Source organism: Streptomyces sp. NPDC001135 (assembly GCF_053598395.1).
The window spans coordinates 276,517-333,297 of the sequence record NZ_JBSFKD010000001.1 but is presented as its reverse complement, the minus strand read 5'-3'; the positions used below and the strand labels follow the sequence as shown (position 1 = coordinate 333,297).

Below are 56,781 nucleotides of genomic sequence, written 5' to 3'. Positions count from 1 at the left end.
ATTCCTCACCCTGGTCAACGACCGCATTCGGGTGGCCGCCTGAGCGGTCGGCACTGTCCCCCGCGCGCGTTCTCCCACCTCTCCCCAGCAGGACATTTCTCCTGCTGGGGAGAGGCTTTTCATCTCTACCAGCGCTTCGGCCGCCCTTTGTACGGTCGATGACATGACGCAGACAACCGTGCATGCCGGAGCGCCGCTGAGGTCGGGCTCAGCGGTCAGCTTCGCGCAGGTGACCAAGAGTTACGGCAATGTCCATGCCGTGGCCGGTCTGGACCTGGCGATCGACCGTGGTGAGACAGTCGCCCTGCTCGGCCCCAACGGCGCCGGCAAGTCCACCACCATCAACATGCTGCTGGGCCTGCTGTCCCACGACGGCGGTCAGATAAAGCTGTTGGGCAAGGACCCGCAGGATGCGGTACTCGCCGGTCAGGTGGGCGCGATGCTCCAGGAAGGCGGCCTGATCCCCCGGGTCACCGTCAAGGAGCTCATCGAGTTCATGCGCGGCACCTACGCCAACCCCATGCCGCTCGGCGAGGTCCTGGAGATCGCCCAGCTCACCTCGCTGGCCGACCGGAAGGTGGACAAGCTCTCCGGCGGCCAGGCGCAGCGGGTCCGCTTCGCCTTGGCCCTGGCCGGCAACCCCGAGCTGATCGTGCTCGACGAGCCCACCGCCGCCCTGGACATCCAGTCCCGCCGGGACCTGTGGCAGACCATGGCCGCCTATGCCGCGCGCGGCAACACCCTCCTCTTCTCGACCCATTACCTGGAAGAGGCGGACGAGTACGCCGAACGGATCGTCGTCATCGCCCGGGGCCGGGTCATCGCGGACGGCAGTGGCGCCGAGCTGAAGAAGAGCGTCGGCGGCAAGACCGTCAGCTTCGACCGCGGCAACTGGGACCCCGATGGCTTGGCCCGGACTCCTGGTGTCACCGGCGTCGAAGTCCGCGGCGCGCGGATCCACCTGAGCACCGACGACGCCGACCTCACCGTCACCGCCCTCGCGCAGTCCGGCGCGCTGCGCAACGTCGAGGTCACCGGCGGCGGCCTCGAGGAGGCCTTCATCTCCCTGACCAGCGGTACCAACACCAGGAGCGGTTCGTGATGTTGCTCGGATACCTTCGGCTGGAGCTGCTCCGCACCGTGCGTGACGGCGGCTTCCTGATCATGTCGCTGGCCGCACCGGTGCTGATGTACCTGCTCATCAGCCACATGGGCGGCGGCCACCCCAGCCATGCCGAGGCGGTCCACAATGTCGCCGGGATGGCGGGTTTCGGCGCCCTGGGCGCGGTGATGACCACCGCCGGCGGCATCGCCGAGGACAAGAAGGCCGGCTGGCTGCGGCAACTGCGCCTGACCCCGCTGCCCACCCTCACGGTGGTGGTCGGCCGCGGCATCGCTGCGATGTGCCTGGCGGTGCCCCCGATCCTTGCGGTCAGCCTGCTGGCCGCCGTGGTCAACGGCGTCACGATGAGCGCTGCCGAGTGGGTGGGCATGCTGGCTCTGCTGTGGGTGGGCATCGTGCCGGTCGCGATGCTGGCGCTGGGCTTCGGCTACCTGGTCGAGGGTGCCAAGGCGCACTCCGTGGGCCTCGTCTCTTACCTGCTGCTCACGGTGGTCGGTGGGCTGCTGATCGACACCGAGAACTTCCCGCACTGGCTGGCCAGGATCTCCGGCTGGACCCCGGTCAACCGTTACAAGCAGATCGCCTCCGACCTGGCTCTCGGCAACACGCTGAGCCTCACCGCGCTGGCCGTCCTGCTCGCCTGGAGTGCTGCCCTGGCCGTCTTCGCCGTCATCGGCTACCGCAAGGGCGCCACCGCCTGAACCGCCCGGACGCCGGGATCCGGCCTCATACCGGACCCGGCCCGAGATGCGATCTACTCACCGGTAGCGATGGCGAACGTCGTCCGCGAGAGACTTGGACACTGCGTTGCGTGGAAAGCCTTTGTTCTCGGAGCAGTTCGGCCTGCCAAGGGCGCCGTATGTCTTCTACCCCGCCATCGTCGTCGCGACGGGGGCCCTCTCCGACATTGTCGCCGGCCATGACGACCCGGCCTGGGAGGCCGTCGCCGGACTCCTTGCTTTGCTGGGCTGCTACCTCCTGTCCATCCGTACGGCCTTCGACGACCGGTGTGGACGGCTCATGGTCCTGCTCCCGGCGGTGGCGCTCACCGCGTTGATGGTGGTGCTGTCGCTCCGCTTCGACGAGGGCATGCTCTGGCTGTTCTGCCTGCCGGCGGTGGTGTGGAGCGTGCTGGCCAGCTGGCGGCGGTTGCTCAGCCCGACACTGGCGGTGGCGCTGGTGACCGTGTTGGCCGGGGTCATCGCCGTCAACCGTGAGGACGACCTGATCGACGCCCTCGGCATCGCTTACGCCACCCAGCTCTCCGGGATCGCTGCGGCCACCATCGTGCGGCTGTTCTCCACTGTGATGGAGCTGCGCGAGGCCCAGGAGGAGCTGGCCCTGTCCGCTGTCGCCGAGGAACGGCTGCGGTTCTCCCGGGATCTGCACGACCTGCTGGGGCACTCGATCTCGCTGATCGTCGTCAAGGCCGAGGCGGTCCGCCGGTTCGCCGACCATGACCTGGACACGGTCAAGCGGCATGCCGGCGATATCGAGGCGGTGGGCCGGACCGCGCTGGAGGAGATCCGCGAGGCGGTCTCCGGATACCGGGAGCCGACGCTCAAGGCGGAGTTGAGGGGTGCCGAACTGGCACTGGCGGATGCGGGGATAGCAGCCGTGATACGGCATGTCGGGCCGTCCCTGCCGGCCGGCGCCGACGCCCTGCTGGGCTGGGTGGTACGCGAAGGGGTCACCAATGTGATCCGGCACAGCAACGCCCGGTCCTGCCGGATCTCGGTGGAACGCGCATCCGAGTCGGTCGTCCTCAGCATCACCAACGACGGTGCCGACACCGCCGCGGGCGCCGGGCAGGGCAAGGGCTGCACGCCGGGCCATGGTCTACTGGGACTGGCCGAGCGGCTGTCCGCCGCGGGCGGCACGCTGGGCGCTGCCCCGGTGGCGGGTGGCGGCTTCCAGCTGGTGGCCACAGTGCCGGCAGCCGGAACAAAAGGGTGAAGGTGGTTCACTGTGATCCGCGTGCTGCTGGCCGAGGACCAGGGAATGATGCGGGGCGCCGTCGCCCAACTGCTGGGTCTGGAACCGGATATCGAGGTAGTGGCCCAGGTCCCTTCCGGCACCGAGGTCCTGGAGGCGGCCCGAACGGCCGAACCGCAGGTGGCGGTGCTCGATATCGAGATGCCCGGCCGCACTGGGCTGGAGGCCGCCGAGGACCTGCGTCGGCTGGTCCCCGGATGCCGGGTGCTGATCGTGACCACCTTCAGCGGGCCGGGCTACTGCCGGCGGGCCCTGGAGGCAGGCGCCCTGGGTTTTCTCGCCAAGGACAAGCCGGTGGCCGAACTGGCCGCCGCCATCCGCCGAGTGCACGCCGGTGAGCAGGTGGTCGACCCGGTCCTGGGCGCTGCCGCACTGGCCGCAGGCCCCAGCCCGCTGACCGTCCGGGAACGGGAGGCACTGGCCGCCGCCGCAGATGGTGCACCGGTGATTTCCCTCGCCAAGCGGTTGAGCCTCTCCGAGAGCACGGTGCGCAATTACCTTTCCTCGGCTTCCCAGAAGATCGGGGTGCGCAACCGAATGGAGGCCGTCAACAAAGCCCGCCAAAACGGCTGGCTGTAGATCACGGCGCGACCAGTCGCGGGGGGACCCTGCCGGATCCACCCACCGGCATTGGGCCCGCCCGGCGTGCGTGCCAGGAGCCTCTGATGCGCTTCCGAGAGCAGCTGGTGATCCCGGTCGCACCCGCAAGGCCGCGGGCACCGGGCCACCCGTCCGCCCGCACCTGCCTTTGTGTCAGCGCGAGCCGAGTGACGCAAACGAGGACGTGCTGGGAGTCGACGGGCCGGGCCCGGGTCCTCGGGTTCGCGCCGCCCTGGGCGCCCTGCTCGGTCCGTCCCGCGCCGAGGTCCTGACCCTGCTCGCCTCTCCCCTGAGGCCGCCACCTGAAGGTGCTGCGGGAGGCGGGGCTGGTGGAGCGGCGGAAGGCGGGGCGGTCGGTGCTGTACGTACGCACAGCGGCCGGGGACGTTCTGGTGGGGGCGGGCTGCGGAAGCGCCCCGAGGGGCGCGGGGAACTGCGCGAGTGACCACGACGAGCCCGCGGCCAAGGACGGCCCATGACGGCCCGGCCCGCGGAGCGCCTAGCATCCAGGCATGACCAACGTCCTGAACGTAGAAATCGACGCCCTCACCGGCGGCCCCGCCGACCTCCCCCAGTACGAGGGCAAGGCCGTCCTGATCGTGAACGTCGCCTCCAAGTGCGGCCTCACCCCCCAGTACACCGGCCTGGAGAAGCTGCAGGAACGCTACGCCGCACGTGGCTTCACCGTGCTCGGCGTGCCCTGCAACCAGTTCCTCGGGCAGGAGCCCGGCACCGCCGAGGAGATCGCCGAGTTCTGCTCGGCGTCGTACGGTGTGACCTTCCCGCTCACCGAGAAGGTCGAGGTGAACGGCGAGGGTAGGCACCCGCTGTACGAGCGGCTCGTCGGCTTCGCGGACGCGGAGGGGCACAGCGGCGACATCCGCTGGAACTTCGAGAAGTTCCTGATCGGCCGGGACGGCCAGGTCGTCGCCCGCTTCTCGCCGCAGACCGAGCCGGAGTCGGACACGGTCGTGACGGCCATCGAGGCCCAGCTCGCCTGAGCCCGGTTTGACCTTGCCCCTGGGGCAGGGCCGAACGTCCCGGTCACCGGGCGGCGAGGATCCGCCCGGTGACGGAGGATGACACGGTGGACGACGACCAGCTCACCGACGGCCTGCTCACCATCGGCGCGTTCGCCGCGCGGGCCCGGCTGTCGGCCAAGGCGCTGCGCCTGTACGACCGGCTCGGCCTGCTGGCCCCCGCACACGTCGACGAGGCGACCGGCTACCGCTACTACCACGCCGGCCAGGTCGAGCGGGCCCGTCTGGTCGCCCTGCTGCGGCAGCTGGACATGCCGCTGGCCCGGATCGCCGAGGTGCTCGGCGCCGAGGGCACCGAGGCCGCCGGCCGGCTCGCCGCCTACTGGGCGGACGTGGAGTCCCGGGTGGCCGGGCAGCGGACGCTCGCCGAGTACCTCCGTGGACGACTGTCGGGGAGGAGCTCCGAGATGTACGAGAAGTTCGTGATCGAGACTGTGGACGTACCGGCGCAGGTGGTGATCACCGAGTCACGGCACACCCTGGCGGACGAGCTGCCGACGTGGATCGGCGCGTCGCTCGGGCGGCTGGAGGCGGCGGCGCGGGAGTGCGGCGGCATGGCCGGGGCGCCGTTCGTCGTCTACCACTCCGAGGTGTCGATGGAGAGCGACGGGCCGGCCGAGTCGTGCGTACCGGTGGCCGACGAGGCGGCGGCACGGGCGTGGGCCGATGCCCGGGGGCGGGCCTGGAAGACGACGGTACGCACGGAGCCGGCGGCCCGGCTGGCCTACACCCGCATCACCAAGGCCCAGGTGGCCCACCCGCAGATCCTGGCCGCCTTCGAGGCGGTGGAGCAGTGGATGGCGGGCGAGGGACTGGAGATGGCCGGCCCCTGCCGTGAGGTCTACTTCGCGGACTGGGACGCGGCGGGGCCGCACGATCCGGTGTGCGACGTGGCGTTCCCGGTGCGGTGACCGGCCGGAGCCGCCGGGCGTGACCGAGCCCTCTCGGCAAGGACGGCGACTGGTCGAGAGGGCTCTTCTGGTGGTGCTTGTGAAGTTGTCTTCCTCGGGGAGGCGTTACGGACGAAGGTCAGGGAGGGCCCCCTAGGCCTTGACCGAGGCCACGAAGGCGTTCCACGCGTCGGCGGGGAAGGCCAGGACCGGGCCCTCGAGGACCTTGGAGTCACGGACGGCGAGCTCGGCGGCGTTGGTGGGCGACTTGACCTCGACGCAGGCGCCGTTGCCCGCGGAATAGGAGGACTTCATCCACGTCTCCGAAGCGCCCTGAATCAGTGCCATGTCCACTCCTGTTGCGAGTTGCGGTAGTGCGGTTCACGCCAACCTTGTCGGCTGATTGGCGTGATCGACGCTACCGGGCAACTGCCACTGCTGGAGTAGTCGTTCACTCAACCGGATGGCATATTCCAGGGGGCCTTCCCCTGAAGCCGACCGGCGGTGTAGGATCCGGCGCCCTCCGTACCGGCGGCTCATTCGGCGTACTGCTTGGCCACCTTCGCGATGTACTGCCGGGATTGCTCCACATTGAGGGACTGCGCCCGCAGATGTTCGTACATCACGGCGTACTTCTGCACGTCCTGGGCCTTCTCCAGGTACAGGTCGCTGGTGACGCCCTCCAGGTACACCACGCTGGAGTCGGCCGCGTCGGTGAACTCCAGGATCGCGTACTGGCCGTTGAGCCCCGGGTGCGCGCCCACCTCGAACGGCAGCACCTGCACGGTGACGTGCGGCAGCTGGGACATCTCGATCAGGTGCTCCAGCTGCTCGCGCATCACCAGCTTGCTGCCGACGACCCGGCGCAGCGCCGCCTCGTCGAGCACGACCCAGAGGCGGAGCGGGTTGTTCTCGGCGGTGATACGTTCCTGTCGGCGCATGCGCACCTGGACCCGCTTCTCGATCTCGGCGGTCGAGGTCTCCGGCAGCGCGCCCTGCACCAGGGCCTCCGCGTAGGCAGGGGTCTGCAACAGACCGGTCACCAGCTGCGGTTCGTACACCCGCAGCGACTCGGCGTCGGTCTCCAGCCCGATGTAGACGCTGTACGGGATGTCCCCGAAGGTGTGCCACCACCCCTGCTGGCGCGAATCCCGCGCCATCTCCATCAGCGAGTCGACGATCCGCTGGTCCTCGACCTCGTACACCCCGCACAGATCACGCACATCGCGCTGACTGATACTGCGCCGGCCGTTCTCCAGCCTGCTGATCTTCGACTGGGACACGAGCAGTCGCTCGGCCACCTCCTCGGCCGTCATGCCCTTGAGCTCACGGAGCCTGCGCAGCTCCTGGCCCAGCCGGCGCCGCCTGACGGTGGGATTGACATTGGACGCCACGGGACGTGCACCTCCGGCTGCCTGCCTGTTGCTTAACACTTTCCGTATCTGCTGCTGAGCAGACTGCCACCAAGGTGCTTTCTACCGCTGGGAAATGGTGGATATGCGGCGCGTACGCGTCAGTTCGCCACGGCTCGCCACCCGATGGGGTGCCGGGAAGCAGTCGAGCGGGGCGGTGAGACCGCGAGGGATCTCACCGCCCCGCTCCAACCAGCGGCTCCCGAACCGGGCCTGGGGGACCGGGGGTAGGGCTCAGTGGGCCACGGCGCGTGCCATGGATCCACGGTGCGGCTGCATCGGAACCCCGCGTGCGGGTTCCGCCGCGGACCTGGCAGCGGTCGCGCCCTGCCGACCGGTGGCGGCCGGTCCGCGGCGCGGCTGCGCGGCAGCGCCGTTCTGCACGTCCATCACGGCGTGCGCGACAAGACCCCCCATGGGGTCGTGCCGGATCAGATCCCGCAACCGGGACCGGGACGACCGTCCCTCGTTCCCCGGATACAGGTGCTTGCCGAGTCCGACGGCGTGTGCCAGGGCGGCGAGCGCCGCGGTCCGCGGGTCCGGCGGTACGCCGGTGCGGATCGCGGAATCCAGCCGGGACCGGATCTCCCGGCTGATGGCGGTGTCCGTCGCCTGATAGCGCGTCGTCGGCAACACCCCGCACATCTGCCCGGGTACGGCGGCGACCATGCCGCACCGCTCCAGATGCGAGAGGTAGGTCTGACGGAGCCCCAGCCGGGGCCCGCCGATCCAGTGAACGGCCCGCACGGGAGCGCCGCGCCGTCGCAGCAACTCCAACGCGCAGTCCAAAGTCGGATCTCCAGTCGGCCGTGGCACCACCACGGCGATACGATCCCCGTCTGGGGCTATCCGTCCGGCCAGCGCCAGCTCCACAAGCTGTGCTCCGGCCAGACCGAGGTCGAGCGACTGTGGCTGCGCAGTGGTACCCGTGGCCGGGTCCAGTGCGAGCAACAGAAGCTCCTCCGGAAGTGTTCTGCGGCTCCTGCCCATCCATGCCTCCCCGCGTGGATGAATGACAGGGTGACCCCTCTCACATTGGTCTGTCGAGGGTGCGTGACCGGTTCGTGAGGGAACCGGTAGGTATGTCGTTCTCGTCTACCGCAGGGGCCAAGCCCTCACACAGGACACTGGTACATGGTTCGGACAGGGCGCGCGCGAGGGCGTGCGGCGCAGGAGGAGGCATCGGTGGCGGGCGAGTCCCCCGACAGGTCGAAGCAGCGTCAGTCGTCGGCAGAACCGACGCCGGGGAACACGGGTCCGGTTCCCGAGGCCCGCGATCCGCGCCTCGCGGTCTCCCGCGAAAAGGATTCCTCTTCCGGCGGCGTGGACACCGCGACGACGATCCTGTCGGTACGAGAAACCCCCGAGGAGGACACCGCCCTCCGCGACGCGGTCTCGGCATGGGTGCGTGCCGCGGACACCCCCGAGACCAACTCGGCCACCACGGACGGCCCGAAGACCGGACGGAACGAGGCCGAGGACGACGCCGAGAAGGCGGACGCGAAGGCAAAGGCGGACGCGACGGCAAAGGCGGACGCGGAAGCCGACGCCGACGCCGACGCGGGCACGAAGGGGACGGCGGACGCGGGCGCGGGCGCGAAGGCGGAGAAGAAGGCGGACGCGCACGCCAAGCCGAATGCCGGTCGGTCCACGGACGAGGACGACGTGAAGGCCGGCACGGAGGCGAAGGCGGAGCCGGACTCCGCGGCCGACACGGACGGCGACGCGGAGACCGACGCGAGGACTGACGCCAAGGCAGAGGCCGCCGAAGGCGAAGCAGAGACGAAGGAACCCGAGCCCGGCGACACCGAAGCCGGGGCCAAGGCCGAGGACGGCGAGGCCGGTGCCAAGGCCGAGGACGGCGAGGCCGGGGCCAAGGCCGAGGACGGCGAGGCCGGTGCCAAGGCCGAGGACGGCGAGGCCGGGGCCAAGGCCGAGGACGGCGGAGCCGGGGTGGAGGGCGTCGAGGGTGCGCCCGAGGACGCCGACGGCGGGGACGACCCGCAGGGGCCACCCGCGGCCGACAACGAGACCCGCACGGGTGGTGCGGGTGGGAACGACGCCGACGCCGAGGGCGAAGCCGAGGCGAAGGCCGAGGACGGCGGAGCCGATGGCGGAGCCGAGGCGGCGGACGCCATCGATCAGCCCACCACCGTCTTCAAGGCGATATCCCCCAAGCCGGCCCCGCGGGTCGACCAGCCGACGACCATGCTCAAGCTCGGCAGCAAGCCGGACACACCCGGGACTTCCAAGGCCCCCGGGACCCCGGACTCCGACCCCGAGCGCACCAGCAAGTTCGTCGCGCTGAAGAACGACATCGCGCCGGCGCCCAAGCCCGCCGCCAAGCCGTCCGCCAAGCCCGCCGCGCCGGACGCCACCACCCCCGTCCCCCAGGTCGGCCCCGAGCGCACCACCCAGCAACCCCTCCCCCCGAAGCCCCCGCTGGACCTCCTGGCGGAGCTGACGAACACTCCGCCGCCCCCGGAGACCTCGGTCCGCACCGTCGTGCGCCGGATCAAGATCTGGACCCCCCTGGTCCTGCTCCTGGCGGTCGTCTTCACGGTCGTACAGGCCTTCCGCCCGCTGCCGTCCCCCACCCTCGCGCTCACCGTCAAGGACAGCTACACCTTCGACGGCACGACCGACCTGCCCTGGCCGAGCGAGGGACAGGGCTGGATGGACGGCGACGGCATCGGCACGATGGGCCACTTCGGCAAGCAGACCCCCGTGGCCATCGGCTCGGTCGCCAAGACCATGACCTCGTACATCATCCTCCGGGACCACCCGCTGAAGCCGGGCGAGGAGGGCCCGAAGATCAAGGTGGACGCGCGGGCGGAGAAGGAGGGCGGCTACGACAAGAGCGGCGGCGAGTCCACGCTCAACACCGTCAAGGCCGGCCAGTACCTCACCGAGAAGCAGGCCCTGTCGGCCGTCATGATCCCCTCCGCGAACAACATCGCCCGGCTGCTGGCGCGCTGGGACGTGGGCTCGGAGGCGGCGTTCGTGAAGAAGATGAACGCCGCCGCCAAGGAGCTGGGGATGACCAACACGACGTACACCGACCCCTCGGGGCTGACGCCGTCCACCGTCTCCACGGCCGAGGACCAGGTGAAGCTCGGCCGCGCGGTCACCAAGAACCCGGCCCTGGTCGCCATCACCAGCGCGGCCAGCTGGACCGACCCCACCGGCAAGTACTGGGACAACGTCAACCACCTGCCGTTCCTCATCGGCGCGATCGGCATCAAGACCGGCAGCACCTCCGTGGCCGGCGGCAACCTGCTCTTCGCCTCCCGCAAGCAGGTCGACGGCCAGACGGTGACGATCGTCGGGGCGATCCTCGGCCAGCACCGGGGGACGTCGATCCTCAAAACGGTCAATGACGTCAGCAAGACCGCGCTGCTCGCCGCCCAGAACGCGCTGACCTCGACGAAGATCCTGAAGAAGGGCGACGTGGTCGGCTATGTGGACGACCAGCTCGGCGGCCACACCCCGATCGTGCTCACCAAGGACGTCCCGGCCGTGGGCTGGGCGGGTCTGAAGGTGAAGCTGTCCTTCACCTCCGGCAAGGTGCCGCACACCGCGAAGGCCGGCACCAAGGTGGGCATGCTCACAGTGGGTGACGGTACGGCCGGCGCGGTGAAGGTCCCGGTCGCCCTGCAGAAGGATCTGGCCGAGCCGGGCTTCGGTGCCAAGCTGACCCGCCTGGGCTGAGCGCGGCACCGCTCGCACCGCCGTCCGCCCGCCCCGCGCAGCCCGCCTGCGGCGCCCCACCCGGGAGCCCCGCGGCGGGCTGCGTGCTAGCGTCACGAATCGGGGCAGGTCGCCGGTCACGGGACACGACCGCGAACTGAACGAAAAGCTGCCGGGAACACCAGGGAACCCGGCCGGGAACAGAAGCGGCCGGTAGACCACGGACCACGGCCGAGAACAAAAGACGGGACACGGGGAGTGCCTTCAGGTGGCCACAGCGGAGCCGACACGCGCCGACGACGCCGATCCGGGCTCGGGATCCGGCCCGCGAATACGCCTGTCCACAGCTGACCGGGAGCGTCGCACCGACCTCCCGGACGGTCGCACCGGCGTGCCCGGCGGTCACACCGACCGCCCGGACGGCGCTACCGACCGTGATCGTCCCGGCAACCGCCCGCGCCGGCTCGCGGGCCTCCTCGCCGCCGCCGAGCCCCTGCGGCAGCGGCTGCTCCGGCACCCCGTGCTGTCCATGACGGCCCTCGCGGGTGTCCTGCACATCGTCTGGTTCTTCACCTTCGCGAACAGTGGCGGTGATCTCGCGGCCCAGGACGCGTGGGCGGAGTTCGTCGGCCGGCACCCGGACTCGGCGTACAACCTCGCCTGGTACGGCGGTATGCACCCGGTGTCGTACAGCGTGGTGTCGCCGTATCTGATGGCCGTCCTCGGCGTCCGTACGACGATGATGATCGCCGGAACCGTCTCGGCGGGCCTGCTGACCCTGGTCATGATCCGCAGCCGGGCGGTGAAGAACCCGCTGTGGGCCTCGCTCGCCGGGATCTTCGCGCTGCTGTGCAACGCGATCTCGGGCCGGGTGACCTTCGCTCTCGGCACGATGTTCGCGCTCGGCGCCGTCGCGGCCGTCTTCTGCTGGCCGTACCGGTGGCGGTACAAACGCTGGGCGAAGGCCGCGGTGGCCGCTCCCCTGGCGGGTCTTTCCACCATGGCCTCGCCCGTCTCGGGGCTGTTCGTGGGCCTGGTCGCGGCCTCGCTGTTCCTGCAGAAGCGGCGGCCGGGCGCCTGGGCGCTGGGGCTCGCCCCGACGGCGGTGGTCGCCGCCTCCTACTTCCTCTTCCCGTTCTCGGGCACCCAGCCGATGACCATAGGGTCGGTGATACTGCCCCTGCTCTACGGCCTGCTGTGCCTGTTCCTGGTGCCGAAGGAGTGGGTGACCGTCCGGCTGACCGCCGCCGTCTACAGCGTCGGCGTGGTCCTGGTGTGGCTGATCAGCTCGCAGATCGGGTCGAACATCTCGCGGCTGCCGATGCTGTTCGCGGGCGCGACGCTCATCGCGGCCCTGCCGTTCACGGTGCGCAAGTCGCGCAGGTGGTACACGACCGTGCTGGCGCTCCTCGGCTTCGCCGGCTGGATCGGCTTCAAGACGGTCGACGACATCATGCACACGACCCCGGCCGCGTCCTGGGCCCGCGAGCTCGCCCCGCTCGTCCACCAGCTGCAGAAGGCCGGCGCCGAGAAGGGCCGCGTCGAGGTCGTCCCCGCCCGCTCGCACCGGGAGGCGTCCGCGCTCGCGCCGTACGTCAACCTGGCGCGCGGCTGGAACCGGCAGGCCGACATGGAGCGCAATCCCCTCTTCTACGACGACACCCTGAACTCGGCGAACTATCACGAGTGGCTGCAGCGCTGGTCCGTCCACTTCGTCGTCCTGCCGAAGGACGACCCGGACGGCGACGGCGGCGAGCGCGAGGTGGAACTGCTCCGGCGCGGGATGCCGTATCTGGAGCAGGTCTGGGGCGACGCCAACTGGCAGCTGTTCCAGGTGACCGATCCGACGCCGCTCGCCGAGCCGGACGCGGTGGTGGACCGCGCCGGGCAGGGCGAGATGACGCTGCGGGTGCGCAAGGCCGGGCGGATCCTGATCAGGATCCCGTACTCGCCGTGGCTGAGCATCGTCGACGAGCACGGCAAGAGCCTGAAGGCGCCGCAGGAGACGAAGGCGAAGACGTACGTCAACGTCAACGGGTGTCTGATGGAGACGCCGGAGGACGCCAAGGGCGACAAGTGGACGATGCTGCTCGCCCCGCGGGCCGGGACGTACAGGCTGGCGGCGCCGTACCAGCTGCCTCGCGGTACTCCCTGCCCCGACGCGCTGAAGTGACCCTTCCCGTCCGCCGGCCCGGCACCGGTCAGCCGCGCAGTTCCGCGACGTGGCGATCGGTGCCCGGGACCGTGGGGATGAACGGCGCGATCAGCTCCAGCCTCCCCAGCCCCGACTCGGCCACCTGTTCGTCCAGACCCGTGAAGTGGCCCTCCCAGCACTCCCGCGGGTCCTTCTCCAGGAACCACAGGAGGGTCAGCCGGGTGTCCACGCCCTCGACCTGCCGGACGTAGGTCATGCGGTCGCCGGGCAGCGGGGTGGGCCGGAACACGGTCACCATCGCGGCCGGGGAGCCGGACAGCCGCGTCGGCAGGTGCCGGACGCGCAGCCACCGCAGGAGCTCGGCCCGCTGCCCGGCCGACTCGCTGTCGATCACCTCCAGCACCAGCCCGGCGTAGGGGTGGTCGAGGGCGTGGAAGTCCCTGGGGCCCGCCGCGCCGTCCCGGTACACCGTCGTCTCGTGGTCCTGGAAGGCCGTGAAGACGTGGGTGCGGGCGTGGTGGACACGGGCGTCGCGGTTCAGGCGCTTGTTGATGGCGACGGTCCACTTCATGTGGTCGTCGTAGCGTCCGTCGGTGATCCAGTAGGTGGAGAGGTAGCAGCCGGCCGTGACGGGCCGGGCGACGGCCGACTTCTCGGGGTACCGCAGGAGCTGCAGGTCCCGGGTGGCGACCCAGCGGCGGCCCGCGTACATCCAGGGCATGGCCATCGCGCCGGCGTAGTAGTGGTCGTCCTCGTACCAGCGGTTGTAGGCGTACTCGTGGCCGGGGTGCGGCTCGACCATGGTGATCAGGGCGTGGCCCGGGTGGACGCCGTACGGGCCGACGGCGGCCAGCTCGCCGTACAGCGCGCTGCGGGTGTCCTCGCTCATGCGCTTCCCCTTTCCTGCGGTGCGCCATACTCTGACGCCCCGTCAGATAAAGCGCCATACCGCGGGAGGCCCCGATGTCCCTGCTCGCAGGCAAGACCGTCGTCGTCTCGGGAGTCGGCGCCGGGCTCGGCCACCAGGTCGCCGCGGCCGTCGTGCGGGACGGCGGGAACGCGGTGCTCGGGGCCCGCACCGAGGCGAACCTCGCCAAGAGCGCGGCCGAGATCGACCCGGACGGCACGCGCACGGCGTACCGGCCGACGGACATCACCGACGAGGACCGGTGCGCGGCGCTGGCGGAGCTGGCGCGGGCCCGGTTCGGCGGCATCGACGCGGTGGTGCACGTGGCCGCCTGGGACTCCCACTTCGGCGGACTGGAGGACGCGGACTTCGCGACCTGGCAGTCGGTGATCGACGTGAACCTGCTGGGCACCCTGCGGATGACACGGGCCTGCCTGCCGGCGCTGAAGGCGGGCGGGGGCGGCTCGGTGGTCTTCATCGGGACGCAGTCGGCCGTCGCCGCGCCCTCCCAGGTGGAGCAGGCCGCGTACGCCGCCTCGAAGGGGGCGCTGACCAGCGCGATGTACTCGCTGGCCAGGGAACTGGGACCGCACCGGATCCGGGTCAACACCGTACTGCCGGGCTGGATGTGGGGGCCGCCGGTGCGGGCGTACGTCCAGTTCACCGCGGACAGCGAAGGGGTACCGGAGGCGGAGGTCCTGGGGCGGCTGACGGAGCGCATGGCCCTGCCGGACCTGGCGACGGACGGGGACGTGGCGGACGCGGCGGTGTTCCTGTCCTCGGACCGGGCGCGCGCCATCACCGGGCAGTCCCTGCTGGTCAACGCGGGAGAGCTGATGCGCTGAGGCAACGGGCACCCTGGGCGCGAAGTTCATGTACATAAACTCTGGTCACCAAGTAGGACGATTTTACGGCGACTTGACCTTACGCTTGCTTGTCGTGTTCATGTGAACGCACTCACGATCGAGCACATGAACAGTCTCGACTGGGCCGTGCTCATCGGCTATTTCGGTGTGATGGTCGCGATCGGCGTCTGGTCGCACAAGCGCGTGGACGACGTCTCCGACTTCTTCACGGCCGGCGGCAGGATGCCCTGGTGGCTCTCCGGCATCTCGCACCACATGTCGGGCTACAGCGCGGTCCTGTTCACCGGGTACGCGGGTATCGCCTACACCTACGGCGTCACCTCCTTCGTCACCTGGTCCTTCCCCATCGCGCTCGGCATCGCCATCGGGTCGAAGCTGTTCGCTCCGCGCATCAACCGGCTGCGCTCCCGGCTCCGTGTGGCCTCCCCGCTGGAGTACCTGAAGAACCGTTACAACCTGCCCACGCAGCAGGCGCTCGCGTGGTCCGGCATGCTGCTGAAGATCGTGGACGTGGGCGCGAAGTGGGCGGCCGTCGCCACCCTGCTGTCGGTGTTCACGGGCGTGACGCTGCACCAGGGCATCCTGATCACCGGTGCGATCACGGCCGTGTACTGCACGATCGGCGGCCTGTGGGCGGACGCGCTGACCGAACTCGGCCAGTTCGTCATCCAGTTGCTGGCCGGCGTCTCGATGTTCGTCGCCGTCGTGCTGAAGCTGAACGACCGGCACATCGGCTTCTTCGACGCCTGGCACCAGCCGGCCCTGCACGGCCACGGCAAGCCCCTGATCGGCCCCTACGGGACGGTCTTCCTCCTCGCCTTCCTGTTCATCAAGCTCTTCGAGTACAACGGCGGCATGCTCAACCAGGCGCAGCGCTACATGGCGACGGGCAGCGCGTACGCGGCCGAGCGCGGCGCCCGCCTGTCGGCGGTCCTGTGGCTGGTCTGGCCGGTCGTGCTGTTCTTCCCCATGTGGATGTCCCCGCTCCTGGTCCACGCCCAGAAACCGGACGGCTCCGACTCCTACGGCCTGATGACCGAACAGCTGCTGCCGCACGGCCTGTTGGGCCTGGTCATCGTCGGTTTCTTCTCCCACACCATGGCCATGTGCTCCTCCGACGCGAACGCGATCGCGGCGGTGTTCACGCGGGACGTGGCGCCCGTGCTGTCCGCACGGGCCCGGGCATGGGGACGGCGCTCGGGCCTGATCGCCGCCCGCGTGACGACGGTCGTCTTCCTCGGCCTGTCCATGGCGGTGGCCACACAGGTCAACTCCCCCGCCTTCAAGGACATCATCACCGTCGTCATCAAGTGGGTGGCCGGTCTGATGGGCCCGATCGCGATCCCGATGATGCTGGGCCTGCTCCGCCCGTTCCGCCGTTCCGGCCCCACGGCGGCACTGACCAGCTGGGCGGCGGGCCTGCTGGCGTTCTGGCTGGTCAACTACCCCGTCAGCTGGAACGTCTCCGGCGGGGTCCCCCTCCAGTACCAGGTCTCCGTCCCGCTGGCGGTGTCCCTCGTCCTGTACGTCGCCATCGGCCACCTGAAACCGGAGGACACCCCGGAACGCCTGGCGATCATCGAGAAGGTCAACACCGACGGTGATGCGGTGGCCGCGGTTCCGGTGCCCGCGGGGACCGGGGACGATGGAGTGGGAGCACCCAACCAGCCTCTGTAACCTGCCGGTTGACATTGATCGGCAGGAACGGGGAACGAATGAGCATCGAAGCGTGGCGGGCGGCCTCCCGGCTGGTGGGCCGCCGTACCGCCCTGCGGTATCTCGCCTTCGGCGTCGGCGCATCGCTGCTGGCGGCGTGCAAGGGCAACGACGACGGCAAGGGGAAGAGCCAGGGGACGGGGGATGGCAAGGGCACCTCCGGTACGGGCGGATCGTCACCGACGCCCGGGGTGACCGGGAAGGCGTTCGCGGCGTTCGTCCGCGGCTCCTGGAAGGTCACCTCGAAACCCTCCTCCGGGGCCCCCTTCTCCTACTCCATGGACATCGCCGACGGCACGTGGTCGATGAGCGGCAGCGGGAAGTCGGTCAGGGGCACCTGGTCGCTCCAGGGCGGGCGCCTGGTGATGAGCGTGCCCGAGGACATGGGCGGCGGCTCCGGCGGGCAGAGCGCCGCCGCCTCCAACGTCCCCGCGTCGGTCGGCACCTTCGTGAACCAGGTCCTCCCCTGGCAGCCGCCCGGGACGTCCAGCGCCGCTTCCGGTCAGCGGCTGGAGGTGATGTACGCCAACAAGGTCCTGCACATCAGGCACGTGGACGAGAACGGCAGCACGACGGAGCACACCTGCACCCGGGCTTAGGACACCTGACCGCGCGTCCGTGCCCGGCTCAGGCGCGTGGGTACCGGGCCAGCCACCCCGGCGACGACCCCGCGGGCCCGTGCAGCGCGGGGCCCTGGGTCATCTCCATCGCGAAGTCGTCGGCGAGTTCCAGCATCGTGGGACGGCCCTCCAGCTCCACCAGCCATCCCGGCGGGAGGGCCGTCTCGCCGTGCAGGGCGCCGAGCAGACCGCCGGTCAGCGCGCCCGCCGCCGCCGACGGCCCGCTCTGGTTGACCGCCAGACACAGCCCGTGCCGCACGTCCTCCCCCACCAGGGCGCAGTACACGGACGCCGCCAGCAGCCCGTCCGCGGTACCGTCGCCGGCCAGCTCCTCGACCCGCGTCGGACCGGGAATCCCCTGCCGCACCGCGCCCAGCGCGTGCTGCAGCGCGTCCGAGACGGGCTGGTGGCCCGGCCGGGCGGCGAGCAGGGCCAGGGCCCGCTGCACGGCACCGTCCAGGCTGTCGCCCCGGGCCAGCCCGTGCACGATCACGGCGTACGCGCCCGCCGAGAGATAGGCGATGGGATGCCCGTGGCTCTGCGCCGCGCACTCCACCGCCAGCTGCGCGACCAGCTGCGGTTCCCAGCCGACCAGCAGGCCGAACGGCGCCGACCGGGCCACGGCCTCCGGACCCAGCTCACCGGGGTTCTTCGGTGACTCCAGCGTGCCCATGGTCGCGTCGCCGAACCCGATGAGCAGCGCCCGGGTCGGCTCGCGACGGGCGTACAGCCACTCCTCGCGCGCGAGCCAGCCGTCGTCCTTGCGCCGCTCGTCGGGCCCCCAGTCGCGCTGGGTCGCCGCCCAGCGCAGGTACGCCCGGTGCAGATCGGTCGGCGGATGCCAGGCGCCGGTGTCCCGGCGCACCTGCGCCCGTATCAGGCCGTCCACGGTGAACAGGGTGAGCTGGGTGTGGTGGGTGACCGTACCGCGCCGCCCGTGTCCGAAGGCCAGGTCGAGCAGGCCCTCGGGGCCGTAGGCGGTCCGGATCTCCTCCACGGACAGCGGATCGGCGGGCCCGCCCAGCGCATCCCCGACGGCGACCCCGAGCAGGGCGCCGCGCACCCGGCTGCGGAAGTCCTGCTGTTCGGCTCGGCCCCAGACGGCGCCGGATGTCGCACCCACGCAGACCTCCTCATGGCACCGTCCATCCGTACGACGCTAGGCACTGTAATCGACGCGGAACGGTCCGTTCACGGGGGCAAACCACCCTCCGCGGGTCATTCCCGCCCAGCTACGAGCGCTTCGACTCCGTCGAGGATCCGGTCGAGTCCGAACCGGAGCGGATCGATACCGTTCGGTTCGAACGCGCCCTCGGCCACGGCCCTGGTGAGGGCCGGGAAGCGGTCGGCGTGCCGGGCGAGCAGCTCGGCGGAGAGCCGGTTCCACTCGGCGTCCTGCGCCTCGTCGTAGTCGCTGTGCTGCTGGGCGAGATTGCGGACGAGTCCGATCAGGAGCAGGAAGACCTGGTGGCGCCGGGCCCCGTCGAGTCCGGTGGGCTCCAGCGCGGCGAGCGCCGCGTCCAGCCACCGCAGCTGGCAGGGGCCCATGATCCGGCGGCGCATCGCGGTGGCGGTGAGCAGCCACGGATGGGCCGCGTAGACACGTGCGCACTGCCGGGTCCACTCCCGTACGGCCGCCCGCCAGTCCCCCTCCGGCACTCCGGCCAGATCCGGCCCCTCGTCCAGCACGGCCTCCACCATCAGCTCGACGAGTTCCGTCTTGCCGGGGACGTACCGGTACAGCGCCATGGCCGAGACCCCGAACTCGCCGGCGACCTTGCTCATGGAAACGGCGTCCAGCCCCTCGCGGTCGGCGAGTGCGGCGGCGGCCGTGGCGATGCGCTGCGGGGTCAGCTTCGGCTTGGGCCCACGGGTGGGCCTGTCCCGCTCGCCCCACAGCAGCGCGAGGGTCGCTCGCGGGCCGCCGCTCTCGTCCCGCTGCCGTTCCTTGCTCCGTCCGGCCACCAGGCCCCTCCCATCGGCTTCGGCGCAGCCCGTTGACTCCGCCAACAACTGTATATACCGTAAACCCCACACCGGACAGCTGATGGCATAAACAGTTTAGGGGGAACACCATGCTGCTGACCTACCGCGCCCTCAAGCGCCGCGCTCTCGCCAGGAAGCTGGCGATCACCACGCCGAACGGCGTCGACGAGTCCTCGTACGTCCGCATCGGCGGCATCGACCAGTGGATCTCCGTCCGCGGTGAGGACCGGACGAACCCCGTGATCCTGGAGATCCACGGCGGCCCCGGCTCCTCGAACCTGGTCTTCCTCCCGCGCACCCGCGCCTGGGAGCGGCACTTCACGATCGTCCGCTGGGACATGCGCGGCGCCGGCAGGACCTTCGCGGCGGCCCCCGAGGACCAGGGCGAGCTGACCCTCGACCGCCTGTACCGGGACGCCCTGGAGGTCACGCACCACATCCGTACCCGCCTGGGTGTGGACAAGGTGGTCCTCCTCGCCAACAGCTTCGGCACGGTGACCGGCCTCCGCCTGGCCCGCAACCACCCCGAGCTGTACGCGGCGTACGTCGGCACCGACCAGAACATCATCGGCGGCGGCCGTGACACCACCGCCTACGAGTCGCTGCTGACCCGCCTGGAGAAGGCGGGCAAGAAGAAGCAGCTGGCACAGATGGCGGCGATGGGCCCGGACCGCTCGGCCTGGTCGGCGCACGAGTGGGCGGAGTACGCGAAGACGGTGGTGACGACGGACCCGTTGACCTACGACACGATGAAGACGGTCGTGATCCGCTCCCTCTGGTTCTCCCCGCTCCACACCCTGCGGGACCTGCGCGCCTACCTCAAGGCCCAGACCTTCTCGGAGCCGCTGGGCCCCCAGGCGATGACGATCGACGAATACGCCGAGGGCACCGCCTTCCGCCTCCCCGTCTTCCTCTTCCAGGGCGACAGCGACGTCCTCACCCCACCGGAACCGGCCCGCCGCTTCTACGAGGCGCTCACCGCCCCGGTGAAGGACTTCGCCCTCATCCCCGAGGCCGGCCACTTCGCGTCGTTCCGCCACCCCGACCAGTTCCTGAACCTGCTCCTGACGACGGTCCGGCCGGTGGTGGCGGGGGAGGCGGTGCGCTGAAGCACCGTGGAACCCGGGGGTCAGCCGCCGTCCTGGGTCCGGGCCGTCCTTCTGCGCCTCGGCGCGACCGCCTTGCGGATCTCCTCGGTGGCCGCGCGGAACGCGGGTGCGGCGCGCTCGAAGTAGTCGAAGAGCAACGCCCGCTGCTCGGGGCTGTAGCGGGACAGGACCTCGGCGATGTGACGGCGGGCGGGGCCCACGACCTCCTCGACCCGGGCGAGCGCGTCCGGGACCGGTTCCACGATCACCCGTCGGCGGTCCCTCGGGTCCGAGGCGCGACGCGCGTACCCGGCCCGCTCCAGGCGGTCGATCAGGCGGGTGGTGGCACCGGTGGTCAGGCCGGTCCTGGTGGCCAGTTCACCCGAGGTGAGTCCGCCCTCCACCGCGATCAGGCTGAGCGCGTACCACTCCGATGTGTGCAGGCCGGCGGCTTCGGCACTGGCCAGCCCCTGGAGGCCTACGGCATCGAGGTACTGACGGAAGATCACATGTTCGTCGCCGCCACCCAAGGGGGTTGCCATCACCCGGATCCTCTCCTAAATTTATCTGCACGGATGCAGATACTGCTTACGTTCAGAATCTGCACGCAGTCTAACGAGCAGGGGAGAACTCCACCATGCCGAACGCCACCGCCCCCGAGGTCACCGCCGTCACCGCCGTACTGGAGGAACTCGTCGCCGCCTGGGAGCGCCAGGACGCCGACGCCTACGGCGAGCTGTTCACCGAGGACGCCACCTACATCACCTACGTCGGCACCTTCTACCAGGGCCGCCGGGACATCGTGGACAGCCACCGCGCCCTGTTCACGAGCTTCCTCAAGGACACCAAGCTCGCCGACGAGGTCCTCGACATCCGCTTCCACGGCCCGGACGTGGCGGTGGTCAACGGGCGCGGCGACACCTACAAGACGAAACGACCGCGCAAGCTCAGCAAGATCCAGACGTACACACTGATCCGGCAGCACGACGGCACATGGCGCATCGCGGCCTTCCACAACACCAAGCGCAAGCCACTGCTGGAGTCGATCTCCTACAGGTTCAACCCGGAGCTGGTCCCGGCAGCCGAGAGGTGAGCCCCGGCATCCACGATGTGCTCCAGTTCGCGCAGGCGAGCAGCCCGTTCCGGATGTCGTTCGACGGCGACGAACACGGCCCAGGAAGTGGGTTCGGTTCTTTCCCCGGTTCTTTGGTCTTTGGGGGTCGGGAGCCACCGGGTCATGGACCGCCGCGACCCGGTACGAGTTCGGCCCATACGGTCTTCGCGTCCGCCGGTGCCTCTTCCACGCCCCAGCGGTCGGCGTACGCCGCGACGATCCGCAGGCCCCGGCCGGTCTCCGACCCCTCGGCCACCGGGTCGTGGAGACACGGGACCCGGTCGCCCCGGGGGTCGGTCACCTCGATACGGAGGGTGCCGTCGTCACGGAGCGCCAACTCCAGCCGGAAGTCCCGCCCCCGTACCCGCCCGTGCAGTACGGCGTTGGACGCCAGCTCCGCGACGATGTGCGCCGCCCCCTCGAACGGCACGCCCCACTCGTCCAGTTGGCGCTCGGTGAGGAGACGGGCGAGCCGGGCACCCCTTCGAGTGGCGGACAGCTGGATCCTGAGGCAGGTTTTCTCATTCACGTCACCCAGCGTGGCCGCCCCTCCCTACTCTGAACAGCGACGACCACGGTACGCAGCGTGACTGTCCGGGTAATTGGCGTGGCCGTACGGCTCGTACGTCAGGAGGGGCGAGGGTGGAGGACGAGGAGGCCGAGGCCGTACTCAAGGCGGTCGGGCGGCAGATCAAGGTGTGGCGGGAGTCCGCCGGGATGCGGCAGGCCGAGCTGGGGACCTCGATCGGGTACAGCGAGGAGATGGTGTCCTCGGTGGAGCGCGGACGCCGGCTTCCGAAGCCGGACTTTCTCGACAAGGCCGATGAAGTGCTGGGTGCGGACGGGAAGTTGTCCGCGATGAAGGAGGACGTGGAGAAGGCTCGGTATCCGAAGAACGTTCGGGACTTGGCCAAGCTGGAAGGTGAGGCGATTGAGTTGGGCGCCTACGCCGCTCTCCACATCCATGGCCTGTTGCAGACAGAGGAGTACTCGCGGGCTTTGTATGCCATGCGGCGGCCCGCCTACACCGAGGAGGAGATCGACCGCCTCGTCTCCGCACGCATGGCGAGGAAGTCGGTCTTCGAGCGCGTGCCCCTGGCACAGATCACGTTCGTGCAGGAAGAGGCGACTCTCAGGCGCCCGATCGGCGGCAGAATGGTGTTGCGGCGGCAGCTGGAACACCTGCTGGAAGTGAGCAAGTTGCGGCACGTGGTGATCCAGGTGATGCCTACGGACTGTGAGGACCACGCGGGCATGATGGGCTCGATCCAGATGCTGAAGCTCCGGAGCGGCAAGACCCTGGGACACACTGAAGGCCAGCTGTACAGCCGAGTGATCAGTGATCCCCGGGAGTCCCAGATCATGGAGATGCGCTATGGAATGGTCCGGGCCCAGGCGCTCGCGCCCCGAGAGTCACTGGCCTTCATCGAGAAAGTACTGGAGAGGGAGACATGACTGCCCTGGACTGGTTCAAGAGCAGCTACAGCGGCAACGACGGCCCTGAATGCGTGGAGGTGGCAATAACCCCCGCCACCATCCACATCCGCGACTCCAAGAACAAGGACGGCGCCCGACTCGCCTTCAAGGACGCCGCCTGGACGGAGTTCCTGGCGTTCACTGCTGATCGCTGACGGCGGCCAGCGCCCTGCCGTGCCACTCCAGGATCCACTCGTCGTGCGGGGACAAGGACTTCGCTCTGTCCAGGGCGGCCAGCGCCGCATCGGGGGACCCCAGTTCGAGCAGGACGATGCCCCGTCGGCACTCCGCCCAGGGGTACTCCGGCCTCAGCCGGACCGCGCGGTCCAGGTCGGCCAGACCCTCCCTGTGGCGGCCGAGGTTGGCCAACGACACGCCCCGGCTCGCGTACGCCGACGCGTACTCGGGGTCGAGGGCGAGCGCGCGGTCGTAGTCGGCGAGGGCTTCCTCGTCGCGCCCGGCCACGCGGAGGGCGTCACCTCGTTCGCAGCGGCCCCAGGCCCAGTCCGGCTGGAGGGCGAGGGCTCGGTCGAGGTCGGCGAGCTGACGGGCGGGCTCGGCGCGGGCGCGCCATACGCGGGCCCGGCGGGCGAGCGCCCACGCGTAGTCCGGGTTGAGTTCCAGGGCCTGGTTCAGATCGTCGAGGGCGCTGTCGAGCTCCCCCCGGGCGAGGCGGGTGGCGCCTCGGGAGGCCCGGGCGAAGTCGCTGGCCGGGTCGAGCCGGACCGCCTCGTCCAGGTGCCGGATCGCCTCGTCGTGGTCGCGCAGTATGCGGTGGTACTCGCCGCGCACCGCGTGACTCCACGGGTCGTCCGGTGCGAGCGCCACGGCCTGTTCCATGTCCGCGAGTGCCGACCGGTAGTCCCCCAGCTCGCCGTGGGCCAGGGCCCGGCCACGGTAGGCCCGCGCCAGCCCGGAATCCAGAGCGATGGCACTCGCGAACGCGGTCAGGGCCTCGTCGTACGCCCCGCCGCGCCGCAGCGCGGCGCCCCGTACCGCGTGGGCGAGCGCCCGGTCCGGCTCGTCGAGCGCCGCCCGGTGCAGCAGCAGCCCGAGTGCCGCGGCCACTCCGCCGTTCCCAAGGGCCTGCGTCAGCTCGCCGCCCCAGCGAGCCACGGGCCCCGCGTCGGCATCCTCGCCCGCGTCCGCGAGGGCCCGCGCCCACCGCTGGGCCGTGGCGTCACCGGCGGCGCAGGCATGGACGAACTCCCGCAGTGCCCCCGGCAACGCCTCCCGGTCCCCCGCGCACAGCCGGTGATAGCACTCGGCCAGCCGCAGCTCCCGCCACTCCTCGTCCGCCCACAGCTCCTCGGTGTCCCGCGCCCCTTCGAGTTCACCCCGCCACTGCCCGAACGTTCCCGCCAGCCGCCGCTGCAGCTCCCCCCACCCCCGGGGCGACCGTGCCCGCTGCAGCCGCAGCATCGGCGCCCGTACGACGTCGTGGTACCGGAGACTGCCGCCGCGCCCGTCGACGAACGGCAGGCCTCTCAACCAGCTGTACAGGGCGTCGCCCGCCGCGGCAGCGGCTGATGTGCTCGTGGTCTCCTCGCAGTCCACCACGGCCCGGAACACGTCCGCGTCGAGCCGCCGGGGCACCGCGCAGGCCAGGGCCACCCCCCGCCGCACCGGATCCCGCTCCCACTTCAGGAACCGCTCCACGGCGTCCGCACTCGGATCTCCCACGTCGCCGGGATCGGCGGGTCGGGCCTCCGCGAGGGTGGAGACGAGCACCGGCAGCCCGCCCGTCAGCCGCAGGACCTCCGCGACGACCGGCTCGTCCCGCACACCCCGGTCGGCCAGCAGTCCCCGGGCCTCCGCCTCCGTGAACGGCCCGAGCGGCACATGCGTCACGAAGTCGGCGAAGCCGCCCCAGCGAGCCGTGTCGAAAGGGCCTTGCCCGGCCGTGACCACGACCACGTTGGCGGGCAGCGCCCCGTGCCGGTCCGTCGTCATCAGCTCGTGCAGCCAGCTGTCGACGAACGGCCCGATCCTTTCGTACGTGTCGAAGAACAGGACGATCCACGGCACCGAGGCCGCCACCGTGGCCAACTCGTCGAGCAGTCCGGGTGTCAGCTCACGCTCGGGTGACAGCACCAGCTGCACGTCGTCCTGGCTGCCGAACCGGGCGCTGAGATTCCGCCGCAACCTCTCGGCGTAGCAGGACAGTTGAGCCGGGTCGACCGCGCCCACGAAGGGTCCCGCTCCCGGCACCATGCTCAGTCCGGCCAGCCCCGCCCGTACCGCCGTCGCCGTCACCGCCGACGGGCTCTCCGGCTCCGGCTCCAGCCCGGCCATCACCACCTCGGCCTCGTGCCGCCGTTCCCGGTACCTGACCAACGCCTTGTCGAGCTTCCTGAATTCCCGGCCCTGCCGCAGGAACTCACGACTGACCGACGCCATGACCTCGGGCAGGCTCCCCGCGCTCTCGTCGACGTAGGCCGTCAGCGCGCCCCGCTCCCGCGCGATCTGTTCCAGCTCCCGCACGAGGAACGTCTTTCCGACACCGGCGTTGCCGTGCACATGGAAGAGGAAGCGGTGGCGTTCGTCCTCGGGGGGTACGTCCAAGTTGGCGCGGAAGGCCGCCCGTTCATCGCTGCGTCCGACGAACCCGGCCCGTCTGCGCCGTCCGATCAGCTCCTGCATCGACGGCCGTGCCTGCGCCATGCGTACGCCTTTCCCCCGAAGCCGGACTCTTCATTCTGGCGCAATGCCCACGCGATATCCGGGCGCTGGGCAGGGGAGAATTCAGCCATGACCACCACCCCCACACACCACTCCGGCCTCAGGCTGGCCGCCGGTGTGCTCACCGGCATACTCGCCCTCTACATCGCCCTGGTCGCCCTCGGGAACATCACCGACTTCGGGACGAACCAACAGTTCGTACGGCATGTCCTGGCGATGGACACCACCTTCAAGGACCCCGATCTGATGTGGCGGGCCGTCACCAGCACCTGGCTCCAGGACACCGCGTATGTCGCGATCATCGTGTGGGAGACGGTGGCGGCCCTGGTGCTGATCCGGGGGACCTGGCTGTGGGCGTGGCGGAAAGACGACGCCGCCCGGCGCTGGTCCACCTACGGGCTGCTGATGCTGTTGCTGCTCTTCGGCGCCGGGTTCATCGCGATCGGCGGTGAGTGGTTCTCCATGTGGCAGTCCAAGACCTGGAACGGGCTGGAGGCGGCGACCCGGATCTTCCTGCTCAGCGGGGTCGCCCTGATCGTCAACCAGCTGCCGGCCCGGCAGGGGGAGGCTACTTGACGACCGTCACCCTGGTGCCCTGATCGCCGAAGGACCACAGCGCGGCTCCGTCCTCCTTGTGGAGGCGGATGCCGCCCAGCTTCCGCCCGCCGGTCGCCGGCGGCGGGGAGGAGCCGTCCAGGGCGTTGGAGAACGCTATGTTCACGCCCTCGGCCTTGGTGAAGTACATGACGTGCTCGATCTCGACGCCGTCCGAGCCCTTGAGGGACTGGATGCGCAGGGTGACCGAGTAGCGGCCGGGCTGCGGGCCGACCGAGCCCGGCCACACCGTGAACGTGCGGGTCGCCCTGCCCGTCGCGTCCACCAGCCACACGCGCTTGTCACCCACCGAGTACACGATCCGGCGACCCGTGCCGGAGTCGTCCGGCAGGGCGGGCGTGGCCGGCGTCCTCTCGGTGGCGGGCGTGTGGGCGCTCGCCGACGCGGACGGGCTCGGCTTGGCCACGGCGGCCACGGGATGCGGCCCGTGGTCCGCCTGTACGGCGAGGGCCACGACGACCGCGGTCGCTCCCGCCGTCAGGCCGGTGACCCAGGCCCACGAGGGCAGTCGGGCAGCCACGGGTACGCATCTCCTCCGCTACGGGGCCCCTCGTCAGGTCGAGGGTCGGATCATCGTACTCAGTCCAGGACCGGGAGCAGTTCCGGCAGGTGCCCGTCGGAGGCCTCCGCCGCCCGCCGCCGCTCCTCGGGCACCTCGCCGTAGAGCGTGGTGCGCGGTTTCGCCGGGCGGCCGGCCGCCTCGGCCACGGCCACCAGGTCGCGGACCGACTTGTACGAGCCGTACGACGAGCCCGCCATGCGGGAGATCGTTTCTTCCATGAGGGTGCCGCCCAGGTCGTTCGCACCCGAGCGGAGCATCTCCGCCGCACCCTCCGCGCCCAGTTTGACCCAGCTTGTCTGGATGTTAGGGATCCAGGGGTGGAGCAGCAGGCGGGCCATCGCCGTCACCGCCCTGTTGTCCCGCGTCGTCGGGCCCGGCCTGGCGATGCCCGCCAGGTACACCGGGGCGTTGGTGTGGATAAACGGGAGGGTCACGAACTCGGTGAAACCGCCCGTCTCGCGCTGGATCCGGGCCAGCGTGCGCAGGTGACCGAGCCAGTGACGGGGCTGGTCGACATGGCCGTACATCATCGTCGAGGACGAACGGATGCCCAGCTCGTGCGCGGTCGTGATCACCTCGGTCCAGGTGGCCGTCGGCAGCTTGCCCTTGGTCAGCACCCAGCGGACCTCGTCGTCCAGGATCTCCGCCGCCGTACCGGGGATGGTGTCCAGGCCGGACTCCTTGGCGGCGGAAAGCCACTCCCGGATCGACATGCCCGTCCTGGTCGCGCCGTTCACCACCTCCATCGGCGAGAAGGCGTGCACGTGCATACCGGGGACGCGGGACTTCACCGCCCTGGCGATGTCGAAGTACGCCGTGCCCGGCAGGTCGGGGTGGATGCCGCCCTGCATGCACACCTCGACGGCGCCCACGTCCCAGGCCTGCTGGGCGCGGTCGGCGACCTGTTCGAGGGAGAGGGTGTACGCGTCCGCGTCCGTCCTGCGCTGCGCGAAGGCACAGAAGCGGCAGCCGGTGTAGCAGACGTTGGTGAAGTTGATGTTGCGGGTGACGATGTACGTCACGTCGTCGCCGACCGCCGCCCGGCGCACGTCGTCGGCCACCCGGCACAGCGCGTCCAGCGCCGGGCCGTCCGCGTGCAGCAGGGCCAGGGCCTCGGCGTCGGTCAGCTTCGTCGGGTCGTCGGCCGCGGTGCGCAGGGCCTGGCGCACGTCGGTCTCGATGCGCTCCGGCGCCATACCGGGTGCGGCGGCCTCGCGCAGCGCCTCCCAGTCGCCGTACACCTCGTCGAAGTCGTCACGCCGGTCGGCGGCGCGGCCCTCGGTGTCGATCGTGCGGTGCAGGTCCGTACGGCCGGTCGGTGCGAAGGCCTCCTCCGGCTCCTGCCACGGGCGGCCCTCGACGGGCGCGTCCGGGAGGGCGAGGCCCGTCGCCGGGTCGGCCAGCGCGCTCACGTGGGGGCGCAGCCGCGGGTCCAGCCAGGGTTCGCCACGGCGGACGAACTCCGGGTAGACGCAGAGGCGTTCACGCAGGACGAAGCCCGCCGCGGCCGACTTCGCGGCCAGTTCCTCGATCCGGGGCCAGGGGCGCTCGGGGTTGACGTGGTCGATGGTCAGGGGCGACACCCCGCCCCAGTCGTCGATGCCCGCGCCGATCAGCCGCTCGTACTCGCTGTCGACCAGGTTCGGCGGGGCCTGGAGGCAGGCGGACGGGCCCATGATGTGCCGGGCCACGGCCACCGTGGCGACCAGGTCGTCCAGTTCGGCGTCCGGCATGCCGCGCATCGCCGTGTCCGGCTTGGCGCGGAAGTTCTGGACGATCAGTTCCTGGATGCCGTGGTAGGCCCGGGAGACCTTGCGCAGCGCGAAGAGGGACTCGGCCCGCTCCTCGTACGTCTCGCCGATGCCGATCAGCAGACCGGAGGTGAAGGGGACCGAGGAGCGGCCGGCGTCCTCCAGCACCCGCAGCCGTACGGCCGGTTCCTTGTCCGGGGAGCCGTGGTGCGGGCCGCCGGGCTCGGACCACAGGCGGGTCGCGGTCGTCTCCAGCATCATGCCCATGGACGGGGCGACGGGCTTGAGCCGCTGGAAGTCCGTCCAGGTCATCACGCCGGGGTTGAGGTGGGGCAGGAGCCCGGTCTCCTCCAGGATGCGGACGGAGACGGCGCGGACGTAGGCGATGGTGTCGTCGTAGCCGTGCGCGTCGAGCCACTCGCGCGCCTCGGGCCAGCGGTCCTCCGGCTTGTCGCCCAGGGTGATCAGGGCTTCCTTGCAGCCGAGGGCGGCGCCCTTGCGGGCGACGTCCAGCACCTCGTCCGGGGACATGAACATCCCGTGGCCGGCCCGGCGCAGCTTGCCGGGGACGGTGACGAAGGTGCAGTAGTGGCACTTGTCCCGGCACAGCCGGGTGAGGGGGATGAAGACGCTCTTCGAGTACGTGATGACGCCGGGACGTCCCGCCTGTTCGAGACCCGCGTCCCGCACCCGGGCGGCGGACGCGGCGAGGTCGGTCAGGTCCTCGCCGCGGGCCTGGAGCAGCACCGCCGCCTCGGAGACGTCGAGGGCGACGCCGTCCCGTGCGCGTTTGAGGGCGCGACGCATGGAGTTCTCGGTCGGGCCGGTTCCGGGGGTCGCGGAAGTCGTCATTCTTTGAGCATACGTTCGGCTTGATCAGGCAGGAGAGCACCCGCCGGGCCCTGTTCCCCCCACCCGGGGTGCCCGCTCAGTGGAAGGCCAGCCATCCGATGCCGGCGGCGGAGGTGAGGCCGGCGGCGATCAGGGCGACGGTCCGGCGGCGGCGCAGCGCGTGGCCGACGAGCAGGGCGGTGAGCAGTACGGAGACCGTGCCGATGGTGGCGGGCAGCGGCCCCTTGCTGTAGTCGAACTCGTCGAAGTGCAGGGCGAGCCGTGCGAGCCAGGCAATTCTCATGACGCTCTCTTCGCCGGGTCGGGTGCGGGAACCGAACCGGTCGGTCGCCTGCCGCTGTTCATCCGACTCGCTTCGTCACTGACAGTTTACCTATGGCCATGACAGGAGCCGGTCCCGCGTGGGCCGACGCACCGTCAGGCAGCCTCAGGCGCCCGGCAGATGTTCCGCGTACGCATCCAGCGCCCGCAGCACCTCCGCCTCCCCCGCCGGCGGCAGCTGGAGGACCACCTCCTCGATGCCCAGGTCCGCGTAGTGGGCGAGCTTGCCCGGGGTGGGCCGGACCGCGTACGGGACGACCTGGAGGGCGGCCGGGTCGCGGCCCGCGTCGGCCCAGGCCGCGCGCAGTACCGGCAGGGACTCGGTGAGGCCCCGGCCGCCGATCGGCAGCCAGCCGTCGGCGTACTCGGCGATGTGCGCGAACAGCTTCGGCCCGGCGGCGCCGCCGACGAGCGTGCGGGGACCGGTCACCGGGCCGCGGGGCTCGCGCACGGGCTTGGGGTACGCGTGGCTGGCCCGTACGCCGCCGAACCCGCCGTCGTGGGCCGTCGGTTCCGCGGACCACAGGGCCTGCATGAGCCGCACCCGGTCCCGGACCAGTTCCCGGCGGGTGCGCCATGTCACGCCGTGGTCGGCGGCCTCCTCGACGTTCCAGCCGTAGCCGACACCCAGGGTGAAACGGCCGCCGGAGAGGTGGTCGAGGGTGGCGATCCGCTTGGCCAGGGCGATGGGGTCGTGCTGCGCGGGCAGGGTGACGCCCGTGCCGAGGCCGAGGCGCTCGGTCACGGCCGCGGCCTGGGCGAGGGCGACGAAGGGGTCGAGGGTGCGGCCGTACTCGCGGGGCAGGTCGCCGCCGGCGGGGTACGGGGTCGTTCGCTCCACGGGGATGTGGGTGTGCTCGGGGAGGTAGAGGCCGGCGTATCCGCGCTGTTCGAGTGCGCGGGCGAGTCGCACCGGCACGACGGTCTCGTCGGTCAGGAAGATGGTGACGGCGATACGCATGGCCCATCCGTACCGGACCGGACTCCACCTGTCCATACCGACTGGTCGGCATTATGCCGCACCATGGCCGACGACGGCGCGTGCATGACACATTGTCGGGTGCGGATCCCCTTCTCTTTCACCGGAGTTCACGCCTGGACGGGAGAGTGACCACCATGGGTGAAGACACGCACGATCAGGCTCACGGCATCGGCAGACGCGCGCTGTTCGTGACGGGCGCCGCCGCTGCCCTTACGTTGGGAGGCGTGAGCTTCGCGGCGGCGGACGGGCAGGGCCAGGAGACGCGGACGGTGCACGGCACCCTCCCGCCGGGCTCCCCCGACTTCGTGTACGTGCCGGTCGAAGTCCCCGCCGGCGCACGGGAGATCAAGGTCGCCTACACCTACGACAAACCCTCGGTCCCGGCCGGCACCCAGGGCAACGCACTCGACATCGGGCTCTTCGACGACCGCGGCACCGAGCTGGGCGGCCGGGGCTTTCGGGGCTGGTCGGGCGGTGCGCGCACGGAGTTCTTCGTCCGCGCCGACGACGCGACGCCGGGCTACCTCCCCGGCCCGCTGCGGGAGGGCACCTGGTACGTCGCGCTGGGCCCCTACACGGTGGCGCCGCAGGGCCTGGCGTACGAGCTGACGGTCACGCTGACCTACGGCGAGGCGGGCCCGACCCCGCGGCCGGTGTACCCGCCCTCCCGGGCGAAGGGCCGGGGCCGGGCCTGGTACCGGGGCGACTGCCACCTGCACTCCTGGTACTCCGACGGCCGCCGCACCCCGGCCGAGATCGCGGCCCTCGCCCGGGCGGCGGGACTGGACTTCATCAACTCCTCGGACCACAACACCAACTCCTCGCACCCCAACTGGGCGGACCAGGCCGGCGAAGACCTGCTGATCATGCTCGGTGAGGAGGTCACCACCCGCAACGGCCACGTGGTGGCGCTCGGCACCGATCCCGGCACGTTCGTGGACTGGCGCTACCGGGCCCGGGACAACCGCTGGGCCCGCTTCGCGCGGGACATCCGCCGCGCCGGCGGCCTGGTCGTCCCCGCCCACCCGCACGCCACCTGCGTCGGCTGCGGCTGGAAGTTCGGCTTCGGCGAGGCGGACGCCGTGGAGGTGTGGAACGGCCCCTACACCCCGGACGACGAGGTGACGCTGGCCGACTGGGACAACCAGCTGGTCGCCTCCGTGCGGCACGGACGGCCCTGGCTCCCGGCGATGGGCAACAGCGACGCCCACCGCGACCCGGACCCGGTCGGCAGCCCCCAGACGGTCGTCCTCGCCGACGACCTGACCCGGGAGGCGATCCAGGAGGGCATCCGCGCGGGACGCTCGTACGTGGCCGAGTCGAAGAACGTGACCCTCGCCTTCACGGTGACGGGCGGGCGCGGGCAGCAGGCCGGCATCGGCGAGCGGCTGACCCTGCCCGCCGACACTCCCGTGACGGCCCGGCTGGAGGTCTCGGGCGCCCCGCGCTGCTCGGTCCGCTTCGTCACCGACCAGGGCGTGCTGTTCACCAGCGACCCGCTGCCGGTGGCGGGCACGGGCACGGTCGAGTGGCGTACGACCCCCGCCTGCGCGGCGTACGTGCGCGCCGAGCTGCGGCACGAGGCCGCCCTCGGGCCGCTGCCGGGGCCGTTGGCCGCCTTCACCAACCCGGTGTTCCTCACGGCTGCTTGATCTGGCCGGCCGCCCACTCGGCCCACTCCCGCCGCATCGCGTTGAAGCGCAGGCCGTACTCCAGCGCGATGCGGCCGTAGACCGAGAGGTTGTCGTCGTCCCAGTCGACGGAGTCGGCGAGCTCCCGCAAGCGCTCGTGCCCCTCCCGGGACATCTCGACCAGGTCGGTCAGATAGGCGCGCGCCTGCTCGGGCCGCAGGACGCCGAGGAAGAACACGCGCAGCAGGATGTCGCTGCGGGTGTTGCGCTGGGGCGCGACCTCGGTCAGCCAGTGGCGCAGCTCCGCCATGCCCTCGTCGGTGATCGTGTACTCCTTGCGGCCGCGCGGGCCCTCGGCGGCCACCGTGATCAGTCCGGAGCCGGCCAGTCTGGTCAGTTCGGTGTAGATCTGGCTCTGCGTCGCCGGCCAGACGTTGGCCAGCGAGGTGTCGAAGGTCTTCAGCAGGTCGTAGCCGCTGGCGGGACGCTCCGAGAGCAGGCCGAGGAGTGCGTGTCTGAGGCTCATGCCCCCCACCTTACCTTCCACTGTTGACATGTCGAGAGTCGACCTTCTACTTTTGACATGTCGAGTTCGGAACCCAAAGTGACCGGGGGAACCATGTCGTACCTGCGCACCTTCCTGCCGTGGATCGTCTTCGCCGTCATCCCCTCGGGGAACTGGCAGTGGGGCGCCCTGGCCGCCCTGGTGGTGTCCGTGGCGCTCATCGCCCAGCAGAAGCGGGACGGCGCCGGATTCGACGCCCTCGTCATCGAGTGCGGCTCGGCGGTCTTCTTCGCGGTGCTCGCGGCCATCGCCTTCACCGACCCGCACTCGGGCGTGCACGACTACTCCGCCGCCCTCTCCTCCGGCACCCTCGCCGTCATCGCCGGGCTGTCCCTGGCCGTCGGCCGGCCCTTCACCCTGGGCATCGCCAAGCGCACCACACCGCGCGCGTACTGGACGCTGAAGCCGTTCATCCGGATCAACGTGGTCATCACCGCCGTATGGACCGCCGCGTTCGCCGTGACCGCCGTCGTCCTCGCCCTCCTGGACCACTCCGGGCACGCCCACGCGACGCCCGCGACCCTCGTCCAGATCGCCGGCTTCGCCGTCCCGATGGTCTTCACCGTCCGCTATGTCGCCCGCGCCCAGGCGAAGGCGCAGGCCGCCCGATGACCGCCGCGCCCCGCCACCTGAGCGGCAACCACGCCCCGTCACCGAGGAACTCACCGCGCACGACCTGCCGGTGACCGGCGCCCTCCCGCCCGAGCTGGCCGGCTGGTACCTGCGCAACGGCCCCAACCCGGCCGACGCCGCCTCCGGCCACCGGTTCTTCGGCGACGGCATGGTCCACGGGGTGCGCCTGGAGGGCGGCCGGGCCGTCTCCTACCGCAACCGCTGGGTCCGCACCAGCCGCCTCACCCAGGGGGCGCGGATGTACGACGACCACGGCCGGCGCGACCTCACCGCCGGCCCCGCCAACACCCATGTCGTCCGGCACGCGGGCCGCACCCTCGCCCTGGTCGAGACCGCCCTGCCCTACGAGCTGACCCGCGACCTGGACACCCGGGGCCCGTACGACTTCGACGGCCGCCTCACCACCGCGATGACCGCCCACCCGAAGACCTGCCCGGCCACCGGCGAACTGCACTTCTTCGGCTACGGCATGCTGGAACCCGCCCACCTCACCTACCACCGGGCCGACGCGACGGGCGAGTTGACGCTCAGCAGGCCGATCGAGGTGCCCGGGCCGACCATGCTGCACGACTTCGCGCTCACCGCCGGGCACGTCGTCTTCATGGACCTGCCGGTCGTCTTCGACGTCGAACTCGCCCTGGCCGGCGGCACGATGCCGTACAGCTGGGACGACGGGTACGGCGCCCGGCTCGGCCTGCTGCGCCGCGACGACCCGCACGGCGAGGTCCGCTGGTTCCCCGTCGACCCCTGCTACGTCTTCCACGTCCTCAACGCCCACGACGCACCGGACGGCACCGTCGTCCTGCACGTGATGCGCTACCCGGAGATGTGGCGCCGGGACCCCGACGGCGGCACGCGGCCCCAGCAGGCCGTGCTGTGGAAGTGGACCGTCGACCCGGCGGCCGGCACGGTCCGCGAGGAGCAGTGCGACGACCGGCCGGGCGAGTTCCCGCGCGTCGACGACCGGCTGACCGGTCTCGCGGCCGGACACGGCCACATGACGAGCGGCACCTCACTGGTCCGCTACGACCTGTCCTCCGGTACCGCCGCCGCACACGACTTCGGGCCCGGCCGCACCCCCGGGGAGGCCGCCTTCGCCCCCGCCGACGACACCCCCGGCGGACCCGGCTGGCTCCTGACGTACGTCCACGACGCCGCCACCGACCGCAGCGACCTGGTCGTCCTGGACGCCGACGACCTCACGGCCCCTCCGGTCGCCACCGTCCACCTGCCGGCCCGGGTGCCGTTCGGGTTCCACGGCAACTGGCTCGTGGACGACGACGCCTAGGCGGTTTCCCGGGTGGTCCGGCGCAGGGCGATGATCCCGGCGACCGCCTCCAGCCAGCGGGCGGCCCGCTCCTCGGCCTCCGGGGTGGTCGCCGTCTGCGCGGCGCCGGTCAGCCAGTCGCGCAGCAGCTCGGCGGGCTCCGGGGACGGCAGTGGCTCGGACAGCCCGGCCGCGTAGGCCAGACCGCCGGAGCGGACGATCCCGGCGACGAACACCAGCGAGCGCGGCAGCACCGCGAGCCGGTCGAGGGTGACCGCGGCGGCGATGGCACCGTCCCCGAACAGGGCGGTGCGGAAGGCTTCCCGGGTCAGGCCGTAGCGCAGCAGCACGGCGACGTCGGTGGCGGCCAGGACCTCGTCGTCGGTGCGGCTTTCGGGGACTGGGGGCATCAGGGCCTCGGTTCCGGTCGTCCGGGTCAGCGGACCGTGATCGTGAAGACGTAGAAGCCCGCGCCGACATGGGCGTGCGGGACGGCGGTGAAGGTGGGGTACGGAGACGGGGACGCCGTGCCGCCGGGGCTGGGGCTGGGGCCCAGGGTGGACCGGTCGTGGGGGCCGGGGCCGGTGCACGTGTCCAGGGGGCAGTGCAACAGCCGTACCGTGGCCCTGCCCTTCGCCCGGGCGGTGAAGCCGAACGACTGGGTACCGCCGGTGCTGCCGACGAGGTCGCTGCCGTCGCCGGACTCCCGTACGCCCCGGTACGTCAGCACGGCCGCGTCCGGCTTCGGGTCGGCCAGGTACCAGTGCTCGCCCAGGGTCGCGGCCGACGGGACGGTGAGGGAGAACCGTTTGCCCGGCTCGACGGTGACGGTCCGGTGATCGATGCCGTACTCGGCACCGGCAGCCCCGCCGGCCGTGGCCGGTGTGCTGGGCGCCGCCGTCACGCGGGGCGTGCCGGTGCCGCCGCCCCCGCCCTCCTTCCCGCAGCCGGTGAGGGCGAGCAGGCAGACGAGCACGGCCGGGCCGAGGAGTGGTGTGCGTGAAGTCATGGTCGGTCGTCGGTTCCCCGGTCTCTCAGTCCTGCGGCAGGTGCACGGCGTACGCGTTCGGCAGCCGGTTGTCGCTGGCCTTCGCCATGCCGCCGTTGACGAAGTCGTCCTCGCTGACCCAGGTGGTCTTCCCCCACGGGTTGTAGATCTCCAGTTTGTCGCCCTCCTGACCGACGATCATCATGGAGTGCCCGTGCCGCGTACCGTCCGCCTCGTACCCCTCGGCGTCGAAGGGCACCGGCCTGCCGTCCGCCACCGCCTTCTCGATGTCCGGCAGGATGGTGCGCCGGGAGTCCGCGTCCCGGACCTCGTGCAGAGCGTAGGAGCTGCCGGTCTCCGGGCTGATCTCCTTGTTGGAGATCACCTCCTGGCCCCGCAGGTCCATGCCGTCCCAGTGGGCACCGCCGTGGCCCTCCACGTGCATCCGGTGCTGTTCGGCGATGAGGCGCTGCCGGAACGCCGCCGGGTCGTCCTCCTGCCCGCCGGGGCCGCCGGTGAGCGAGAGGGCGTAGACGGGGTCGACCATGGCGCGCGCGGTGACCGTGGTGGAGGCGACACAGGTGCCCTCCTGTCCGTCGCCGCCCTGGGCCCACTCCTGGCCGTCGAAGTCCTGCAGTTCGGTGTTGAGGTTGGCGCCGTTGACGGGGTCCGTCCCCTCGTCCTTCAGGCTGTCCGCCCCGGTGACGATCGGCGACAGGTGCCGCTGCAGCCAGGCCGGGTCCTTGCCGTGGATCTTGCCGTCGAACGTCTGGATGTCGTCGACGCCGTGGCCCGCGGCGAGGGCCTTCATCAGGTACGCCTTCTCCTGCGGGGTCTTCGCGCCGGCGAGGAGCCGGTCCATCCGGGCCCGGTCGGCCGGCGAGAGCCCGTCCATGGCCCGGCCGGCGCGTTCCAGGTCGTTCGCGGTGAGGATCTCGTTGTAGTCGGCCGCGCCGGCCTTGCCACTGGTGTCGGCGAGCATCAGCCGGTCCACCGCGGACAGCCGGCCGGTGTGCATCTTCCCGGCGCGCGCCTCGGCCGCCCACTTGTTCAGGTCGCGGGCCGCGGCGCGCACGGCGTCGTCCGCGGCGACGGCGGCCTTGTGCATCAGCTCGACCCCGTCGGTGGCGAGCGTGCGGCCCGCGGCCAGGGCCGCCTTCTTCTCCGCCTTCTCCTGGTCGGTCTCGATCAGGCTGCCGATGTCGAAGAAGCTGTCCGGGGGGCCGAGCTTCTGCTTGGCCTGCCGCATCCTGGCGCGGCCGTCGGCGTCCTGCTTCTTCGCGGTGCCGAGCGCGTCGGCCAGCGCGTGCAGCGCCTTCGCGCCTGCCTGGAACGCCTCGGACATCCTGGTCGCGGCGCGGGCGGCGGCGGCCACGCCGTCGGAGGCGAGGACGCTGGTGTCGCCGACCCAGACCTCCGGCAGACCTCTGTGGGCCACCTTGGCCACCCGGTCGTGCACCTCACCGGCGTTGTGGACCTGGTCGCGGTAGCGCTTGCCGAGCGATTCGAGGGTGGCCGTGTCACCGACCGGCGCGGGGACGAGGAGCGCGTGGTCGATCTGGTCCAACAGGTCGTTCTTGTCCCCGGCCCGGGGAATGCTCGTGCACAGGCCGGCCAGCCAGGAGCGGCGGCCGGCCGGGGTCTCCAGGGCACCCAGCGGGTTCAGGTCGAGAAGTCCCATCGGCCCGCCCTCAGTACTCGGTCAGGGCCGACGGACGGTCGGCGTGCACGGGCATCGTGGTGACGGCGCCGACTCCGGCGGGCGTCGGCACGGTGGTGGGGTTCGGGCCCGTGGCGGGCGTCGGCATGGTGGTGACGTACGCGTTCCCCACGGGCGTGGGCAGGGTGGTGATCCCGCTCCCGATGCCCGCCCCGTCGGCGGACACGGCCGCGGCGCGCGTCGCCACGGCGTGGTCGGAGCCGCCGTACGCGCCCTTGGCGAGGCGCACCTTGCCCGCGAGTTCACGCAGGGCCGACTCCAGCGTGGCCGCGTCGTCCAGCCAGGCCGAGGCGAACGCGTTGAAGGCCGCCGCCGACTCGGCGCCGCCCAGGGCGTCCTGCGTGTAACACGCGTCGGTAACGACCGCCCGGTGTATGCGTCCCGCGTCGTCGCCGGCGCCGTCCAGTTCCTTCGCCTGGCCGGACATGCCGGACCTGACCGTGTAACCGTCCGAAGACGCGCCCATCACGCTCCCCCGTTTGCGCCGGCTCATGTCCGCGGGGGAGGCTAACACGCGTACCTCGTACGACCGTCCGCACGTCACAGGCCGCGCACGAGGCCGACACAGCATCCACGCGGGGCGCCGTCCGCGCCCGGGAGCAGGAGAGCGAGAGACATGGCAGGCCGCAGCGACCTCAAGCACCGCCTCGTGACCCGCTTCCAGCGGCACCTCGCCAACCCGCTGAACCGGCGGCTGCCGTTCCAGACCCTCCTGGAGACCACCGGCCGCACCTCGGGCCTGCCCCGGCAGACACCGGTCGGCGGGCGCCGCGTCGGGGAATCCTTCTGGCTGGTCTCCGAGTTCGGTCACAAGTCGCAGTACGTGCGCAACATCCAGGCTGATCCCCGGGTGCGCGTCCGCATCGCCGGCCGCTGGCACCACGGCACCGCGCACCTCCTGCCCGACGACGACCCGGTGACCCGTCTGCGCTCCCTGCCCCGCTTCAACAGCGCGGCGGTACGGGCCTTCGGCACGGACCTGCTGACGGTGCGGGTGGACCTGCGGGACTGACGGAGGCGACACTGCGCGCGTGAAGCTCACCACCGCCCCCTCCGCCGTCGAACCCGGCCGGGACTTCCCGGAGTTGCTGCCGCACGCCCGCACCGCCGTCCGGCTGCATCCGCGCCGCGGCACACCCGGCCCGCGCGACAGCCACATCGGCGGCCCGCTGCTGTGGCCGGCCGCCGAACCGTGGCCGCAGTGCGCCGACCACACGGACGTGAACGGCAGGGCGCACACGCTCCCGATGGTCGCGGTGGCCCAGTTCACCGCGGCCGACTTCCCGGAGATCCGCTTCCCCGACGGCACGGACCTCGTCCAGCTGCTGTGGTGCCCCGACTGGCACGACCAGCCGCACCCGGAGGGCTGGGGCCAGGCCTGCCGGCTCCACTGGCGCCGGGCGGCCGAGGTCACCGACCCGCTGACCGGGCAGCCGGACCCCACCGGGGAGTGGGACGACGAACCGGACATGGTCCCGCGCCCCTGCGTCCTGCACCCGGAGCGGGTCACGGACTACCCCGGCGACGAGGAACTCCCGGCCGGCCTCGGCGCCCGTTTCGAAGCCTGGCTCGAGGAACGGGGCCTGGCCGACGACCTCACCACGATCCCCGGCTACAAGCTCGGCGGCGCCATGAGCTGGGGCACGACGGACCGGCCGGAGCCCCTGGACTGCGGCGTCTGCGGGTCGCCACTGGAGCTGTTCCTCCAGTTCGACTCGGCGGAGTACTGGCTCGGCACCTTCGGCCCCGACGGCGCGCCCCACCGCTTCCGCCCGCTGGAGGAACGCGACACGGAGACCACCGACGCACTGGGCGACCCCCTGCGCGAGCCGGTGGGCATGGTCATCGGCCGCTTCAGCCACGGCGGTCTGTTCACCTGCACGTCCGACCCCCGCCATCCGGCGTCGTTCTTCACCCAGTGAGGCTCACCCCACCCTGGTGGACGTCCCGCTCACCCCGGCCACACGATCGCCTGCACCTCGCTGTACGCGTGCAGGGCGTACGAGCCCACGTCGCGGCCCACGCCGCTCTTCTTGAAGCCGCCGAACGGGGCCTCCATGTTGCGGCCGACGGTGTTGACGCCGACGCCGCCGGCGCGCAGCTGCCGGGCCACCCGGAAGGCGCGGGCCACGTCGCCGGACCAGACGTAGTCGATGAGGCCGTAGTCGGAGTCGTTGGCGAGGGCCACGCCCTCCTCCTCGTCGTCGAAGGGGACGACCACGACGACCGGTCCGAAGATCTCCTCCCGGGCCACCCGCATGTCGTTGGTGCAGTCGGCGAGCAGGGCGGGTGCCACGTAGAAGCCCCGGTCCAGCGGTGGCCGTTCCCCGCCCGCGACCACGGACGCCCCCTCCTTCCGCCCGAGTTCGACGTACGACTCGACCCGCGCCCGGTGCTCCGCCGAGATCACCGGCCCGACGACCGTGTCCGGCTCCCGTGGATCCCCGACCTTCAACCGGCCGGCGTATCCGGCGAGTCGGTCCACCAGCCGCGCGTACACCGCGCGCTGGGCCAGCACCCGCGTCGGTGCCGTGCAGATCTGTCCGCTGTAGAAGGAGAAGGTGGTGCCGATGCCGGCGGTGGCCGAGGCGAGGTCGGCGTCGTCGAACACGAGCGCCGCACCCTTCCCGCCCAGCTCCATCAGCTGGCGTCTCATGTCCCGCCCGCACACCTCGGCGATCCGCCGGCCGACGGCCGTGGACCCGGTGAAGCTGACCATGTCGACGTCGTCGCACCCGGCCACCGCCTCGCCCACGGCCACCTCCCGCCCGGAGACGACGTTCACCACGCCCGGTGGCGCCCCGGCCTCCTGGAGCGCCTCGGCCATCCGGTAGACGGACAGCGGATCCTGCGGCGCGGGCTTCACGACCACCGTGTTGCCCATGGCCAGGGCCGGCGCGACCTTGCCGGCCGGGTTGGCCCAGGGGTTGTTGTAGGAGGTGATGCAGCTGACGACCCCGACGGGCTGCCGTACGGCCAGGGCGCCCATCACCCCGGCCCTCCCCATCGGCCCGGCCTCGTTGATCTGCGGAGCGACGGCCCACTCGGCGGGCTCCACGCTCGCGTACCGGCGGAACCGGGCGGCGGCCACCCCGACCTGCATCGCCCGGGCGGTCCCGGTGGTCGCGCCGGTCTCCGCGCGGGCCAGCTCGGCGTACGGCCCCATCCGGTCACGGATGAGGCCGGCGGCCCGGTCCAGCACCGCCGCCCGCTCCTGCGGCCGGGTCCGCGACCAGGCCCCGAACGCCTCCCGGGCCGCCGCGCAGGCCGCCCGCGCCTGCTCCGGCGAGGCCTCCGGCGCCCAGCCGACCGTGTCCTCGGTGGCCGGGTCGGTCACCGGGTAGTGCCCGCCGTCCGGTTCGATCCACTCCCCGCCGACGAACAGCCGCTGCCCGTCGCTCACCGGACTCACCGCGTACCCACCGTCCGGGTATCGGTCCCCGACCGCAGCACCTTCCCCGGCACGGCCCCGGTCACCACGTCGTCCCGGATCGCCTCGACCCCGTTGACCCACACGGCCCGCACTCCGATCGCCGTGGAGTCCAGGCGCGGGCTGTCACCCGGCAGGTCGTGCACCAGCCGGGCCTGCCCGGCGTCGATCCGCTCGGGATCGAAGAGGACGAGATCCGCGTGCCAGCCCTCCCGCACCCGCCCCCGTTCCCGCAGCCCGAACAGCCGCGCCGGATCGTCGGTCAGCATCTTCACCGCCTGTTCGAGGCCGACCAGCCTCCGGCCGCGCAGACAGTCCCCGAGGAACCGGGTGGTGTACGGCGCCCCGCACATCCGGTCCAGGTGCGCGCCCGCGTCCGAGCCGCCGAGCAGCACGTCCTCGTGCTGCCAGGTCTCGGCGCGCAGCGCCCAGGAGGCGGGGTCGTTGTCGCTGGGCATCGGCCACAGCACCGTACGCAGCTCGTCGTTGGCGCAGATCTCCACCAGACAGGTGAAGGGGTCCTGCCCCCGCTCCTCCGCGATGTCCCCCACGACCCGTCCGGTGAGCCCCCGGTTGGCCTCGCTGTAGGTGTCCCCGATGACGTACCGGCCGAAGTTCGCCAGCCGCCGGAAGACACCCGCCTCCTTCGACCGGGCCCGCCGCAGCATCTCCTCCCGGACGGCGGGGTCCCGCAGCCGGGCGATGCGCTCCGGCACCGGCAGCCCGAGGACCGGACCCCAGCCCGGGATCAGGTTGAGCGCGCAGAACGTGCCCAGGGACATGTTCATCGGCGTGAGGATCGGCATGGTGAGCGCCACCACCCGCCCGCCGGCCTTCCGGGCCCGCTCACTGGCGCCGAGCTGCCGTGGCACCCGCCCGGGTACGGCCGCGTCGACGGTCAGCACGTTCCAGTTCAACGGCCGCCCGGCCACCGCGCTCATCTCCACGAGCAGATCGATCTCGTCGTCGCTGAACTGGTCCAGGCAGCCGGTGACGATTCCCTCGATCTGTGTCCCCTCGTGCTCGCCGACGGCACGGGAGAGGGCCAGCAGCTCCGCCGGCTTCGCGTACCGGGAGGCGACCGGATGTCCGTCCCCGTCGGAGTGGGTCGACGACTGGGTGGTGGACAGCCCCCAGGCCCCGGCGTCCATGGCCTCGTGCAACAGCCCGGCCATCGCGCCGAGCTGCTCCTCGGAGGGCTGTCCCCCGACCGCCTCCGGCCCCATCACGTACCGCCGCAGGGCACAGTGCCCGACCATGAAACCGGCGTTGACGGCGATCCGCCCCTCCAGGGCGTCCAGATACTCCCCGAAGGAATGCCAGCTCCAGGGCGCCCCCTCCTCCAACGCCACCAGGGACATCCCCTCCACCTTGGACATCATCCGCCGGGTGTAGTCGGCGTCCTCGGGCCGGGACGGGTGGAGCGGGGCGAGGGTGAACCCGCAGTTGCCGGCGGCGACCGTGGTCACCCCGTGGTTGAGGGAGGGCGTGGCGTACGGGTCCCAGAAGAGCTGGGCGTCGTAGTGGGTGTGGGGATCGACGAAGCCGGGGGTGAGGACGAGACCGGCGGCGTCCTCGGTGGTGCGGGAACCTTCGGTGATCCGGCCGACGCGGGCGATACGGCCGTCTTGTATGCCGACGTCGGCGGTGCGGGCGGGGGCGCCGCTCCCGTCGACGACGGTCGCCCCGCGGATGACATGATCAAGCATGCGGTAACTCCTTGAGACACGTGCGGGACGCCTACTGAGGGGCGCGGGGCTGTATCGATGTGCGGCTCCGCCGCGTGGGCGCGACCAGCCACGCACAACCCGCGCCCCGCAACGGCGCTTACGAGGCAACCGCTGCCCGGAACCGCGAGGTCCGGTGGACCGGATCCGTGTCGATCTTCGGGATCACGTGCTCACCGAGGAGCCGGATCGTCTGCAGCGTCTCCTCCTTCGGCACCCCCACCGGCAGCCCGAAGCTCAGCTGGTCGGCCCCCGCCTGCTCCCACCGCTTGCACTGCCGCAGCACCTCGTCGGGGTCGCCGCAGATGAGCAGTTCCTCCTCCACGAGCAGTTCCACGAACTCCGGCGTGTACGGGGGCAGCGTCTCCGGCCACACGGGGAAGCCCTCGGGCCGGGGGAAGGTGTCGTGGTACCGGAACACCAGCGAGGGCAGGTAGTGCAGCCCCCCGTGCACGGCGATGTCGATCGCCTCGGCGTGCGTGGGCGCACAGATCGCGGTGGTCGTCACCATCACGTTGTCGTTCACGAAGTCCCCGACGGGTTCCGCGTTCACGATCGCCGTCTTGTACTGCTCCAGCACCCATTCCATGTCGGAGACCTTCTGGATGCTGAAGCCGAGCACGCCGAGCCCCTTCCTCGCGGCCATGGCGTACGACGGCGGCGACCCGGCGGCGTACCACATCGCCGGGTGGGACTTCCCGTACGGCTTCGGCAGGACCTTGCGCGGCGGCAGCTGCCAGTGCTTTCCCTGGAAGCCGGTGTACTCGTCCTGGAGCCACATCTTCGGGAACTCGGCGATCGTCTCCTCCCAGATCTCCTTGGTGTAGTTCATATCGGTCACACCCGGTATGAACCCGAGGATCTCGTGCGAGCCGGCGCCCCGCCCACTGCCGAACTCGAAGCGCCCCTCGCTGAGGTGGTCCAGCATGGCGACCTTCTCGGCGACCTTCACCGGGTGGTTGACCTGGGCGAGGGGGTTGAAGATCCCCGATCCCAGATGGATCCGCTCGGTCGCGTGCGCCAGGTATCCCAGGAACACGTCGTTGGCCGACAGGTGCGAGTACTCCTCCAGGAAGTGGTGCTCGGAGGCCCAGGCGTACTTGAAGCCGGACTTGTCCGCCTGGATGACGTACTCGGTCTCCTCCATCAGCGCCCTGTGCTCGGCCAGCGGGTCGGTCTCGGCGCGTTTGCCCACGTATCCCTGTACAAAGAGCCCGAATTCCACGGCGGTTCACCGTCCCCAGTCAGTTCTGACGTTCCGTCAGATGCTGTTCGTCGGCCGACTGTCGCACCGGCCGCCGTGACCGTCAATAGCTGACGGCCAGTCAGATCACCGAGACCCCCGCCAGCCACCCCCCGTCGATCACGAACGGCTGCCCGGTGATGTACGACGAGTCCTCCGAGGTGAGGAAGAGCGCCAGCCGGGCCACCTCCTCCGGCTGCCCCACCCGCCCGAGCGGCACGAGCTTGCGGTACAGCTCGTCCAGCGCCCGGCTCATCTCCTCCGGGTCGGCGTCCGGGTCCAGCCGGGCCGGATTGGACATCGGGGTGTCGATGGCGCCCGGGCAGATGGCGTTGACCCGGATCCCGCGGGCCGCCAGCTCCAGCGCGGCCACCCGGGTCAGCCCCAGCACGGCATGCTTGGTCGCGGCGTACGTCCCCACGGCCGCCATACCGGTCAGGGCCGTGTAGGACGCGGTGTTCACAATCGTGCCCCCGTCGGCCATCTCCGGCGCCACCGCCTTCATCCCCAGGAAGCAGCCGACCTGGTTGACCTGCACGACCTGCATGAACTCGTCCAGCGGGGTGTCCACGAGGGCGTTGAACCGCAGGATCCCCGCGTTGTTCACCAGCCCGTCGATCCGCCCGTACACCGCCTTGACGGCCCCGACGGCCTCCCGCCACCCGTCCTCGGTGCCCACGTCGAGGTGCACGTACACCGCGCCTATCTCCTCGGCCAGGGCCTCCCCCTGGTCGTCGAGCACATCGGCGACGACCACCCGCGCCCCCTCCGCCCGGAAGAGCCGCGCCTCCTGCTCGCCCTGTCCGCGCGCCGCCCCGGTGACGATGACGACCCGCCCGTCCAGCTTGCCCATGGTGTCCTCCTCACTGCAGCCGGGGTGCGACCTGAGTCCCGAACAGCCCGACCTGCTCGATGAGTTCGGCGCGGCTCCGGCTGCGGAACCGCACCTGGATCTGGTCCACGCCCATCGCCCGGTACGCCCGCAGCGACTCGGCGATCTCCTCCGGCGTCCCGGCGAGGGTCCGCCGCCCGACCTCCCAGCCGGGCCGCCCGACGTACAGCGGCTCGGTGATCGCGCCGACGGTGAACGGCCCCAGCGCCCCCGCCTCCTCCCGCAGCCGCCGCAGCCGGGCGATCTGCGCGGGCAGCCGATCCCGCGGATCCCCCTGGGGCAGCCAGCCGTCGCCTTTACGTGCGGCCCGGCGTACGGCGGCGGGCGAGGAGCCGCCGACCCACAGCGGTATGTCCGGCTGCGCGGGCCGCGGGCGCTGCCCCAGCCCGTCGAAGTCGTGGAACTTCCCGTGGTGCTCCGGGAACTCCTCGGGCCCGAGCGCGGCCCGCAGCGCGTCGATCGTCTCGTCGAGCACGGCCCCGCGCCGCTCGAAGTCCACGCCGAGCGCCTCGAACTCCTCCCGCACATGCCCGGCACCCACCCCGAGGATCAGCCGGCCGCCGGAGAGGTGATCGAGGGTGGCGTACTGCTTGGCGGTGAGCAGCGGGTGCCGTAGGCCCACGACGGCCACATGGCTGAGCAGCCGGACGCGTTCGGTCACCGCGGCGAGATGGGCGAGGGTGGCGACGGGGTCGTACCAGACCGTGCTCATGGCCGGGGCGAGCCGGCGCGGGACGGCCACGTGGTCGCAGCAGGCCAGGTAGTCGAAACCGGCGCCGTCCACGGCCCGCGCCACGGCCACCAGGTCCTGCGGTCCGGCGCCGGCCTCCCAGCCCTCCGCGTACAGGGTGCTCTGCGACTGGACGGGCAGCTGGATGCCGTACGCCAGGGCGCTCACCGCCACAGGCCTTCGGGGGTGAGCCCCAGCAGCTCGATGGCGTTCCCCCGTACGATCCGCTCGACCACGTCCGCCGGCAGATGCCCCATCTGCGCCTCGCCGACCTCACGGGACTTCGGCCAGGTCGAGTCGGAGTGGGGATAGTCGGTCTCGTACAGCACGTTGCCCGTGCCGATGGCGTCCAGGTTCCGCAGGCCGAAGGCGTCGTCGAAGAAGCAGCCGTAGACGTGCCCGGCGAACAGCTCGGACGGCGGCCGGGTGACCTTGTCGGCGACCCCGCCCCACCCCCGGTTCTCCTCCCACACCACGTCCGCGCGCTCAAGGATGTACGGGATCCACCCGATCTGTCCCTCGGCATACATGACCCTGAGGTTCGGGAACCGCTCGAACTTGCCGCTCATCAGCCAGTCGACCATCGAGAAGCAGCAGTTGGCGAAGGTGATGGTGGAGCCGACGGCGGGCGGGGCGTCGGCCGAGGTGGAGGGCATACGACTGCTGGAGCCGATGTGCATGGCGACGACCGTGCCGGTCTCGTCACAGGCCGCGAGGAACGGGTCCCAGTCGTCGGTGTGGACGGACGGCAGGCCCAGGTGCGGGGGTATCTCGGAGAAGGCGACGGCCCGCACCCCGCGCGCCGCGTTCCGCCGGACCTCCTGGGCGGCCAGCCCGGCGTCCCACAGGGGGATGAGGGTGAGCGGTATGAGCCGGCCGTGGGCGTCGGGCCCGCACCACTCGTCCACCATCCAGTCGTTGTAGGCGCGGACGCAGAGCAGGGCGAGTTCCTTGTCCTCCGCTTCCGCGAAGGTCTGCCCGCAGAAGCGGGGGAAGGTGGGGAAGCAGAGGGCGGACTGGACGTGGTTGACGTCCATGTCGGCGAGCCGGGCGGGCACGTCGTACGACCCGGCCCGCATCTGCTCGTACGTGATGACCTCCAGCCTGACCTGGTCCCGGTCGCACCCGACGGCGGTGTCGAGGCGGGTGAGGGGCCGCCGCAGGTCCTCGTAGACCCACCAGTCGCCGAGGGGCCCCTCGGTGCTGCCGGGTTCGCCCATGACGGGCTTGAAGCGCCCGCCCAGGAAGGTCATCTCCTTCAGGGGCGCACGCACGATCCGGGGCCCGACGTCCAGGTACTTCTTCGGCAGCCGGTCCTGCCAGACGGTGGCGGGCTCCACGGTGTGGTCGTCGACGGAGATGATCAGCGGGAACTGTGTGGTCTCCATGGGCCTCACCGTAGCGCTGATCTGACGGTCCGTCAGCTACTGTGTCGGTCCCCGGGACTGCGAAGAGGGTGTGAGGGCTTTGTGGACTGAGCCGCACCACCGCGCGATCGGCGTCTCCCCCGGCTGACGGAACCGCCCCTAACAAGGCAAACTGACGGGGTTGTTCGAGATGTCGAGGGGGACGAGCGCATGGATGGTGGGCCGCGAGTGCCTGAACAGCGGCGTCCCGGCTCCGTGACCGTCACGGAGCCAGAGGTGCTGCGGTTCGGCGTGCTCGGTCCGGTGCGGGCCTGGCGCGGCGAGCAGCAGCTCAGCACGGGGTCCCCCCAGCAGCGCGCCCTGCTGGCCGCCCTACTGCTGCGCGAGGGCCGTACGGCGACGGCACCGGAGCTGATCGACGCGGTGTGGGGCACCGAGCCCCCGTCGCAGGCGCTGGCGGCACTGCGCACCTACGCCTCCCGCCTGCGCAAGATCCTGGACGCCGGCGTCCTGGTCAGCGAGTCCGGCGGTTACGCGGTGCGTGTGCCGGGCGCGGGTGCGCTGGACCTGGCGGTCGCGCAGGACCTGGCGGCGGAGGCGGAGAAGGCACGGGGCGCGGGCAACCTGTGCCGGGCCCGCGAACTGCTGAACCAGGCCCTCGGCATGTGGGACGGCGAGGTCCTGGCGGGCGTCCCCGGCCCGTACGCCGAGGCCCAGCGGGTCCGCCTGGAGGAATGGCGCCTCGGCCTGCTGGAGTCCCGCCTGGACATGGACCTGGAGCAGGGCTGCCACGCGGAGGCGGTCTCCGAACTGACGGCGCTGACGGCGGCGCACCCGCTCCGTGAACGCCTGCGCGAGCTCCTGATGCTGGCCCTGTACCGCAGCGGCCGGCAGGCGGAGGCGCTGGCGGTCTACGCCGACACCCGCCGCCTCCTGGCCGAGGAACTGGGTGTGGACCCCCGCCCCGGCCTGCGGGAACTGCAGCAGCGCATCCTCCAGGCGGACCCGGCCCTGGCGGAGCCCTCGTCCCCCGCGGCGGAACCCGCGGTGGTCCCCGTCCGCCCGGCCCAGCTCCCCGCCTCCGTCCCCGACTTCACCGGCCGTGCGGCCTTCGTCGACGAACTGAGCGAGGTGCTGTCGTCGGCGTCGGAGGCATCCGGGGCGACGGGCCGGGTGATGGCGGTCTCGGCACTGGCCGGCATCGGCGGCGTCGGCAAGACGACCCTGGCGGTGCACGTGGCCCACCGGGCACGGGGGACCTTCCCGGACGGCCAGCTGTACGTGAACCTGCAGGGCGCGGGGGCGCGTCCCGCGGAACCGGAAACGGTACTGGGCTCCTTCCTGCGCGCGTTGGGCACGTCGGACTCGGCGATCCCGGACGGCCTGGAGGAACGCGCGGCCCTGTACCGCTCCGTCCTGGACGGCCGCCGGGTCCTGGTCCTGCTGGACAACGCGAAGGACGCGGCACAGGTCCGCCCGCTGCTGCCGGGCACGGAGGGCTGTGCGGCGCTGGTGACGTCCCGCGTCCGCATGGTCGACCTGGCCGGAGCACACCTGGTCGACCTCGACGTGATGTCCCCGGACGAGGCGCTCTGCCTGTTCACGCGGATCGTGGGCGAGGAGCGGGTGGCGGCCGAACGCGAATCCGCCCTGGACGTGGTGGCGGCCTGCGGCTTCCTCCCGCTGGCCATCCGTATCGCGGCCTCCCGCCTGGCCGCCCGCCGCACCTGGACCGTCTCGGTCCTCGCGGCCAAGCTCGCGGACGAACGCCGGCGCCTGGACGAACTGCAGGCCGGCGACCTGGCGGTGAAGGCCACCTTCGAACTGGGCTACGGCCAGCTGGAACCGCCCCAGGCCCGGGCCTTCCGCTTGCTGGGCCTGGCCGACGGCCCCGACATCTCCCTGGCCGCCGCCGCGGCGGTCCTCGCCCTCCCCGTGGAGGAGACGGAGGACCTCCTGGAGTCCCTGGTGGACACGTCCCTGCTGGAGTCGGCCGCCCCTGGCCGCTACCGCTTCCACGACCTGGTCCGGCTCTACGCGCGTGCCTGCGCGGAGAGGGACGAGCAGCCGCCGAGCGAGCGGGAGGCCGCGATGTCCCGGCTGCTGGACTTCTACCTGGCCACGGCGGCCCAGGTGTACGCGATGGAACGGCCGGGGGACCGGCTGGTGGATCACCTGGAGAAGACCGGTGTCCCCGGCCTGGTCTTCACCGACCGCCGCACCGCCCGGGACTGGCTCTACTGCGAGGCCGTACCGCTCCTGGCCTGCGTACGGCAGTCGTCGAGCGGCGCCACGTTGCGCAGAGCCGTCGACCTGCTGTGGGCGGCGGTCGACCTCGCCGAGTCGGGGGCGAACTTCAAGGAGTACGAGGCGGCCGGCATCGTCCTGCGCAAGGCCTCGCACGCCGCGTCCGACATACGGGCCGAAGGCCGGGCCATGCTGGTTCTGGCCAACGCACGCCACTGGTCCGGTCAGTTCACCCAGGCATATGAGGAGGCACGGCAGGCACTCGCCCTGTCGGAGGCCGCCCAGGATCCCCTGCCCTGCTGCTGGGCCGCGAACATCCTCGGCATCTTCGCCTACTACCAGAGCCGCTACGCCGAGGGGGAGGCCTACCTGGAGCGCGCCATCGCGGACTTCCGCGCCTGCGGCGACCTCTCCGGCGCGGCAGCGGCGCTGTGCAACCTCTCACGCCTGCACCTGCAGACGGACCGGGCCGACAGCGCGGTGCATCTCGCGCGGCAGGGCACCGAGATGTACGAGGACCTCGGTCACTCGCTGAAGGCGGCCAACGGCCACTACGCCCTCGGCCTGGCCCTCGGCAAGAGCGGGCAACTGGCCGATGCCGGGGCTCATCTCGGTCAGGCCCTGCACGTCTTCCGGGCCAGCCGGCAGCGTCTGTGGGAAGGGATGACCCTGTTCCGTCTCGCCGAGGTGGACCTGCTCGCCCAGCGCCCCGCCCAAGCCGCGGCCAACGCCGAGATGGCGCTGACGCCCCTCAAGGAGATCGGCGGCGAGTGGCGCCGCGGCAACGTGCTGACCGTACTCGGCAAGGCGCTGAACGGGATCGGCCAGACCGGCAGGGCACAGGTCTGCTGGCGCGAGGCACTCGTGATCTACGAGCAGCTGAACTCACCGGAGGCGGCGGAGGTCCAGGCGCTCCTGGCACCGGCCGCCGCGGCCTGACCTGGACGCTGTCGCGGCGTTCATCGATCGTTTATCGCCCCACGGCAGTCTCATGGATACCGGGCCGTCGTGTCGGGGGGCAGACGGACCAGCCGGTGAGACCGCCGCACTCGCGATCTAGAGTGGGCGGCTCCAGCGGCCCATCCGGCCGCACTCGGGGGAGTGTCCGGATGGGCCCGCCACAGCTGCAACGCAATCTCCAAGGGGAGCACCTGATGAGCGACATCATCAAGGACGAGCCGGTCGTCAAGCCGGACAACACGCACATCACCGACGCCAAGGCCGGCGCCGAGATCAAGCCGCTCAACACCCACATCACCGACGCCAAGGCCGGCGCCGACGTGAAGCCGCTCAACACCCACATCACGGACGCCGAGGCGGCTGCCGCCGACGGCACGGTCACGCCGGACAACACCCACATCACGTCCGACCCCAGCTGATCCATCACCCACAGGGGGAACGGCCGCGACGGCACCGAGGGGGAGCCGTCGCGGCCGACGTGTGTCCGGAAAAGACGGGCGGACGCCCGGCCCCTCTGTCCTGTCACTCGCCGAGAGGCCGATGGGGCTACCTCACCCCCTCCCCCGCAAAACCCCCTTCACCACCTTCCCGCTCGCGTTCCTCGGCAGTTCCGGGACGAACTCGACCAGCCGCGGCACCTTGTAGTTCGCCATCTCCCGGCGGGACCAGGCGATCAGGTCGTCGCAGGTGAGGGGTGAGCCGGGGCGGCGGACGACATAGGCCTTGGCCACCTCGCCGAGGCGGGGGTCGGGGACGCCGATCACGGCCGCCTCCCGGACATCCGGGTGCAGGGCGAGGAGTTGCTCTATCTCCGCCGGGTAGGCGTTGAAGCCTCCGACGATGAACATGTCCTTGATCCGGTCCGTGATGCGCAGGTTGCCCAGCTCGTCCAGGACACCCACGTCGCCCGTCCTCAGCCAGCCGTCCGGGGAGATCGCCTCGGCCGTCGCCGCCGCGTCCTCGTAGTAGCCCCGCATGACGTTGAAGCCGCGCACCAGCACCTCGCCCGAGGTGCCGGCGGGTACCGGGGCACCCGCCCCGTCCACCACCCGCACCCGCGTACCAGGGATCGCGCGGCCGGAGGTGGACGCGATCACCGACGGGTCGTCGCCGCGCCGGCACATCGTGACGATGCCGCTCGCCTCCGAGAGGCCGTACGCCGTGAGGACCGTGCCGACGCCCAGTTCGCCCCGCAGGCGTTCCACCAGCCGCAGGGGCACCACCGCCGCCCCCGTCACCACGAGCCGCAGTGCCGACAGGTCGTGGGTGCCGCGGGACGGGTGGTCCAGCAAGGACTGGTGGAGGGTCGGTGGGCCCGGGAGCACGGAGACCCGCTCCGCCGCGATGTTCGCCAGTGCCGTCTCCACGTTGAACACCGGTTGCGGGATCATCGTCGCCCCGCGCATCAGGCAGGCGATGACCCCGGCCTTGTAGCCGAAGGTGTGGAAGAAGGGGTTGACGATCAGGTAGCGGTCCGACGCACGCAGGCCCGCCAGGTCCGCCCAGGTCTCGTACGCCCGGAGGGTCTGGCTGTGCGTGATCACCGCGCCCTTCGGGCGGCCCGTCGTACCCGACGTGTAGATGATGTCCGAGACGTCACCGCCGTCCAACTCCCCGGACCGGGCGCGCACGTCGGCGGACGGCACCCCTTCCCCTCCCGCCAGGAAGTCCTTCCAGGTGCGGAAGTCCGGGGGCGCGTCCTCCGACAGGACCACCACCTCCTCCAGTTCCGGCAGGCCGGGCAGCGGGCCGCCCCGGCCACCCCCTCCGGCCGGCACCCCCGGCGCCCCCTCCCCCGCCGCCCTGCGCAGGCTCGCCACGTACGACGTGCCCAGGAACGTGCCCGTCACGAAGAGCAGCCGGGCGCCGCTGCGGCGCAGTACGTCCGCCGCCTCCGTGCCCTTGAAGCGGGTGTTCAGCGGGACCAGGACCGCACCCGCCGTCACCGCGCCGAGGGCCGACACGATCCAGTCCAGGGAGTTGGGGGCCCAGACCGCCACCCGGTCTCCCGTCTCCACACCGCTCGCCAGGCAGGCCGCCGCCGCGCGCTCGACCCGGGCGCCCAGCTCGGCGTACGTGATCCTCGTACGGCCCTCGACCACGGCCTCGGTGTCCGCGTACCGCGCGGCCGACCACCGCACCAGTTCCGGGATGGTGTCCCACTCGGTCACGACAGCCTCCCCAGCCAGGAACACAAAGAGCTGACTGTCCGTCAGATTAGCTGTAATCTGACGGACTGTCAGGACAGTCGGGAGGGGGACGCCGTGGCAGCCACAGCTGGGAACGGGCTCAAGGACGCCACCGCCATCGTCGGGATCGGGCAGACCGCGTTCGCCAGGCACCTCGCGGAGGACGAGAGGACGCTCGCCTGCCGGGCCGTGCTCGCCGCCCTCGACGACGCGGGGATCCGGCCCGGCGAGGTCGACGGGCTCGCCTCCTACACCATGGAGGAGACCGACGAGGTGGAGCTGGCGAAGGCCGTGGGGTTCGGCGACCTCACCTTCTTCAGCAAGGTGGGGTACGGAGGGGGCGGCTCCTGCGCCACCGTCGCGCACCTCGCCGCCGCCATCGCCTCCGGGCAGGCCACCGTCGGTGTCGCCTGGCGCTCGCGGAAACGGGGCAGCGGGCCCCGGCCCTGGACCAGCACCACCGTGCAGCTGCCCACTCCGGCCCAGTGGACGCGGCCGTTCGGCCTGCTCCGCCCGGCGGACGAGATAGCCATGCTGACCCGCCGCTACATGCACGAGTACGGTGCCACCCGCGATCACCTCTTCAACATCGCCCTCGCCTGCCGGAACCGGGCCAACCAGAATCCGGCCGCCGTGATGTACGAACGGCCCCTGACCCGCGAGATGTACATGACCTCCCGGTGGATCAGTGAGCCGCTGTGCCTCTTCGACAACTGCCTGGAGACGGACGGGGCCCTCGCCTGCGTCCTCGTGTCCAGCGAACGCGCCCGGGACTGCGCCAGGAAGCCCGTGTACGTCCACTCCGCCGCCCAGGGCCTGCCCGCCCAGCACCACGGCATGGTCAACTACTGGAACGACGACCCCCTCACCGGCCCCGCCTGGACCGCGTCCCGGCACCTGTGGAAGCACGCCGACTTCACCCCGGACGACGTGGACGTGGCGCAGATCTACGACGCGTTCACCGCCCTCGTGCCGCTCTCCCTGGAGGGATACGGCTTCTGCGGGCGGGGGGAAGGGGGCGCGTTCACCGAACAGGGCGCCCTGGAGATCGGGGGGCGGCTGCCCCTCAACACCAGCGGGGGCGGGCTGTCCGAGGCCTACGTCCACGGCTTCAACCTCATCAACGAAGGGGTGAAGCAGCTGCGCGGAGCCAGTACCGCGCAGGTTCCCGGAGCCGCCACCTGTCTGGTCACAGCGGGGGAAGGCGTCCCGACCTCCGCTCTGCTGCTGAGGAGTTGATCCAGTGTGCTGACCCCCGTCACCGACACCGACGGCGCCCCCTTCTGGGAGTACGCGGCCCGCGGTGAACTGCGCGTCCAGGCCTGCGGCGACTGCCACGAACCCCGCTTCCCGCCCCGCCCCTGCTGCCCGCACTGCCAGTCCTTCTCTAACGAGTGGCGGCCCACCGACGGGCGCGGACGGATCTGGTCGTATGTCGTGCCGCACCCGCCGCTGCTGCCCGGCTACGCCGAACAGGCGCCGTACAACGTCGTCGTGGTGGAACTGGAGCACCACCCGCGGATCCGGCTGGTGGGGAACCTGGTCAGCCGTGCCGGGGCCCGGCTCGACTCCGTCGATCCGGGGCGCCTGAGGATCGGTGCCCGGGTGCAGGTGGTCTTCGGCGACGACGGGCTGCCGCAGTGGGTGCTCGCGTGAGCACGGTGCGGGTGGACGCCGACAAGGACAGCGGGGTCGCCGTCGTCACCCTCGACCGGCCGCACCGGCTCAACGCCATCGACCTGGACATGGCGCGCGAACTCGCCGGGGCCTGGCGGGCGTTGCGGTTCGACGACTCGGTGCGGGCCGTCGTGCTCACCGGGAGTGGGGAGCGGGCGTTCTGCACCGGGATCGACCGGGACGTCGTCGTGCCGCAGCCCTCGTCGCCGTACTCGCAGGACGATCCGCTGCTGCGGATCGGGCCGAAGGCGAACGACCTGTGGAAGCCCGTCGTGGCCGCCGTGCGCGGGATCGCCTGCGGAGGTGCCTTCTATCTGCTGGGCGAGAGCGAGTTCGTCGTCGCCGATCCGGCGGCCGGGTTCTTCGATCCGCACACCACGTACGGCATGGTCAGCGCCTACGAGTCCCTGCTGATGGCCGCGCGGATGCCGTACGGGGAGGTGGCCCGGATGATGCTGATGGGCACCGCCGAGCGGATCTCCGCCCGGCGGGCCCACGAGATCGGGCTCGTCTCCGAGGTCACCGAGCCGGGTGGGGCGTTGGCGGCCGCCGTGCGCTGCGCCGCCGTCATCGCCGGGTACCCGGCGGAGGGGGTGCAGGGGACCGTGCGGGCGTTGTGGGCGGCGAAGGAGGCGGCGCTCGTGCAGGCGTTCGCGCAGGCACCGCACCTCATCGCGCTCGGGAACCTGCCGGCCGGGCGGCAGGCGGAGCTGTTCGCCGGGAGACGGCGGGAGTTCCGGCTGCGCTAGGCCCTCTCGTTTGGACCATCCCGGCGTCGCAGGGGCTGGCACGCACATCTGCCGCGTTGTCGTCACTCGCCGACGCTCCGCGTCGACGCTTGGGGTTCGTCACCCGCACCGTCGCACAGGGCTTCGCGGCGGTCGCGCAGCTGACCAGCCTCGCCGTCCCGTCCGCCGACGACGTGCCGCCACCGGACGGCGTCCGCCACTGGTGGCGGCCGTACGCCGGGGGTAGCGTCAGCCCTGGGACGGCCGCCGTCCGGAGCCCTTCCGTGACACACCGGTACGACGGCCGTCACGCACCCCGTCCCGCCCTCACGCGGTGCGTGCCGTCCCCGTCCCCTTCTCCGCGTCCAGCGCGTACACACACCGGTCCTTGCTGCACGCGTACACCACCCCGTCCTTGACGACCGGGGAGCCGGTGATCTCGCCACCGGTGGCGAGCTTCCACCTGAGCCGGCCGTCGTCGGCCTTCAGCGTGTACAGAAGGTGGTCCGTGGAGCCGAAGTGGATACGGCCCTCGGCCACCGCGGGGGCGCCCACCACGTCGCCGCCCGCCTGGAAGCGCCACTTGGGCGTGCCGGTGACCGCGTCCAGGGTGTACAGGCCCTTGCCGCTGCCGACGTGGACGTGGCCGGCCGCCACGAGCACCGGTTCGACGGAGGAGCGGGCCTCGGTGGCGATGCGCCAGCGGTCGCGGCCGTCGGTGGCGTCGAGGGCGTAGACCGTGCCGAGGTAGTCCGCGAGGTACACGCCGCCGCCCGTCACCGCCGGGCCCGGGGTGAACGCGGGCGGGGACAGGAAGACCGCGGGCGCCTCGAAGTGCCAGCGGACCATGCCGCTCGCCGCCTCGACGGCGAGGACGCGGGTGCCGGCCGAGACGTAGACGTAGCCGTCGGGCGCCGGGGTGAGGCGGACGGGCACGCCGCCGCAGGACGCGGCGTCGCCGACCGGGTACGACCAGCGCTCCTCGCCGGTGCGGGCCTCCAGGGCGCGCAGCCGGGCGTCCTGCCAGACGTAGACCGTGCCGTCGTGGACGAGCGGGCCGGACTCGGGGGACTCGAAGTCGGTCTGGCAGCCGGTGATCTCCCACAGCTTCTGCCCGTTCGCGGCCTCCCAGGCCTGGACACCGCCACCCCGGGTGCCGGTGACGACCGTGCCGTGGTCGGCCTTGAGCGAGTACACCCAGGCGTCCGTCGACAGGCGCCACAGGTCGGTGCCCTCGCGGGCGTCCAGGGCGAACAGGGTCGGGCCGTCGGAGGCGTGGATACGGCCGTCCGCCACCGCCATCGACCAGGCGACGTCCCTCGTCTTGAAGCGGCGGCGGCCGGTGCCCACGTCCAGGGCGTGCACCTCGAAGGAGGTGACGTAGACCAGGTCGCCGTCGACGGCGGGGGTGCCCCAGACCTCGTTGGACATGCGGAACCGCCAGGGCCGCCAGCCGCTCGCGGTCTCCGGGGGCTGGGGCGGGGCGGGCGGTACGGCAGGGCCTACGGCAGGGTCCGTGCCGGCGACGCCGGTGCGCGGGCGGGACCAGCTGGCGACCAGGCCGGCCTCCGGCGGGGGCGCCTTGACGGCGGCGGCGCGGGCGTCGGCGACGCGCGGGCCGGGACCGATGGGTACCTGGGCGCCGGCCAGCCGGACCGGGCCGGCGTCGGGCGCGACGGAGGAGGCGCCGGCGGGCACGGGCGGGTCGTACGGCGGCGGCGGGGGTACGGCCGAACGGCCACCGCTCCTGGGGCCGCCGGCGGGCGCCGGGGACGGCTTGGCCGCGGGGCGCCCGCCGCGGCGGGCCTCGATGAGGGCGACGGCCTTCTCGGGGAGCCAGGCGGAGGCGGTGCCGCTGTCGTCGGAGCCGGAGCCGAAGAGATGGGGGGCCAGCTGGGCCTGGAGGTCGGCCGGGCTGGGCCGGGCGGGGGCCTCCATCTGCATGCAGACCTCGATGAGCGGGCGCAGCTCGTCGGGCAGGCCGGTCAGGTCGGGGCCCTCGCGCAGCAGCATGAAGACCGTCTCGACCGGGTTGGCGCCGTGGAAGGGCGGGTGGCCGGTGGCCGCGAAGACCAGCATGGAGCCGAGTGAGAAGACATCGCTGGCGCCGGTGACGCTGCGGGAGTCCTTGGCCTGCTCCGGGGACATGTAGGCGGGGGTGCCGACGGCGACGTTGGTCATGGTCAGACGGGTGTTCGAGACGCCGGAGGCGATACCGAAGTCGATCACCCGGGGGCCGTCCTCGACCACGAGCACGTTGGACGGCTTCAGGTCGCGGTGGACGAGCCCGGCGCCGTGGATGGACTGCAGGGCCTCCGCCACGCCCGCCGCCAGCCAGCGCACC

52 protein-coding genes and 2 pseudogenes (2 of these 54 cut by a window edge) are annotated in these 56,781 nt (G+C 71.6%); 28 read left to right on the top strand and 26 right to left on the bottom strand.

Going from position 1 to position 56,781, the window contains the following annotated elements; all coding sequences use genetic code 11:
• The 8 genes and pseudogenes from ACWC94_RS01685 to ACWC94_RS01650 all read left to right on the top strand — a co-directional run.
• Positions 1–43: the final stretch of a hypothetical protein gene (locus ACWC94_RS01685; protein WP_450794340.1), read on the top strand. Its footprint begins 125 nt before the window's first position; 43 of the gene's 168 nt are visible here — the last part of the coding sequence; the start codon falls outside the window, past its left edge; it ends in the stop codon at positions 41–43.
• Between the two features lie 120 nt (positions 44–163).
• Positions 164–1,102 (top strand): ABC transporter ATP-binding protein, encoded by a 939-nt coding sequence (locus tag ACWC94_RS01680; RefSeq protein ID WP_450794339.1) that lies wholly within the window; start codon positions 164–166, stop codon positions 1,100–1,102.
• Positions 1,102–1,824 (top strand): ABC transporter permease, encoded by a 723-nt coding sequence (locus ACWC94_RS01675; protein WP_450794600.1) that lies wholly within the window; start codon positions 1,102–1,104, stop codon positions 1,822–1,824. The genes ACWC94_RS01680 and ACWC94_RS01675 overlap by 1 nt, the downstream gene beginning before the upstream one ends.
• A gap of 121 nt (positions 1,825–1,945) precedes the next feature.
• A complete protein-coding gene (locus ACWC94_RS01670) occupies positions 1,946–3,079 on the top strand; it encodes a sensor histidine kinase (RefSeq protein WP_450794338.1) in 1,134 nt (377 codons plus the stop codon).
• 12 nt (positions 3,080–3,091) lie between these two features.
• Positions 3,092–3,697 carry a response regulator gene (locus ACWC94_RS01665; protein WP_450794337.1) on the top strand — a complete coding sequence of 202 codons (606 nt, stop codon included), beginning with the start codon at positions 3,092–3,094 and terminating at the stop codon, positions 3,695–3,697.
• A 241-nt stretch (positions 3,698–3,938) separates the two neighbouring features.
• A pseudogene (locus ACWC94_RS01660) lies at positions 3,939–4,197 on the top strand (ArsR/SmtB family transcription factor); the annotation flags it as partial.
• Positions 4,198–4,230: 33 nt separating this feature from the next.
• The gene (locus ACWC94_RS01655) at positions 4,231–4,719 is read left to right on the top strand and encodes a glutathione peroxidase (RefSeq protein ID WP_450794336.1); all 489 of its coding nucleotides are present in this window, start codon (positions 4,231–4,233) and stop codon (positions 4,717–4,719) included.
• A gap of 68 nt (positions 4,720–4,787) precedes the next feature.
• Positions 4,788–5,669 carry a MerR family transcriptional regulator gene (locus ACWC94_RS01650; protein ID WP_450794335.1) on the top strand — a complete coding sequence of 294 codons (882 nt, stop codon included), beginning with the start codon at positions 4,788–4,790 and terminating at the stop codon, positions 5,667–5,669.
• A 132-nt stretch (positions 5,670–5,801) separates the two neighbouring features.
• Here the strand turns inward: ACWC94_RS01650 and ACWC94_RS01645 are convergent, their stop codons facing one another.
• The 3 genes from ACWC94_RS01645 to ACWC94_RS01635 form a co-directional block, all read right to left on the bottom strand.
• The gene (locus tag ACWC94_RS01645) at positions 5,802–5,996 is read right to left on the bottom strand and encodes a DUF397 domain-containing protein (protein ID WP_450794334.1); all 195 of its coding nucleotides are present in this window, start codon (positions 5,994–5,996) and stop codon (positions 5,802–5,804) included.
• A gap of 188 nt (positions 5,997–6,184) precedes the next feature.
• On the bottom strand, positions 6,185–7,042 hold the full coding sequence (locus ACWC94_RS01640; RefSeq protein WP_450794333.1) for a helix-turn-helix domain-containing protein: 858 nt from the start codon (positions 7,040–7,042) through the stop codon (positions 6,185–6,187).
• Between the two features lie 252 nt (positions 7,043–7,294).
• Positions 7,295–8,050, bottom strand: coding sequence for a GOLPH3/VPS74 family protein (locus ACWC94_RS01635; protein WP_450794332.1), 756 nt, complete (start codon positions 8,048–8,050; stop codon positions 7,295–7,297).
• A 333-nt stretch (positions 8,051–8,383) separates the two neighbouring features.
• Here ACWC94_RS01635 and ACWC94_RS01630 point away from each other — a divergent pair, with 333 nt between their 5' ends.
• Together ACWC94_RS01630 and ACWC94_RS01625 are read left to right on the top strand one after the other, a co-directional pair.
• Positions 8,384–10,771, top strand: coding sequence for a D-alanyl-D-alanine carboxypeptidase (locus ACWC94_RS01630; protein ID WP_450794331.1), 2,388 nt, complete (start codon positions 8,384–8,386; stop codon positions 10,769–10,771).
• A 247-nt stretch (positions 10,772–11,018) separates the two neighbouring features.
• A complete protein-coding gene (locus tag ACWC94_RS01625) occupies positions 11,019–12,923 on the top strand; it encodes an MFS transporter (RefSeq protein WP_450794330.1) in 1,905 nt (634 codons plus the stop codon).
• 28 nt (positions 12,924–12,951) lie between these two features.
• Here ACWC94_RS01625 and ACWC94_RS01620 read toward each other — a convergent pair whose 3' ends face one another.
• Positions 12,952–13,794: a hypothetical protein gene (locus ACWC94_RS01620; RefSeq protein WP_450794329.1), complete on the bottom strand. Its 843-nt coding sequence runs from the start codon at positions 13,792–13,794 to the stop codon at positions 12,952–12,954.
• A gap of 74 nt (positions 13,795–13,868) precedes the next feature.
• Between ACWC94_RS01620 and ACWC94_RS01615 the strand changes: the two genes are divergently transcribed.
• From ACWC94_RS01615 to ACWC94_RS01605, 3 genes are all read left to right on the top strand, one after another.
• On the top strand, positions 13,869–14,657 hold the full coding sequence (locus ACWC94_RS01615) for an SDR family oxidoreductase (protein WP_450794328.1): 789 nt from the start codon (positions 13,869–13,871) through the stop codon (positions 14,655–14,657).
• Positions 14,658–14,783: 126 nt separating this feature from the next.
• Positions 14,784–16,355, top strand: a complete 1,572-nt coding sequence (locus ACWC94_RS01610; RefSeq protein WP_450794327.1) for a sodium:solute symporter family protein — start codon at positions 14,784–14,786, stop codon at positions 16,353–16,355.
• Positions 16,356–16,393: 38 nt separating this feature from the next.
• A complete protein-coding gene (locus tag ACWC94_RS01605; protein ID WP_450794326.1) occupies positions 16,394–16,993 on the top strand; it encodes a hypothetical protein in 600 nt (199 codons plus the stop codon).
• Positions 16,994–17,021: 28 nt separating this feature from the next.
• Here the strand turns inward: ACWC94_RS01605 and ACWC94_RS01600 are convergent, their stop codons facing one another.
• On the bottom strand, positions 17,022–18,137 hold the full coding sequence (locus ACWC94_RS01600; protein WP_450794325.1) for an ADP-ribosylglycohydrolase family protein: 1,116 nt from the start codon (positions 18,135–18,137) through the stop codon (positions 17,022–17,024).
• A gap of 95 nt (positions 18,138–18,232) precedes the next feature.
• A complete protein-coding gene (locus ACWC94_RS01595) occupies positions 18,233–18,979 on the bottom strand; it encodes a TetR/AcrR family transcriptional regulator (protein ID WP_450794324.1) in 747 nt (248 codons plus the stop codon).
• Between the two features lie 110 nt (positions 18,980–19,089).
• On the opposite strand from ACWC94_RS01595, the gene ACWC94_RS01590 reads away from it, so the two are divergent.
• Positions 19,090–20,109 (top strand): alpha/beta fold hydrolase, encoded by a 1,020-nt coding sequence (locus ACWC94_RS01590; protein ID WP_450794323.1) that lies wholly within the window; start codon positions 19,090–19,092, stop codon positions 20,107–20,109.
• A 20-nt stretch (positions 20,110–20,129) separates the two neighbouring features.
• Here ACWC94_RS01590 and ACWC94_RS01585 read toward each other — a convergent pair whose 3' ends face one another.
• Complete coding sequence (locus ACWC94_RS01585; protein ID WP_450794322.1) at positions 20,130–20,630, bottom strand: MarR family winged helix-turn-helix transcriptional regulator; 501 nt, start codon at positions 20,628–20,630, stop codon at positions 20,130–20,132.
• A gap of 95 nt (positions 20,631–20,725) precedes the next feature.
• On the opposite strand from ACWC94_RS01585, the gene ACWC94_RS01580 reads away from it, so the two are divergent.
• Positions 20,726–21,181, top strand: coding sequence for an SgcJ/EcaC family oxidoreductase (locus tag ACWC94_RS01580; RefSeq protein WP_450794321.1), 456 nt, complete (start codon positions 20,726–20,728; stop codon positions 21,179–21,181).
• A gap of 142 nt (positions 21,182–21,323) precedes the next feature.
• On the opposite strand, the gene ACWC94_RS01575 is transcribed toward ACWC94_RS01580, so the two are convergent.
• The gene (locus tag ACWC94_RS01575; protein WP_450794599.1) at positions 21,324–21,740 is read right to left on the bottom strand and encodes an ATP-binding protein; all 417 of its coding nucleotides are present in this window, start codon (positions 21,738–21,740) and stop codon (positions 21,324–21,326) included.
• Between the two features lie 104 nt (positions 21,741–21,844).
• Here ACWC94_RS01575 and ACWC94_RS01570 point away from each other — a divergent pair, with 104 nt between their 5' ends.
• Together ACWC94_RS01570 and ACWC94_RS01565 are read left to right on the top strand one after the other, a co-directional pair.
• Positions 21,845–22,657: a helix-turn-helix domain-containing protein gene (locus ACWC94_RS01570; protein WP_450794320.1), complete on the top strand. Its 813-nt coding sequence runs from the start codon at positions 21,845–21,847 to the stop codon at positions 22,655–22,657.
• Complete coding sequence (locus tag ACWC94_RS01565) at positions 22,654–22,833, top strand: DUF397 domain-containing protein (RefSeq protein WP_450794319.1); 180 nt, start codon at positions 22,654–22,656, stop codon at positions 22,831–22,833. The genes ACWC94_RS01570 and ACWC94_RS01565 overlap by 4 nt, the downstream gene beginning before the upstream one ends.
• Here the strand turns inward: ACWC94_RS01565 and ACWC94_RS01560 are convergent.
• Positions 22,817–25,342: a tetratricopeptide repeat protein gene (locus ACWC94_RS01560; RefSeq protein WP_450794318.1), complete on the bottom strand. Its 2,526-nt coding sequence runs from the start codon at positions 25,340–25,342 to the stop codon at positions 22,817–22,819. The two genes, ACWC94_RS01565 and ACWC94_RS01560, sit on opposite strands and share 17 nt — an antisense overlap.
• 87 nt (positions 25,343–25,429) lie before the next feature.
• Here ACWC94_RS01560 and ACWC94_RS01555 point away from each other — a divergent pair, with 87 nt between their 5' ends.
• Complete coding sequence (locus tag ACWC94_RS01555; protein ID WP_450794317.1) at positions 25,430–25,936, top strand: DUF2165 domain-containing protein; 507 nt, start codon at positions 25,430–25,432, stop codon at positions 25,934–25,936.
• Here the strand turns inward: ACWC94_RS01555 and ACWC94_RS01550 are convergent.
• From ACWC94_RS01550 to ACWC94_RS01535, 4 genes are all read right to left on the bottom strand, one after another.
• Positions 25,929–26,495: a hypothetical protein gene (locus ACWC94_RS01550; protein WP_450794316.1), complete on the bottom strand. Its 567-nt coding sequence runs from the start codon at positions 26,493–26,495 to the stop codon at positions 25,929–25,931. The two genes, ACWC94_RS01555 and ACWC94_RS01550, sit on opposite strands and share 8 nt — an antisense overlap.
• 59 nt (positions 26,496–26,554) lie before the next feature.
• The gene (locus ACWC94_RS01545; protein ID WP_450794315.1) at positions 26,555–29,140 is read right to left on the bottom strand and encodes a bifunctional FO biosynthesis protein CofGH; all 2,586 of its coding nucleotides are present in this window, start codon (positions 29,138–29,140) and stop codon (positions 26,555–26,557) included.
• A gap of 76 nt (positions 29,141–29,216) precedes the next feature.
• Positions 29,217–29,423, bottom strand: a complete 207-nt coding sequence (locus ACWC94_RS01540) for a hypothetical protein (protein ID WP_450794314.1) — start codon at positions 29,421–29,423, stop codon at positions 29,217–29,219.
• 144 nt (positions 29,424–29,567) lie between these two features.
• Positions 29,568–30,422 (bottom strand): TIGR03619 family F420-dependent LLM class oxidoreductase, encoded by an 855-nt coding sequence (locus ACWC94_RS01535; protein WP_450794313.1) that lies wholly within the window; start codon positions 30,420–30,422, stop codon positions 29,568–29,570.
• A gap of 155 nt (positions 30,423–30,577) precedes the next feature.
• On the opposite strand from ACWC94_RS01535, the gene ACWC94_RS01530 reads away from it, so the two are divergent.
• Positions 30,578–32,095 (top strand): CehA/McbA family metallohydrolase, encoded by a 1,518-nt coding sequence (locus tag ACWC94_RS01530; RefSeq protein WP_450794312.1) that lies wholly within the window; start codon positions 30,578–30,580, stop codon positions 32,093–32,095.
• Here the strand turns inward: ACWC94_RS01530 and ACWC94_RS01525 are convergent.
• Positions 32,082–32,600 (bottom strand): PadR family transcriptional regulator, encoded by a 519-nt coding sequence (locus ACWC94_RS01525; protein WP_450794311.1) that lies wholly within the window; start codon positions 32,598–32,600, stop codon positions 32,082–32,084. The two genes, ACWC94_RS01530 and ACWC94_RS01525, sit on opposite strands and share 14 nt — an antisense overlap.
• A 78-nt stretch (positions 32,601–32,678) precedes the next feature.
• Between ACWC94_RS01525 and ACWC94_RS01520 the strand changes: the two genes are divergently transcribed.
• Positions 32,679–33,251 (top strand): hypothetical protein, encoded by a 573-nt coding sequence (locus tag ACWC94_RS01520; protein ID WP_450794310.1) that lies wholly within the window; start codon positions 32,679–32,681, stop codon positions 33,249–33,251.
• A pseudogene (locus ACWC94_RS01515) lies at positions 33,248–34,560 on the top strand (carotenoid oxygenase family protein). The gene ACWC94_RS01520 and the pseudogene ACWC94_RS01515 overlap by 4 nt, the downstream one beginning before the upstream one ends.
• On the opposite strand, the gene ACWC94_RS01510 reads toward ACWC94_RS01515, so the two are convergent.
• From ACWC94_RS01510 to ACWC94_RS01495, 4 genes are read right to left on the bottom strand one after another with little or no spacing between them, the layout of a single operon-like run.
• Entirely contained in the window at positions 34,557–34,949 is a 393-nt protein-coding gene (locus ACWC94_RS01510; RefSeq protein ID WP_450794309.1) for a hypothetical protein, read from the bottom strand. The pseudogene ACWC94_RS01515 and the gene ACWC94_RS01510 sit on opposite strands and share 4 nt — an antisense overlap.
• A gap of 26 nt (positions 34,950–34,975) precedes the next feature.
• Entirely contained in the window at positions 34,976–35,548 is a 573-nt protein-coding gene (locus ACWC94_RS01505; RefSeq protein WP_450794308.1) for a protease inhibitor I42 family protein, read from the bottom strand.
• Between the two features lie 25 nt (positions 35,549–35,573).
• A complete protein-coding gene (locus ACWC94_RS01500) occupies positions 35,574–37,208 on the bottom strand; it encodes a peptidoglycan-binding protein (RefSeq protein ID WP_450794307.1) in 1,635 nt (544 codons plus the stop codon).
• Between the two features lie 10 nt (positions 37,209–37,218).
• Positions 37,219–37,713, bottom strand: coding sequence for a hypothetical protein (locus ACWC94_RS01495; RefSeq protein ID WP_450794306.1), 495 nt, complete (start codon positions 37,711–37,713; stop codon positions 37,219–37,221).
• Between the two features lie 150 nt (positions 37,714–37,863).
• On the opposite strand from ACWC94_RS01495, the gene ACWC94_RS01490 reads away from it, so the two are divergent.
• Both ACWC94_RS01490 and ACWC94_RS01485 read left to right on the top strand, forming a co-directional pair.
• Positions 37,864–38,259: a nitroreductase/quinone reductase family protein gene (locus tag ACWC94_RS01490; RefSeq protein ID WP_450794305.1), complete on the top strand. Its 396-nt coding sequence runs from the start codon at positions 37,864–37,866 to the stop codon at positions 38,257–38,259.
• Positions 38,260–38,278: 19 nt separating this feature from the next.
• Positions 38,279–39,169, top strand: coding sequence for a DUF1963 domain-containing protein (locus ACWC94_RS01485; RefSeq protein ID WP_450794304.1), 891 nt, complete (start codon positions 38,279–38,281; stop codon positions 39,167–39,169).
• Positions 39,170–39,198: 29 nt separating this feature from the next.
• On the opposite strand, the gene ACWC94_RS01480 is transcribed toward ACWC94_RS01485, so the two are convergent.
• The 6 genes from ACWC94_RS01480 to ACWC94_RS01455 form a co-directional block, all read right to left on the bottom strand.
• On the bottom strand, positions 39,199–40,659 hold the full coding sequence (locus tag ACWC94_RS01480) for an aldehyde dehydrogenase family protein (RefSeq protein WP_450794303.1): 1,461 nt from the start codon (positions 40,657–40,659) through the stop codon (positions 39,199–39,201).
• Positions 40,656–42,386 carry an N-acyl-D-amino-acid deacylase family protein gene (locus ACWC94_RS01475; protein ID WP_450794302.1) on the bottom strand — a complete coding sequence of 577 codons (1,731 nt, stop codon included), beginning with the start codon at positions 42,384–42,386 and terminating at the stop codon, positions 40,656–40,658. Before ACWC94_RS01475 ends, ACWC94_RS01480 begins: the two co-directional genes overlap by 4 nt.
• A 118-nt stretch (positions 42,387–42,504) precedes the next feature.
• Entirely contained in the window at positions 42,505–43,629 is a 1,125-nt protein-coding gene (locus tag ACWC94_RS01470) for an LLM class flavin-dependent oxidoreductase (RefSeq protein WP_450794301.1), read from the bottom strand.
• A 100-nt stretch (positions 43,630–43,729) separates the two neighbouring features.
• Positions 43,730–44,500, bottom strand: a complete 771-nt coding sequence (locus ACWC94_RS01465; RefSeq protein WP_450794299.1) for an SDR family NAD(P)-dependent oxidoreductase — start codon at positions 44,498–44,500, stop codon at positions 43,730–43,732.
• 10 nt (positions 44,501–44,510) lie between these two features.
• Entirely contained in the window at positions 44,511–45,428 is a 918-nt protein-coding gene (locus tag ACWC94_RS01460) for an LLM class F420-dependent oxidoreductase (RefSeq protein WP_450794598.1), read from the bottom strand.
• 5 nt (positions 45,429–45,433) lie between these two features.
• Entirely contained in the window at positions 45,434–46,657 is a 1,224-nt protein-coding gene (locus ACWC94_RS01455) for an amidohydrolase family protein (protein WP_450794298.1), read from the bottom strand.
• A gap of 189 nt (positions 46,658–46,846) precedes the next feature.
• Between ACWC94_RS01455 and ACWC94_RS01450 the strand changes: the two genes are divergently transcribed.
• Positions 46,847–49,822, top strand: coding sequence for a BTAD domain-containing putative transcriptional regulator (locus ACWC94_RS01450; RefSeq protein ID WP_450794297.1), 2,976 nt, complete (start codon positions 46,847–46,849; stop codon positions 49,820–49,822).
• Between the two features lie 215 nt (positions 49,823–50,037).
• A complete protein-coding gene (locus tag ACWC94_RS01445; RefSeq protein WP_450794296.1) occupies positions 50,038–50,262 on the top strand; it encodes a hypothetical protein in 225 nt (74 codons plus the stop codon).
• Positions 50,263–50,394: 132 nt separating this feature from the next.
• Here the strand turns inward: ACWC94_RS01445 and ACWC94_RS01440 are convergent, their stop codons facing one another.
• The gene (locus ACWC94_RS01440) at positions 50,395–52,014 is read right to left on the bottom strand and encodes a FadD3 family acyl-CoA ligase (protein WP_450794295.1); all 1,620 of its coding nucleotides are present in this window, start codon (positions 52,012–52,014) and stop codon (positions 50,395–50,397) included.
• Positions 52,015–52,107: 93 nt separating this feature from the next.
• On the opposite strand from ACWC94_RS01440, the gene ACWC94_RS01435 reads away from it, so the two are divergent.
• Genes ACWC94_RS01435 through ACWC94_RS01425 form a run of 3 tightly spaced genes read left to right on the top strand, consistent with a single transcriptional unit; the run spans position 52,108 to position 54,458 of the window.
• Entirely contained in the window at positions 52,108–53,271 is a 1,164-nt protein-coding gene (locus ACWC94_RS01435; RefSeq protein WP_450794293.1) for a lipid-transfer protein, read from the top strand.
• Positions 53,272–53,277: 6 nt separating this feature from the next.
• The gene (locus tag ACWC94_RS01430; protein ID WP_450794292.1) at positions 53,278–53,688 is read left to right on the top strand and encodes a Zn-ribbon domain-containing OB-fold protein; all 411 of its coding nucleotides are present in this window, start codon (positions 53,278–53,280) and stop codon (positions 53,686–53,688) included.
• Entirely contained in the window at positions 53,685–54,458 is a 774-nt protein-coding gene (locus ACWC94_RS01425; protein ID WP_450794291.1) for an enoyl-CoA hydratase/isomerase family protein, read from the top strand. The genes ACWC94_RS01430 and ACWC94_RS01425 overlap by 4 nt, the downstream gene beginning before the upstream one ends.
• A gap of 306 nt (positions 54,459–54,764) precedes the next feature.
• Here ACWC94_RS01425 and ACWC94_RS01420 read toward each other — a convergent pair whose 3' ends face one another.
• On the bottom strand, positions 54,765–56,781 hold the 3' portion of the coding sequence (locus ACWC94_RS01420) for an outer membrane protein assembly factor BamB family protein (RefSeq protein ID WP_450794290.1). 341 nt of this gene lie beyond the right edge of the window; 2,017 of the gene's 2,358 nt are visible here — the last part of the coding sequence; the start codon falls outside the window, past its right edge — the gene reads right to left on this strand; its stop codon occupies positions 54,765–54,767.

Bases quoted from the DNA above. Each gene is read 5' to 3' on its own strand.
- ACWC94_RS01585 (WP_450794322.1), bottom strand. From the start codon at position 20,630: ATGGCAACCCCCTTGGGTGGCGGCGACGAACATGTGATCTTCCGTCAG.
- ACWC94_RS01590 (WP_450794323.1), top strand. From the start codon at position 19,090: ATGCTGCTGACCTACCGCGCCCTCAAGCGCCGCGCTCTCGCCAGGAAG.
- ACWC94_RS01475 (WP_450794302.1), bottom strand. From the start codon at position 42,386: ATGCTTGATCATGTCATCCGCGGGGCGACCGTCGTCGACGGGAGCGGC.
- ACWC94_RS01565 (WP_450794319.1), top strand. From the start codon at position 22,654: ATGACTGCCCTGGACTGGTTCAAGAGCAGCTACAGCGGCAACGACGGC.
- ACWC94_RS01545 (WP_450794315.1), bottom strand. From the start codon at position 29,140: ATGACGACTTCCGCGACCCCCGGAACCGGCCCGACCGAGAACTCCATG.
- ACWC94_RS01680 (WP_450794339.1), top strand. From the start codon at position 164: ATGACGCAGACAACCGTGCATGCCGGAGCGCCGCTGAGGTCGGGCTCA.
- ACWC94_RS01465 (WP_450794299.1), bottom strand. From the start codon at position 44,500: ATGGGCAAGCTGGACGGGCGGGTCGTCATCGTCACCGGGGCGGCGCGC.
- ACWC94_RS01645 (WP_450794334.1), bottom strand. From the start codon at position 5,996: ATGGCACTGATTCAGGGCGCTTCGGAGACGTGGATGAAGTCCTCCTAT.
- ACWC94_RS01555 (WP_450794317.1), top strand. From the start codon at position 25,430: ATGACCACCACCCCCACACACCACTCCGGCCTCAGGCTGGCCGCCGGT.
- ACWC94_RS01445 (WP_450794296.1), top strand. From the start codon at position 50,038: ATGAGCGACATCATCAAGGACGAGCCGGTCGTCAAGCCGGACAACACG.
- ACWC94_RS01490 (WP_450794305.1), top strand. From the start codon at position 37,864: ATGGCAGGCCGCAGCGACCTCAAGCACCGCCTCGTGACCCGCTTCCAG.
- ACWC94_RS01540 (WP_450794314.1), bottom strand. From the start codon at position 29,423: ATGAGAATTGCCTGGCTCGCACGGCTCGCCCTGCACTTCGACGAGTTC.
- ACWC94_RS01495 (WP_450794306.1), bottom strand. From the start codon at position 37,713: ATGGGCGCGTCTTCGGACGGTTACACGGTCAGGTCCGGCATGTCCGGC.
- ACWC94_RS01455 (WP_450794298.1), bottom strand. From the start codon at position 46,657: ATGGAGACCACACAGTTCCCGCTGATCATCTCCGTCGACGACCACACC.
- ACWC94_RS01615 (WP_450794328.1), top strand. From the start codon at position 13,869: ATGTCCCTGCTCGCAGGCAAGACCGTCGTCGTCTCGGGAGTCGGCGCC.
- ACWC94_RS01605 (WP_450794326.1), top strand. From the start codon at position 16,394: ATGAGCATCGAAGCGTGGCGGGCGGCCTCCCGGCTGGTGGGCCGCCGT.
- ACWC94_RS01610 (WP_450794327.1), top strand. From the start codon at position 14,784: ATGAACAGTCTCGACTGGGCCGTGCTCATCGGCTATTTCGGTGTGATG.
- ACWC94_RS01505 (WP_450794308.1), bottom strand. From the start codon at position 35,548: ATGACTTCACGCACACCACTCCTCGGCCCGGCCGTGCTCGTCTGCCTG.
- ACWC94_RS01525 (WP_450794311.1), bottom strand. From the start codon at position 32,600: ATGAGCCTCAGACACGCACTCCTCGGCCTGCTCTCGGAGCGTCCCGCC.
- ACWC94_RS01675 (WP_450794600.1), top strand. From the start codon at position 1,102: ATGTTGCTCGGATACCTTCGGCTGGAGCTGCTCCGCACCGTGCGTGAC.
- ACWC94_RS01655 (WP_450794336.1), top strand. From the start codon at position 4,231: ATGACCAACGTCCTGAACGTAGAAATCGACGCCCTCACCGGCGGCCCC.
- ACWC94_RS01635 (WP_450794332.1), bottom strand. From the start codon at position 8,050: ATGGGCAGGAGCCGCAGAACACTTCCGGAGGAGCTTCTGTTGCTCGCA.
- ACWC94_RS01620 (WP_450794329.1), bottom strand. From the start codon at position 13,794: ATGAGCGAGGACACCCGCAGCGCGCTGTACGGCGAGCTGGCCGCCGTC.
- ACWC94_RS01530 (WP_450794312.1), top strand. From the start codon at position 30,578: ATGGGTGAAGACACGCACGATCAGGCTCACGGCATCGGCAGACGCGCG.
- ACWC94_RS01535 (WP_450794313.1), bottom strand. From the start codon at position 30,422: ATGCGTATCGCCGTCACCATCTTCCTGACCGACGAGACCGTCGTGCCG.
- ACWC94_RS01500 (WP_450794307.1), bottom strand. From the start codon at position 37,208: ATGGGACTTCTCGACCTGAACCCGCTGGGTGCCCTGGAGACCCCGGCC.
- ACWC94_RS01510 (WP_450794309.1), bottom strand. From the start codon at position 34,949: ATGCCCCCAGTCCCCGAAAGCCGCACCGACGACGAGGTCCTGGCCGCC.
- ACWC94_RS01450 (WP_450794297.1), top strand. From the start codon at position 46,847: ATGGATGGTGGGCCGCGAGTGCCTGAACAGCGGCGTCCCGGCTCCGTG.
- ACWC94_RS01580 (WP_450794321.1), top strand. From the start codon at position 20,726: ATGCCGAACGCCACCGCCCCCGAGGTCACCGCCGTCACCGCCGTACTG.
- ACWC94_RS01560 (WP_450794318.1), bottom strand. From the start codon at position 25,342: ATGGCGCAGGCACGGCCGTCGATGCAGGAGCTGATCGGACGGCGCAGA.